38 protein-coding genes and 1 pseudogene are annotated in these 46656 nt (G+C 33.1%); 17 read left to right on the plus strand and 22 right to left on the minus strand.

What is annotated here, in order from left to right; all coding sequences use genetic code 11:
* Nucleotides 1-225: 225 nt before the first annotated feature.
* The 4 genes from VLC96_RS17025 to VLC96_RS17040 form a co-directional block, all read right to left on the minus strand.
* A complete protein-coding gene (locus VLC96_RS17025) occupies nt 226-1239 on the minus strand; it encodes an alpha/beta fold hydrolase (RefSeq protein ID WP_325264847.1) in 1014 nt (337 codons plus the stop codon).
* A gap of 51 nt (nt 1240-1290) precedes the next feature.
* Nucleotides 1291-2091 carry an alpha/beta hydrolase gene (locus tag VLC96_RS17030; protein WP_325264849.1) on the minus strand — a complete coding sequence of 267 codons (801 nt, stop codon included), beginning with the start codon at nt 2089-2091 and terminating at the stop codon, nt 1291-1293.
* Nucleotides 2092-2565: 474 nt separating this feature from the next.
* A complete protein-coding gene (locus VLC96_RS17035; RefSeq protein WP_325264850.1) occupies nt 2566-3120 on the minus strand; it encodes a dihydrofolate reductase family protein in 555 nt (184 codons plus the stop codon).
* Between the two features lie 196 nt (nt 3121-3316).
* A complete protein-coding gene (locus VLC96_RS17040) occupies nt 3317-3703 on the minus strand; it encodes a hypothetical protein (protein ID WP_325264851.1) in 387 nt (128 codons plus the stop codon).
* Nucleotides 3704-3938: 235 nt separating this feature from the next.
* Between VLC96_RS17040 and VLC96_RS17045 the strand changes: the two genes are divergently transcribed.
* The 5 genes from VLC96_RS17045 (at nt 3939) to VLC96_RS17065 (ending at nt 9049) form a co-directional block, all read left to right on the plus strand.
* The gene (locus tag VLC96_RS17045; protein WP_325264852.1) at nt 3939-4478 is read left to right on the plus strand and encodes a lipocalin family protein; all 540 of its coding nucleotides are present in this window, start codon (nt 3939-3941) and stop codon (nt 4476-4478) included.
* Nucleotides 4479-4531: 53 nt separating this feature from the next.
* The gene (locus tag VLC96_RS17050) at nt 4532-6682 is read left to right on the plus strand and encodes a catalase (RefSeq protein WP_325264854.1); all 2151 of its coding nucleotides are present in this window, start codon (nt 4532-4534) and stop codon (nt 6680-6682) included.
* Between the two features lie 498 nt (nt 6683-7180).
* A complete protein-coding gene (locus VLC96_RS17055) occupies nt 7181-8005 on the plus strand; it encodes a M48 family metallopeptidase (protein ID WP_325264856.1) in 825 nt (274 codons plus the stop codon).
* A 201-nt stretch (nt 8006-8206) separates the two neighbouring features.
* The gene (locus VLC96_RS17060) at nt 8207-8335 is read left to right on the plus strand and encodes a hypothetical protein (RefSeq protein WP_325264858.1); all 129 of its coding nucleotides are present in this window, start codon (nt 8207-8209) and stop codon (nt 8333-8335) included.
* Between the two features lie 93 nt (nt 8336-8428).
* Nucleotides 8429-9049 carry a hypothetical protein gene (locus tag VLC96_RS17065; protein ID WP_325264860.1) on the plus strand — a complete coding sequence of 207 codons (621 nt, stop codon included), beginning with the start codon at nt 8429-8431 and terminating at the stop codon, nt 9047-9049.
* Between the two features lie 76 nt (nt 9050-9125).
* Here the strand turns inward: VLC96_RS17065 and pheT are convergent, their stop codons facing one another.
* The 6 genes from pheT to recG all read right to left on the minus strand — a co-directional run bounded on the left by pheT (nt 9126) and on the right by recG (nt 20688).
* Nucleotides 9126-11546 carry a phenylalanine--tRNA ligase subunit beta gene (pheT, locus tag VLC96_RS17070; RefSeq protein WP_325264862.1) on the minus strand — a complete coding sequence of 807 codons (2421 nt, stop codon included), beginning with the start codon at nt 11544-11546 and terminating at the stop codon, nt 9126-9128.
* Nucleotides 11547-11723: 177 nt separating this feature from the next.
* Nucleotides 11724-12587 carry a bestrophin family protein gene (locus tag VLC96_RS17075; protein WP_325264865.1) on the minus strand — a complete coding sequence of 288 codons (864 nt, stop codon included), beginning with the start codon at nt 12585-12587 and terminating at the stop codon, nt 11724-11726.
* Nucleotides 12588-12607: 20 nt separating this feature from the next.
* Complete coding sequence (locus VLC96_RS17080) at nt 12608-13918, minus strand: TolC family protein (protein ID WP_325264866.1); 1311 nt, start codon at nt 13916-13918, stop codon at nt 12608-12610.
* A gap of 131 nt (nt 13919-14049) precedes the next feature.
* Complete coding sequence (locus VLC96_RS17085; protein ID WP_325264868.1) at nt 14050-17148, minus strand: efflux RND transporter permease subunit; 3099 nt, start codon at nt 17146-17148, stop codon at nt 14050-14052.
* 100 nt (nt 17149-17248) lie between these two features.
* Entirely contained in the window at nt 17249-18310 is a 1062-nt protein-coding gene (locus VLC96_RS17090) for an efflux RND transporter periplasmic adaptor subunit (RefSeq protein ID WP_325264870.1), read from the minus strand.
* A 269-nt stretch (nt 18311-18579) separates the two neighbouring features.
* Nucleotides 18580-20688 (minus strand): ATP-dependent DNA helicase RecG, encoded by a 2109-nt coding sequence (recG, locus tag VLC96_RS17095; RefSeq protein WP_325264872.1) that lies wholly within the window; start codon nt 20686-20688, stop codon nt 18580-18582.
* Between the two features lie 249 nt (nt 20689-20937).
* Between recG and VLC96_RS17100 the strand changes: the two genes are divergently transcribed.
* The 4 genes from VLC96_RS17100 (at nt 20938) to VLC96_RS17115 (ending at nt 25146) form a co-directional block, all read left to right on the plus strand.
* Nucleotides 20938-21489: a DUF1697 domain-containing protein gene (locus VLC96_RS17100; protein WP_325264874.1), complete on the plus strand. Its 552-nt coding sequence runs from the start codon at nt 20938-20940 to the stop codon at nt 21487-21489.
* 295 nt (nt 21490-21784) lie between these two features.
* Complete coding sequence (locus VLC96_RS17105; RefSeq protein ID WP_325264876.1) at nt 21785-22378, plus strand: transposase; 594 nt, start codon at nt 21785-21787, stop codon at nt 22376-22378.
* 1 nt (nt 22379) lies between these two features.
* Nucleotides 22380-24443 (plus strand): M1 family metallopeptidase, encoded by a 2064-nt coding sequence (locus tag VLC96_RS17110; RefSeq protein WP_325264877.1) that lies wholly within the window; start codon nt 22380-22382, stop codon nt 24441-24443.
* Nucleotides 24444-24498: 55 nt separating this feature from the next.
* Nucleotides 24499-25146 carry an HAD family hydrolase gene (locus VLC96_RS17115; RefSeq protein WP_325264878.1) on the plus strand — a complete coding sequence of 216 codons (648 nt, stop codon included), beginning with the start codon at nt 24499-24501 and terminating at the stop codon, nt 25144-25146.
* Nucleotides 25147-25236: 90 nt separating this feature from the next.
* On the opposite strand, the gene VLC96_RS17120 is transcribed toward VLC96_RS17115, so the two are convergent.
* On the minus strand, nt 25237-26463 hold the full coding sequence (locus VLC96_RS17120) for an MDR family MFS transporter (RefSeq protein ID WP_325264880.1): 1227 nt from the start codon (nt 26461-26463) through the stop codon (nt 25237-25239).
* Between the two features lie 143 nt (nt 26464-26606).
* Between VLC96_RS17120 and VLC96_RS17125 the strand changes: the two genes are divergently transcribed.
* From VLC96_RS17125 to VLC96_RS17150, 6 genes are all read left to right on the plus strand, one after another.
* On the plus strand, nt 26607-27209 hold the full coding sequence (locus VLC96_RS17125) for a DUF1684 domain-containing protein (RefSeq protein WP_325264882.1): 603 nt from the start codon (nt 26607-26609) through the stop codon (nt 27207-27209).
* Nucleotides 27209-27856 (plus strand): TatD family hydrolase, encoded by a 648-nt coding sequence (locus tag VLC96_RS17130; protein WP_325264883.1) that lies wholly within the window; start codon nt 27209-27211, stop codon nt 27854-27856. The genes VLC96_RS17125 and VLC96_RS17130 overlap by 1 nt, the downstream gene beginning before the upstream one ends.
* 31 nt (nt 27857-27887) lie before the next feature.
* Nucleotides 27888-28604 carry a tRNA threonylcarbamoyladenosine dehydratase gene (locus tag VLC96_RS17135; RefSeq protein ID WP_325264885.1) on the plus strand — a complete coding sequence of 239 codons (717 nt, stop codon included), beginning with the start codon at nt 27888-27890 and terminating at the stop codon, nt 28602-28604.
* Nucleotides 28605-28760: 156 nt separating this feature from the next.
* Nucleotides 28761-29417 (plus strand): HAD family hydrolase, encoded by a 657-nt coding sequence (locus VLC96_RS17140; protein WP_325264886.1) that lies wholly within the window; start codon nt 28761-28763, stop codon nt 29415-29417.
* A 362-nt stretch (nt 29418-29779) separates the two neighbouring features.
* Nucleotides 29780-30625, plus strand: coding sequence for a DUF2911 domain-containing protein (locus VLC96_RS17145; RefSeq protein WP_325264888.1), 846 nt, complete (start codon nt 29780-29782; stop codon nt 30623-30625).
* 249 nt (nt 30626-30874) lie between these two features.
* Entirely contained in the window at nt 30875-31438 is a 564-nt protein-coding gene (locus VLC96_RS17150) for a glycine zipper family protein (RefSeq protein ID WP_325264889.1), read from the plus strand.
* Nucleotides 31439-31548: 110 nt separating this feature from the next.
* Here VLC96_RS17150 and VLC96_RS17155 read toward each other — a convergent pair whose 3' ends face one another.
* The 3 genes from VLC96_RS17155 to VLC96_RS17165 form a co-directional block, all read right to left on the minus strand.
* Nucleotides 31549-32550 (minus strand): hypothetical protein, encoded by a 1002-nt coding sequence (locus VLC96_RS17155; protein ID WP_325264890.1) that lies wholly within the window; start codon nt 32548-32550, stop codon nt 31549-31551.
* A 131-nt stretch (nt 32551-32681) separates the two neighbouring features.
* A complete protein-coding gene (locus VLC96_RS17160; RefSeq protein ID WP_325264892.1) occupies nt 32682-34424 on the minus strand; it encodes a sodium:solute symporter family protein in 1743 nt (580 codons plus the stop codon).
* A 112-nt stretch (nt 34425-34536) separates the two neighbouring features.
* Nucleotides 34537-37068: a PIG-L family deacetylase gene (locus tag VLC96_RS17165; RefSeq protein ID WP_325264893.1), complete on the minus strand. Its 2532-nt coding sequence runs from the start codon at nt 37066-37068 to the stop codon at nt 34537-34539.
* 331 nt (nt 37069-37399) lie between these two features.
* On the opposite strand from VLC96_RS17165, the gene VLC96_RS17170 reads away from it, so the two are divergent.
* Nucleotides 37400-38389: an alpha/beta hydrolase gene (locus tag VLC96_RS17170; RefSeq protein WP_325264894.1), complete on the plus strand. Its 990-nt coding sequence runs from the start codon at nt 37400-37402 to the stop codon at nt 38387-38389.
* 20 nt (nt 38390-38409) lie between these two features.
* Here the strand turns inward: VLC96_RS17170 and VLC96_RS17175 are convergent, their stop codons facing one another.
* From VLC96_RS17175 to VLC96_RS17210, 8 genes are all read right to left on the minus strand, one after another.
* Entirely contained in the window at nt 38410-40224 is a 1815-nt protein-coding gene (locus tag VLC96_RS17175) for a hypothetical protein (protein ID WP_325264897.1), read from the minus strand.
* Between the two features lie 148 nt (nt 40225-40372).
* On the minus strand, nt 40373-41470 hold the full coding sequence (locus VLC96_RS17180; RefSeq protein ID WP_325264899.1) for an AI-2E family transporter: 1098 nt from the start codon (nt 41468-41470) through the stop codon (nt 40373-40375).
* 199 nt (nt 41471-41669) lie between these two features.
* Nucleotides 41670-42206, minus strand: a complete 537-nt coding sequence (locus VLC96_RS17185; RefSeq protein ID WP_325264901.1) for a hypothetical protein — start codon at nt 42204-42206, stop codon at nt 41670-41672.
* A 44-nt stretch (nt 42207-42250) separates the two neighbouring features.
* Nucleotides 42251-42790 (minus strand): mechanosensitive ion channel family protein, encoded by a 540-nt coding sequence (locus VLC96_RS17190; RefSeq protein WP_325264903.1) that lies wholly within the window; start codon nt 42788-42790, stop codon nt 42251-42253.
* Between the two features lie 2 nt (nt 42791-42792).
* Entirely contained in the window at nt 42793-43374 is a 582-nt protein-coding gene (locus tag VLC96_RS17195; RefSeq protein ID WP_325264905.1) for a Maf-like protein, read from the minus strand.
* The gene (locus VLC96_RS17200; protein WP_325264906.1) at nt 43367-44293 is read right to left on the minus strand and encodes a geranylgeranylglycerol-phosphate geranylgeranyltransferase; all 927 of its coding nucleotides are present in this window, start codon (nt 44291-44293) and stop codon (nt 43367-43369) included. The genes VLC96_RS17195 and VLC96_RS17200 overlap by 8 nt, the downstream gene beginning before the upstream one ends.
* Nucleotides 44294-44359: 66 nt before the next feature.
* Entirely contained in the window at nt 44360-44887 is a 528-nt protein-coding gene (locus VLC96_RS17205; protein WP_325264907.1) for a KdsC family phosphatase, read from the minus strand.
* A complete protein-coding gene (locus tag VLC96_RS17210; RefSeq protein WP_325264909.1) occupies nt 44871-45632 on the minus strand; it encodes a Rossmann-like and DUF2520 domain-containing protein in 762 nt (253 codons plus the stop codon). The genes VLC96_RS17205 and VLC96_RS17210 overlap by 17 nt, the downstream gene beginning before the upstream one ends.
* Before the next feature lie 200 nt (nt 45633-45832).
* On the opposite strand from VLC96_RS17210, the pseudogene VLC96_RS17215 reads away from it, so the two are divergent.
* Nucleotides 45833-46656: pseudogene (locus VLC96_RS17215) on the plus strand (cytochrome C biogenesis protein); the annotation flags it as partial.

Below are 46656 nucleotides of genomic sequence, written 5' to 3' on the forward strand. Positions count from 1 at the left end.
GAGACATAGTTTTGCTGTGCTTTCAAAGGTTTTATAGAAGTTGAAAACTTTTACATAGCTATGTTTTCTATAAAAAATGAAATGCCTTTTTAGTGCAAAGTGCCCCGAGCGATAGAGATAGTAAATCAATCTAAGTCTCTATGTGGTTATTTTTTTTCAGAACATAAAGCAAAAAACTTATATGTCCTTATATCAATTATAGGTTCAAAATGAAATTGTTATTTTCTACTTAGCGAGAAAAAAAGAAAGTAAATCTTTTTGAACCTGAGCCGTATTTTCCTGAACCAACCAGTGTCCAGAACCCGCAATTTTCGATTCGCTAACATTTTCGGCAACCAATTTGGAATGATCTTTTAGGAAAGCAGCTGCGAAATATTCTCCGCCCATTGCCAACAATGGCATTTTTAATTTCTTTTTCATAAAAATTAAGTTGTCTTTTCCGTCTTGCGGAAATGCGCCAAACCATTTGAACGTTGCAGTAGTTGCTCCTGCAGTAGAGTAAGCCCTAATAAACTCTGCAGATTCTTCAGCAGTAAAAGGATCTTTTACGTGTCCAACCATTGGCCAGAAATTAGTTAGAAATTCTTTTTCTTTTCCTTTCACAATATCACCTGATGCTGGCCATCCAAAAAAGCCAAACCACCAAGCTGATGCTGAAACTTTAGACCAAACAGGTTCTATTCCAGGTAATAAGGCATCTAGAAGAGCAATTTTAGTTACATTTTCTCCGTATTGAGCAGCATAAGCGTACGCCACCATAAGTCCGATATCATGTCCAACCAAATTGATTTTTTTATAGCCAAGCTGATTCACCAATTCGTGAATATCAGTCGCCATAGTTTTTTTGTCGTAGCCGCTTTCAGGTTTATCAGATTCGCCAACACCTCTCAAATCGGGAGCGATTACGGTAAAATGTTTAGAAAGTTCTGGTAAAAGTCTATTCCACATATACCAATTTTGACCAAAACCATGGATTAATACTAGTGGATCGCCTTTTCCGCCGATTACATAATGAATTTTGATTCCGTTTACAGTTGCAGTTGCGTGTTTAAAATTCTCAGGAGGATTTGCAGGAGCGATTGGAGCAGCTTCTGTTTCTACTGGTTTCACTTCGGTTACAGGAGCTGCTTCTTCTGCTTTTTTATTACAAGATAATAGGGTTACTAATAAAAGTCCGAACGCAAAAAAGCTAAATGTTTTTGTTTTGAAATTGTCGGGATAAAATAAAAGAGTTTTCATAATTTAAATTTTTAGTTAATTGATTAAAATGTTGTTGTTTTTTATAAAATGTTATAGCTCAGAATTGGCGGGTAGCTTTATGATCCAATTGTGTATGTACGTTGCAATTTCCTGCCAGCCAGGTTGTCCCAAGACAAAATGATTTCTTCCTTGGAATACCTTAAATTCTGTGATCGAATTTTTATCACTATATTTTTTATAGTTGGATAAATTCAATGATTCGGGAATTGTATGATCGGTAGATCCAGCAACAAGTAATAAAGGTTTGTGGGGTGCAGTAAAATCTACCTTGGCAACGGCGGTTATGGTGTCCCGAACAATCAATTTCGATTCAGGAATTGCATAAGCACAATAGGCCGTTTCCTGCCATTCCTCAGGCATTCCATTGGTAAAAGCATATTGCCACTGGCTAAAACTCATCAGGAATGTTTTCTTGGTCGAAGTAAAAAAGCCAAGTGGTCCCCAGCCAGCTTTTAGAAATGAAAATTTAAAAGTCATTATTCCTTGTGGAGGAACCGAATGGATCGCAATTGCAGAGGAAACCAAATTGCGTTGCAGCAAAATTTGAGCAACAAGTCCACCAATGGAATGACCGATGACAATTGGTTTCTGAGGTAACTTTTGAACAATGTTCTCAAAATACTGAATCAATTGAGCTAATCGTAAACTAGCAACTTGTGGGTCAGGGTGGCGTTCGCGAAGTACTTGAGCAGGGGCATCTTTGTAGGGCCATGGTGGAGCTGAGGTTTTAAATCCTTTACTTTCAAAAAATGTTGCCCATTCGTCCCAACATTTATTGCTTACAAACGCACCAGTTATAAAAAGAATCGTTGTTGGATTTTCGGTTTGCATAATACATGATTTAGTGTTATGCCAAAGAGTTTTACGAAAATCAAACCAAATAACTAACTATTTGATTTTTAGTTAGTTATATTTTATTGTAAATTTTTAAAAGACTATATTTCGTTGGAAAACGAAATTTAAACGACTGAATATCGTTTTTTATAAGTTTGAATTTCAGGTTGTTAATAGTGATAAGTGATAAAAAAGAAGAGAAAAAAAGGGAGTTGAGTTTTTCTCAGAGATTGGAAACAAACTAAATTTTGTTTTTTTGGGATGAAACTAGCAATATCAAAAGCAGTTATAGTATGCGGTTTGATTAAAGTTTTGGACTTTTTAAGGTTTTAATACATGTTCAATTAGCCATTTTTTATCAATCTTTTTAAAACAACAAGTAAATCGTTTCCAATAATTAATTTTTTGCTGACTTTTCATTGTTACATTCAGTTGGAGGAAACAATATCAAATGCACCATTTTAACTGAAGTTATTCTTTGTCTTGTGGCTCATAATAAAGAACAATTGCACCTGAAACAAGTTCTTTTGTTTTTAAAAGTTTGAGAAGGATTCTGTCGTTTATATTTTTAAATAAAGGCAAACCCTTTCCTAATATTACGGGATGAACACAAAGTTGGTATTCATCAACTAAGTTTAATTTCGTCAAGGTAGCAATTAAACTCGGGCTGCCGATGAAAATGTCTTTACCTGTTTGTTGTCTAAGTTCTAAAATTTCTTCTTTAATGTCTTTAGTTGCTAGTTTTGCGCTTTCCCAATCAATATTTTTCAGCGTATTCGAAAAAACAATTTTTGGAATTTTATCTATCATTACAGCAAAGTCATCTTGTGACTTGTTGCCAGTGGGATTTTTCAATACTGTTCTCCAATATTCCATAAGTTGGTATGTGGTTCTTCCATATAAAATGACTCCTGCCTCGCTTAGCAGTTCACTGTAGTGTTGATGGAGTTGATCATCGGCAATTCCTGCGGTGTGGTCACAAAACCCGTCAAGTGTAATATTGATTGCTGCTATTACTTTTCTCATATGCTCTTTAATTATTTATGAATATCTTTCGTGGCAATGATTAATACTATCTAAAGGTAAATATTTTTTATAAATAGCTGAAAATCAATTGTTTTTAGATTTGATAATCTTCAAAAAATAATTAATTCAAAAAAGCGTAGTTTTATTAACGACGAAATATCGTTGGTAACGTAAATGAAGTAATCTTAGAGAATAATTAATCCTGCTGCTTATTTTCGATTTCTGCAATTACTACTTTTTCTTTTTTAATAGCTTGTCTTAATAAAGCTAAAAGACTCATGTAGATATTGGCTATAAAAACCAAAGCAAATCCAGCAATAATGAAGCCTTTCCAATCGGGTAACAATAATTTGTAATCAGTAATAATCAAGAAAAAAAGGGTCACGTAATGACTGAAACAGTATTCGCAGGTAAATAGGTAAAAGAATTTTCTTTGAATTAAAGTTTTTTTGTTTTGTGAACATTTGACACACCATTCTCTGGCTTCTCTAAAAACTTCTTCGTGTGTAACAGTCCAGCTGATACAAGAAATAGGCACGGCTAGAACAAAAAGCCAAATCAATTGCAAACTTATTTCCATCATAAGAATTCTAGTTTTAAGGTAAGGTTTTTAAAGTTACGCATTACTTCTAAGCATCATCTTATATAATTCATCAAATGTTTTATAGAGTTTCAATAATGGCAATTCTTAAAAGCTAAGATTTAAATATTGTAAGAATTTGAATTAATTCTGTAAAATCAAGCTACGTATTAAGTTCTAGCTTTGGAATTCTTAAAACATTAAATAACAATCATTTAATAAAAAAAATATTTAGTATATGAAAGGCAACAAACTAGTAACTGTTATTTTATTCTTTCTTACTTTTTTAATATTCACTTATTGCAGCACTATTCCCGATGGCGTAACAGCTGTTGCACCATTTGCAAAAGATAAATATTTAGGAAAATGGTATGAAATAGCCCGTTTGGATTTTAAATATGAAAAGGATTTAAATAACACCACGGCAAACTATTCTATCGGTGATGATGGAACAACTATAAAAGTTGTAAATCGTGGCTATAACGAAAAAAAAAAGCAGTGGGAAGAATCTACAGGAAAGGCAAAATTTATTGATAATGAAAAAGTTGCAATGCTAAAGGTGTCGTTTTTCGGACCTTTTTATTCAGGCTATAATGTTATTGCAATCGATCCGGATTATAAATATGCTTTGGTTGCAGGGGAAAGTTTAAAATACTTATGGATTTTGTCCCGCGAGAAAGCAATTCCTAATGATGTTAAAGAAAAATATCTGAAAGTTGCCCAAGAAGTTGGATACGATACCTCAGAATTAATATGGGTTGAACATACGAAGGACTAAAAATGACTATCAATAAAATACATTCACAGTAAACTTTTTAAAAGAATTTAACAATGAAAAATGACAATCTCAATCCAGACAACGCAAAACAGGACGATTTAGAATTGAATAAATCCAATGCCGAAGATCAATTTCTAACCACCAATCAAGGTGTTAAAATTAATGACAATAATAATTCCCTAAAGGCAGGAGAACGAGGACCTTCTTTGTTGGAAGACTTTATTTTAAGAGAAAAAATTACCCATTTTGACCACGAAAGAATTCCAGAAAGAATCGTTCACGCCAGAGGTTCTGCTGCCCACGGTTATTTTGAACTTTATAAACCGTTAGAAAAATATACCAAAGCTGGTTTTTTAAACGATACTTCTATCAAAACTCCTGTTTTTGTTAGATTTTCGACTGTTGCAGGTTCTCGAGGTTCTACAGATTTGGCTCGTGACGTTCGTGGATTTGCAGTTAAGTTTTATACACAAGAAGGAGTGTATGATTTAGTTGGAAATAATATACCTGTATTTTTCATTCAGGATGCGATGAAATTTCCTGATTTAGTTCATGCCGTAAAACCTGAACCACATCACGAAATGCCGCAAGCTGCTTCTGCTCATGATACTTTTTGGGACTTTATTTCGCTTATGCCAGAGTCAATGCACATGATTATGTGGGTTATGAGTGACCGCGCTATTCCAAGAAGTTATCGAATGATGGAAGGTTTTGGTGTTCATACTTTCCGATTTATTAATAAAAACAATGAATCTCATTTTGTAAAATTTCACTGGAAACCAAAATTAGGAACTCATGCTGTAGTTTGGGACGAAGCTCAAAAGATATCTGGTAAAAATTCAGATTTTCATAGACAGGATTTGTGGGAGGCTATCGAATCTGGTAATTTCCCGGAATGGGAACTAGGAGTGCAAATTATTCCGGAAAGTGACGAACATAAATTTGATTTTGATTTACTTGATCCAACTAAAATTGTTCCGGAAGAATTAGTTCCTGTAACGATCATTGGAAAAATAGTTTTGAACAAAAATCCTGATAACTTTTTTGCAGAAACAGAGCAAGTTGCTTTTCATCCGGGACATGTGGTTCCAGGAATTGATTTTACAAATGATCCCTTACTGCAGGGAAGATTATTTTCATACACCGACACTCAATTATCAAGATTAGGAAGCCCAAATTTTCATGAAATTCCTATCAACCGCACTATTGCGCCAATGCACAACAACCAACGCGATGGACATATGCGTCAGGAAATTGCTGTTGGTAGAGTGAGTTACCACCCTAATTCATTAGGTGGTGGTTGTCCTTTCCAAGCCAAAATTGATGAAGGAGGTTTTGCAAGTTATAACGAAAGAATAGATGCGCACAAGGTTAGAGAACGCAGCGAGAGTTTTTCGGATCATTTTGGGCAGGCACGACTTTTTTATAATAGCCAGACTCCAACAGAACAAGAACATATTATTAAAGCGCTTCGTTTTGAATTAGGTAAAGTGGAAACATTTGCCGTTCGTGACAGAATGCTTGGGTTATTGTCAAAAATAGATAAAATTCTGGCAAGCAAAGTAGCAAAAGGTTTAGGAATGACCGTTCCGGGTGAATTAGAAAAACCAATTAATCACGGAGTAGGAGCAGATGATGATCACAGCAAACATGAACCAAAAACGGTAAAACAATCTGTTGAAACATCAGATGCATTGAGTATGTTGAAAAACCCAACGGTTACCAATACAATCGCGACCCGACAAATAGCTTTCTTAGCTGCTGATGGTGTGAGCGAAGCTTCTATCAAATCGATGAGAAAGGCATTGGTAGATGCTGGCGCAGTGGTCAAAATTATAGCACCACATTTAGGAACTATTTTATCTGAAGAAGGAAATGAAATTCATGTAGATCAAAGTTATTTAATTGCATCTTCAGTGTTGTTTGATGGTGCTTTTGTACCTGCCGGAAAAGGAATTTCAGATTTGAAGAAACTAAAAGAGGTAAAAGAATTTATTACAGATTCTTATAAACACTGCAAATTTATCGCTGCAGAGGGTGAAGGTAAAGGTGTTCTTATTTCTATAATTAACAGAGAAGATCATCTTGATAAAGATGGAGGAATACTGATAAGCGACGATGCTGCCAATAATGATTTGGCATCTTCATTTGTTGAAGCTTTAGGTCAACACCGTTTCTGGGAAAGAGAAGCAAATTTGGAATAAGATAATAGTAAATAAATATTTAAAGCAAAGCCAATCAAATTGATTGGCTTTGCTGTTTACGGAATTTTTTATACCTAAAAATGATCAATTGATCTTAATTTAACGCGTTGGGTGAATTATTTTTGAACACATAGAAATATACACTTTATAGTTTTTTTTAAAAGAGCTAGGTAACCGTTTCACTCCTCACATAACAGTCTATGTGACCCGAGACCGAAGGGCGAACTGACGAAGTAAAAATAGTGCTATTTCTATTCATTCTTTTCAGATTAGTTATAAAATCTATGTCTCTATGTGGTTCATTTTTGTTCAAACAGAATTTCACCCAACGGTTAATTTATCAAGTAATAACTTCCTAATCCGTTTTTTTAAATTTAATAATGAAAATCATGATACTTTTTATTTGTATTTTATAAAATAAAAATTTGAATTTTTCGTAAATTTATTACGAGTTTGAAATATTTTTAATAATTATTTTTAATAATTAAAATATAACATATGAAAAAGTATTTGTTAATACTAGGATCCACGGTTTGTATATTAGGATTGATTTATTCTTGTGCCCAAAATCCATTTACTGGAAAAAAGAGTCTCAATTTTGTGTCTAACAGTGAATTGTTTCCATCTTCATTTCAACAATATGATGCTTTCCTCAAAGAAAATAAAGTTATTACAGGTACTCAAGATGCACAACGTGTTGAAAACGTTGGAATAAAAATAAAATCTGCAGCAGAACGTTGGCTAAAGGCTAATGGCTATTCAGACTACCTAAATGGGTATCAATGGGAATATAAATTAGTAGAAAATAAAGAAGTAAACGCTTGGTGTATGCCAGGAGGCAAAATCGTAGTTTATTTTGGGATTTTACCGGTAACTCAAGATGATTCAGGTTTAGCAACAGTTTTGGGACATGAAGTATCACACGCACTTGCCAATCATGGTGCGCAAAGAATGAGTGCTTCCGAATTGCAACAACTTGGAGCAGTGGGAGTCGCTGTTGCAACCGGTGGTAAAAGTGCCGAACAACAACAAATGTGGCAACAATATTATGGAATTGGTTCTGAGGTTGGGGTGATGCTTCCTTTTAGCAGAAGTTTTGAAAATGAAGCGGATAAAATTGGTTTAACCCTCATGGCAATCGCTGGTTATAATCCGGAATCGGCTATAACTTTTTGGCAAAGAATGGCTGCAAATAGTGGCGGCAATAAGCCACCAGAATTTCTAAGCACACACCCTGCTGATGCGACAAGAATTGCAAATTTGAAAAAATTAATTCCAGAAGCTAAAGCTGAAGCTGCAAAATTTGGTGTGGTTTATAAATAGTTGACATATTCTTTATTAAATACTAAGGAGAAAATCTTAATTGACTTTCTCCTTTTTTTTGATCTATGATTTTTAAATTTCATTTATAAAAAAAAATGTGTATCATGCTGTTAATTATGTAATTACAGGTTCTAATTCTATAATATGTTGTATGCCTTTCTGTCTAATTTTGGAATTATTAATCATTAAAATTAAAAAACCATGAGTGCAACAAATGCAAAAGACAGCAAAAAAGCGGACGATAAAAAAACTACAAAAAAAGCCGCTTCTGATAAAAGTTCAGAAAAAGATACTACTAAAGCAGCAAAAAAAACTACTGCTAAAAAGTAATTATAAAATACCCTGGCGGTTCTGCCTCTGGGGTATTAATACTTTCAATTACAATTCAGAAAAAGTCATATATAATAATTAAAAACGAATAACATGGAAGATAATAAAAACCGTAATTATGATCAGGAAAATCGTGATTACACAGATACAAATACTGTAAATGCAGATTTTAAAAAAGATACTAATAATTCAAATTATCAGAAAAATCCTCAGCAATTTGAAGAGTTTTCCAGCGATAGCCAAAACGTTTATGACGATAATAATGATCCAAATAGTAATTCTAATAAAGATCGTCAACTAAACTGGAAAAACGAGTCTGAATTAGACCTAAACAGATCTAATATTAACAATAATTCTGATCCTACTACACCATCGTATAACCCAAATGAAAATTTTGAAAACGGTGACAGAGATGAGTCAAATTATAACGATGATGATGAAATTGATCCTGATGACGAGGATTTGGAAGAAGAAAGCAATCTGGATCAGGCATTTGATGAGACTGACTTAAATGATGAACCAAGTGTTTCAGAGCCTTTCCCAGATGATGAAACCGAAATTGATTATGAAGGAGATGAAGACGATGAAGATGATGATGACTTCGACGAGGATGATTTAGAAGACGAAGATGACGATGAAGAAGATCTTGACGACGACGACGATGATAATGAAAAATCAAATGTTGATGATGATTGGATCAATCGTGAAATTTAATTGCTTTTCAGCTAAATAAAATATCCCAACTCTAGTTTTTAGAATTGGGATATTTTTTATGTATAAAAAAACAATACTATCTTAAACTTGCACCAAGCTCAGTTTCAAAACTTTTTTGCAGTTTATTCATGATTTTGTCAATCTGAGCATCTTCGAGAGTTTTGGTCGCATCCTGAATAATAAAACTCAATGCGTACGATTTTTTGCCTTCTGGTAAATTTTTACCTTCATAAACATCAAACAAATTAATGTCTTTCAATAACGATTTTTCAGTTTGTCTGGCAATGGTATAAATTGCATCGTACGTTACTTCTTGATCTACTAATAGAGCCAAATCTCTTCGCACTTCAGGATATTTTGGAATTTCTGTGAATTTAATTTTACTTGACATTGATTTTAAAACAGTTGCCCAATTAAAATCAGCATAGAAAACTTCTTGTTTGATTCCAAAATGCTTAAGAACTGATTTTTTTACAACTCCAAATTCAACCAAAGTAGCACTTCCTTGGCCAAGCGCAATTCCTTCAGAAAACACATCCGAATTTACCGCTACACTTTTTGTATTAGTAATACCCAATCTTGAAAGTACAGCTTCAATATATCCTTTAAACAAAAAGAAATCTGAAGGTTTTTGAGCATTTGTCCAGCTCTCTTGATTTCTCTGTCCAGTTTGGAATAATGATAAATGCTTCACTTCTTCGTATCCATTAAGGAATTTGTGATATGATTTTCCGAATTCAAATAATTTTAAATCCGAATTTTTACGGTTAATATTATATGAAATAGCTTCTAATCCTGAAAATAATAATGACTGACGCAAAGTTGCCAAATCACTACTCAACGGATTTAACATGGTTACATTATAATCTTCTTTTAATGTTTGTGAAAGCTGAATATAAGATGCTGTTGTCAATGAATTGGCCATCATTTCATTAAATCCTTGAGAATTCAATTGACTTGCAACAATATTCTGAATTTTATAATCTTCGTTTCTTGGAGAATTTGATACAGTCGCATTCAATTTTTTAGAGAATTCAATATTATTATATCCATACACTCTCAAAATTTCCTCTATAACATCAATTTCTCTTTGTACATCAACTCTGTAAGCAGGAATTGTTAATCCTAAACCAGCATCAGAAACACTATTAATTTTTATTTCTAAAGAAGCCAAAATTTGCTTAATAGTATCTTTTGGCAATTGCTGACCAATAATTCTTGAAACATTTTCGAAATTCAGAAACACAGGAAAATCTTCAATTTTCTTTTGATAAATTTCAACGATGTCAGATGTAATTTCACCTCCAGCTACTTCCTGTATCAACAAAGCCGCTCTTTTTAGAGCATATTCTGTAATTGTTGGATCGATTCCTCTTTCAAATCTAAAAGAAGCATCTGTATTCAATTGATGTCTTTTGGCCGATTTGCGGATGCTAACCGGATTGAAATAAGCACTTTCCAGGAAAATAGAAGTTGTTCTTTCTGTAACGCCTGATTTTTTTCCTCCAAAAACACCAGCAATACACAAAGGTCCTTTTTCGTCACAAATCATTAAATCTTCTTCATGTAACGTTCTTTCGATATCGTCCAAAGTAGTAAACTTAGTTCCGGCAGGAAGAGTTTGCACGATAATTTTTCCGTTAATCATTGCAGCATCAAAAGCATGAAGTGGTTGTCCTAAATCATGCAATACATAATTAGTAACGTCAACAATATTATTTTTTGGATTGATTCCAATGGCTTTTAATCTGTTTTTCAACCATTCTGGAGATTCTTTTACTGTAAGTCCTGAAATAGTAACACCACAATATCTTGGTGCTAGTTGAGTATTTTTTACGTCAACATCAATTTTTAAAGTTCTTTTATCAACTCTAAAATTACTTACTGGCGGCGTAATCAATTCAACATTCACTCCAGTCTGAATCAAACCAGCTCTTAAATCGCGTGCAGTACCTAAATGACTCATAGCATCAGCGCGATTAGGTGTCAAACCGATTTCAAAAACTTCGTCATTTTCTATTTTAAAAACTGTTGATGCAGGTGTTCCAGCAGGAATAGACTCTTCCAAGATCATGATTCCGTCATGACTTTCGCCAAGACCCAATTCATCTTCGGCACAAATCATTCCGTGGCTTTCCTGACCGCGAATTTTTCCTTTTTTTATTGTAAATGAATTTCCTTCTTTATCATACAAAACTGTTCCGATGGTTGCTACTGGTACTTTTTGTCCAGCATCAACATTGGTAGCTCCGCAAACAATTTGTACAGGAATACCGTCTCCAAGATCTACTGTAGTAACTTTCAAGCGGTCAGCATCTGGATGTGGCACACAAGTCAATACATGCCCCACAACAATACCTTCTAATCCGCCTTTAATGGATTGATATTTTTCAACAATTTCTACTTCAAGTCCTAAATCAGTAAGTAGTGCTGATGTTTCCTCTGATTTCCAATCTATTTTTATGAACTGTTTTAACCAGTTGTAAGATATTTTCATTTTGCTTTTTTTTCAAGATTGCAAATATAATCAATGTTTCGTGAGGGGCAAAGTTAGTTTGTTGTAAAATTTGAAAAGTAATTAGTGATTAGTGATTGCAGAATGCTCATAGCCCATAGCTCATAGCCCATAGCCCATAGCCCATAGCCCATAGCTCACAGCAGATAGCTGATTAAACTAAATCAATTCCTCAATATGCTTTTTAATATTTTGAGAGATTTTTGTTGTTGGTAAATCATTGTCGTCGTAACCGAAAGGTTCTTCGATTTCTTCAGAAATTAATTCGATACTTGCCAAAACATAAAAGACAAACGATACTACGGGAACAACATAATATCCTAAAGTAAAAACATAAGCATAAGGCAATGTCAATACAAAAAGAAAAATGAATTTTTTTATAAAAGTACTGTAAGAATAGGGGATAGGCGTATTTTTGATCCTTTCACAAGCACCACAAATATCTGTGAAAGATTGAATTTCGCTATTCAAAATAATCAGTTGATCTCCTGTTATTTTATGAGAAATATACAAATCATTAATTTTTTGAAAAAGCATTTTGGCAATTTGATTAGGTCTGTGCTTGTGATGATTTATAACCAAATCTACATCTTCAAATAGCGACATAGTTATTTCCTCATCTTTCAAATGTTTATTTAACATCGATGCATAAGCCGGAATTAATTTTCGGAAATATGCAAAATCCTTTTCGTCTTTTAAAATAACCGAAAGTTTAATGGCTAGATTTCGGCTATTATTAACTAATGATCCCCATAATTTGCGGCCTTCCCACCAACGATCATATGCCGAATTGATTCGATAAGCCAGCAATAAAGAGATTACAAATCCCAATGTAGTATGAATTATTGAAAGGTTTCTAACATGACTGTTTTCTTCGAGTTCAAAATATTCTATTTCCAAATAGGCAATGATACCTGAATAGGCAGCAATTAAAAGTACAAAAGGAAAAAGTTTCCGAAAAGAATCAGCTCGATGAAAAGTAAAAATATAAGTAATCCAAATTCTGGGATTGTATGGTACCATTCTTTTTTTATTAAAAATACTTAAAAATTAAGATTACCAGCTAATTCTCTCAGGGTTATTTCAGATAATTTGGCTTGAAATTGTGCGCTGCTTAAACGAATTCTGGAATTGATATAATTTAATTGTGCGGCTCTAAACTCAACAGATGTAATGGTTCCAATTTTGAATTTTTCAGCTGTTATTTCTAGGTTTTGTCTGGAAATGGCTGTATTATTTTCTTCTAAATCAATTAAATCCAAATTAGTCAAATACACTTGAAAAGCCACTGTCAAATCACTTCTTAACTGAATTAATTGCTGATCAATTGCCAGTTTCGAATTATCAATTTGCATTTTGGCAATCTTCTCATTTCTGTTTTGAGAATTTCCATCGAATAAGTTCATTGAAGCCGAAAAACCATAATTTAAACCACGAGCCGAAGATTGCGAAGTGAAACCAAGACTGGATTTAGAATCATTAAAATTATAACCTGTATTTAATTGAATCGTTGGATAACGTTCCCCTTTGATTTGTTTTAAATCCAATTCGGCTATTCTGTTGTTAATGATTTGCATTATCAATTCAGGATTTTGCTTTTCTGCCAATGTTGTTAATTCATCCAGTTTTAATTGTCGGTCAACATGAATTCCATCGGTAACTTTAAAGTCAGTTTTCAAATCTCGCGCCAACAACTGATTCAGCAGTGTTTTTGCATTAGCATACGTTTGTTTTTCTCTTACTAAATTTCCAAGATCGGTATTCAAATCGACTTGGGCATTTAGAACATCCAGCTTAGAATTTTTTCCGATAGTGTAGCGGTTCTGAGTAAATTCAAGTCTTTTTTTGGAAATAACGATTGTTGAATCTAAGTCAGATAATTTTTGTTGCTCTTGTACCAAATCATAATAGACATTGTTTACGCTACTTATTTTATCCAGAATAGTCAATTTCATCTGAGCTTCGCTCATGTTTTGAAATTCCTTTAATTGATCATATTTGGCAAACATTTTTAAACCGTCAAAAATGGTCCAACCGAGATTTACACCATAATTTAAACTACTATTTTTGGCATTATCCAAAGAGGTTGTAGTTCCATCCTGACGCGTTTGAGATGAATTTTTAATGCCATTATCATCAACGATCGAAGCTGTTGCGCTAGGAAGCATCCCAGCATTTCCAAGAGCCACATTAGTTTCACTAATCTTTAAATTGTTTTTGGAAATTTTTATTTCAAAGTTATTTTCTAAAGCTATTCTTATGGCATCCTCAAGAGTTAATACTTCTTGTGCATTTGTTTTTGCAATGCAAAAGATAAACAGAATTAGAGTTTTTACTATATTTTTAGTTTTCATATGTTATTTTGTTGGCAATTATTTTTTCAAATTACTGCTTATATTTATTCGGAATCAAATAGTATTCAAACTATTTATACTACATTTTGCCTTAGTTTTTTTCCACAGATTATTAAATTCAAATTTAAAATCTACGATTTGCTTTCCTTTTCATATTCATCGATACGATCAAATTCAGGGTAATGTTTTCTGGCCTTAGACCACATCATATAAATCGCAGGAATTACAAAAAGGGTTAATGCTAAAGAAAAAATTGTTCCACCAACGATTACAACTCCCATTCCAATTCTACTGGTCGAGGCTGCTCCTAACGACATTGCAATTGGTAACGCTCCTAAAGCAATAGCCAAACTCGTCATTAAAATTGGGCGTAAACGAGCTTCTGCGGCTTCCATAATAGCTTCGTATTTTGGTTTTCCTTGTTCTCTCAATTGATTCGCAAATTCGACTATCAAAATACCATTCTTGGTTACCAAACCAATGAGCATTACGGTTCCAATCTGGCTAAAAATATTCCAAGTTTGATTAAACAACCAAAGCGAGAATAAAGCTCCTGCAACCGCCATTGGCACGGTCAAAATGATAATAAAAGGATCAATAAAACTTTCAAATTGAGCCGCAAGAATCAGGAAAATCAACAATAAAGCCAGACCAAAAGCGAAAGAAGTATTCGAGCTACTTTCGACAAAATCTCGTGATTCTCCACCTAAATCGGTTGTAAAAGAATCGTCAAGCACTTTGGCCTTAATTTCATTCATTACATCAATACCATCGCTAATACTTTTTCCAGGTGCCAAACCAGCCGAAACTGTAGCAGACATATATCTGTTATTATGATACAATTGTGGCGGATTACTTTGTTCTTCTACCTTGACAACGTTATCCATCTGAATCAATTCACCTTTGTTGTTTTTTACGAACATCGAAGTTAAATCCAATGGTTTGGAACGGTCTTTTTGATCAAATTGACCAATTACCTGGTATTGTTTTCCGTTTTTAATAAAATAACCAAAACGCTGGCCACTTAACGAAAGTTGCAAAGTTTGGGCAATATCCATAATTGATATTCCAAGACTTTCAGCTTTTGCACGGTCAATACTAACGTTGATTTCCGGTTTATTAAATTTTAAATTCACATCAGTAATTGAAAAGACATCACTTTTGTTTACTTCATCCATAAAAACTGGAATTTTTTCGCGAAGTTTTTCAAAGTTTGGAGCTTGAATAATATATTGAATGGGCAAACCACCACGTCTGTTTACTGCAATTGTAGCTTGTTGCAACACTGATGTTTTTGCATCCGGATATTTTTTTGTCCATTTAGATAATTGATCGGCGATATCTTTTTGAGATTTCTTTCTCTGATCAGGTTCTACAAGCGAAAGTCTAACAAAACCAGTATTCGTTGCCGATGCTCCAAAACCTGGAGCAGTAATAACCAAACTTACTTTTTTCTCAGGAATAGAATCATCAACCAATTTTGAAATCTCTTGCATAAAACGATCCGTGTATTCATAAGAAGAACCTTCAGGTGTTGTCATACGCATTGTTACCGAACTACGGTCATCATAAGGCGCTGTTTCTTTTGGAAGAATGGTGAAAAATAAATAAATCAACCCAAAACAAGCGATTAAAATAGGGAAACTAATCCATTTTTTATTCATGAAACGCTGCAAATAATCAGCATAACCGCTATTTAAACTTTGAAAAAATGGCTCAGTTTTAACGTAGAATTTTGATTTTTTCTGTTCGCCACCTTTCATCAAATACGCATTCAACATTGGTGTTAAAGTCAATGACACAAATGCCGAAATTAATACCGCAGCACCGATAACAACCCCAAATTCCCTAAAGAGTCGGCCGACAAAACCTTCTAAGAATATAACCGGTAAAAATACCGCTGCCAACGTAACCGAAATAGAAATTACAGCGTAGAAAATCTCGTTAGAACCTTTGATGGCTGCTTCAATTGGTGTCATTCCTTCTTCCACTTTTTTGAAGATATTTTCGGTCACAACGATTCCATCATCCACCACCAGACCTGTTGCCAATACAATCGCCAAAAGTGTTAATACATTGATGGAAAATCCAAAAAGCCACATAATAAAAAAAGTAGCAATCAACGAAACAGGAATATCAATTAAAGGTCTGAAGGCGATCGCCCAGTCTCTAAAAAACAGGTAAATAATAATGATTACCAAAAGAATTGAAATTCCTAAAGTTTCCGCTACTTCGAGTACCGATTTCTTTACGAAAATCGTATTATCCAAAGCAATATTAAGTTTGATATCCTTTGGTAAATCTCTTTTTAATGCTTCGTACTTTTTATAAAATTCTTTTGAAATATCTAAGTAATTCGCACCAGGCATTGGCACAATTGCCAAACCTATTAATGGTAATCCAGATTGTGTTAGTTGTGTTTCAATATTTTCAGGGCCTAAAGTAGCATTTCCTACATCACTAAAACGAACAATTTTATCTCCATCTGTTCGAATGATAATATTGTTGAATTCTTCAGGTTTTGATAAATTTCCGATTGTTTTTACAGTAAGTTCAGTATTGTTACCAGTCAGTTTTCCAGAAGGCAATTCGACATTTTGAGCATTTAGAGCAGCACGAACTTCGGCAACGGTACAGCCATAAGCAGCGAGTTTTGAAGGATCAATCCACAAACGCATCGCATATCTTTTTTGTCCCCAAATCTGTACGCCACTTACGCCCGGAATGGTTTCTAAACGTTGCGAAATAACATTCTCCGCATAATCACTTAATTCCAAAGAATTTCGGCTATCACTCTGGATCGTCATCGAAATGATAGATTCACTATCAGCATCTGCTTTAGAAACGACAGGTGGTGCGTCTATATCCTGAGGTAAATTTCGGACAGCTTGCGAAACTTTGTCACGAACATCATTTGCAGCACTTTCTAAGTCTTTGTCCAAATTAAATTCGATTGTAATATTACTACTTCCTTGATTACTAGATGAAGTAATATTTCGAATTCCATCGATAGCATTTACGGCTTTCTCAAGAGGTTCAGTGATTTGAGACTCTATAATATCGGCATTGGCTCCTGTGTAATTGGTTCTGATAGAAACCTGTGCAGGGTCAATAGAAGGAAATTCACGAACACCCAAAAAGGTAAAACCCAGGAAACCGAATAAAATAATCAATAGATTCAGTACTATGGTTAAAACAGGTCTTCTTATACTTGTAGTTGATAAACTCATTATGTTTTTTAATTATGAATTATGAGGTATGAATTATGAGTTACTGATTATAATTTTGAATTAGGGCAATGATTTAAACTTATAATTTATAATTCTTAACTTATAACTTTACCTTTACTTTTACAGGAGCATCATTTTTCAAAGACATTACTCCGCTTGTGATTAAAGTGTCTCCAGCTTTCAATCCTGAAAGAATCAAGATAGAAGCATCAGTTCTTGTCGTTGCTTCTACCATTACTTCTTTGGCTTTGCCCATATCAGAAATAAAAACTTTTTTACCTTCCTGAACAGGAACAATCGCTTCTGATGGAACCACAATTGCATCTTTAATTATATCCAACGGTAATTTTACATCGGCAAATGTTCCAGGGAAAAGATTACCATCAACATTATCTGCAATAGAACGAACTTTCAAAGTACGTGTAGCAACTTCAACCTCTGGCTCAATCGCGTATATTTTTGCAGTATATGTTTTGGTAGATCCCGCAACATTAAAATCTATCGTAGTCCCTGATTTTAGTTGAGAAGCATATTTTTCAGGAATAGAAAATGTAATTTTTAATTTTCCTGTATTGACCAATTTTGCCACTAGAACAGCAGGTGTGATGTATGTTCCAGGTGAAATAGAGCGCAATCCAATTTTTCCAGAAAAAGGAGCTTTAACAGCTGTTTTTGAAATCTGTGCTCTGATTAATTGGGTTTGAGCCTGAGCAGATTTATAGTCAGCTCTTGAAATATCAAATTCTTCCTGACTTATGGCTTCTTTTTCGAGTAATAATTTTGCTCTTCTGGCATTTTCAGCGGCCAAACTTTCCTTGGTTACCGCTTGTTGCAACTGAGCTTTTAATTCAATATCATTTACTTTGAATAAAACTTGCCCCTTTTTTACATTCGAACCTTCATTAAAATAAATTCCTTCAACAATTCCCGAAACTTCACTGTGAATTTCAATTTGCTCATTGGCTTCAATAGAACCTGAAAGCGATAAATTATTGTCGAAAGTTTGAGTGTGAACTACAATTCCTGTTACAGTAATTGGCTTGTCTTTTTTGTCTTTGTCTTTTGAATCATTATTTTTTGAACTATTAGAGGTGATCCTGTATCCAATAAATCCAAAAAATCCGAGTAATAATAAGGTGAAGACAATGTGTTTTATTTTCATGAGTATGGGGTATAATTGATGTTGAATATAAATTTTTGTTAAAAAAGGAATACAAATTTAAGTTTTAGATATGTTAAAATTTAAAGAGTTAGTTATTATTTAACGTTTGTACATACAAATATTAATATTTTGCTAAAAATGATTTTAGTTGTAAATTAAGACTTCTAAAATTCAAGAAGGTTTAATGGAGAAAAAAGTTTTTAGTTTCTAAGTGTTCTAAACTTTTTAAAATAAAACTTAGAAATTTAGAATCTCAGCCACTTAGTAACTTAACTAATGTAATTCCAGATGTTTTTCTTTTTGGTCAATTCTATGAAAACTGCTTTAAGAATAGCATTTTCTGGCTTTTGCAAAGGAGCATCGTCCTTGAGAATTTTTATTGCATAATTTCGTGCCAAAAGTAAAATCTCTTTATCCTTAACAATATCTGCAATTTGAAGATTAAGTACGCCACTTTGTTGTGTTCCCATTAAGTCGCCTGGACCGCGAAGTTTCAAATCGACTTCGGCAATTTCGAAGCCATCATTGGTACTAACCATCGTTTCCATTCGGGTTTTACTGTCGCTAGATAATTTATAAGAAGTCATCAAAATACAATAACTCTGATCGGCACCGCGTCCTACACGACCGCGCAATTGATGCAATTGTGACAGTCCAAAACGTTCGGCGCTTTCGATAATCATTACACTTGCGTTTGGCACATTTACACCAACTTCTATAACAGTTGTCGCCACCATAATGTTTGTTTTTCCCTCTGAAAAACGTTTCATTTCGGAATCTTTTTCAGCTGGTTTCATTTTTCCATGAATGATAGAAACTGAATATTGCGGCAATGGGAAATCTCGGGAAATACTTTCATAACCATCCATTAAATCCTTATAATCCATTTTTTCGGATTCCTGAATTAATGGATAAACAATGTAGATTTGTCGGCCTTTAGCAATTTCATCGCGAATAAATTTCCAAACCTTTAATCTATTCGAATCAAAACGATGTACCGTCTGAATAGGTTTTCTTCCCGGAGGTAATTCATCAATAACTGAAATGTCCAAATCTCCATACAAACTCATTGCTAAAGTTCTTGGAATTGGAGTTGCCGTCATCACCAAAATATGAGGCGGAATTGTGTTTTTCTTCCATAATTTAGAACGTTGTTCGACACCAAAACGATGTTGCTCATCAATAACAGCTAATCCTAAATTTTGAAATTGTACTTTGTCTTCCAATAAAGCATGAGTTCCAATAAGGATTTGCAAAGTTCCATTTTGGAGTTCCTCGTGAATGATTCTTCGGGCAGCAATTTTGGTAGAACCTGTGAGTATTTTTATATTGATATTTAAAGACTTTGCCAATTCTGATAAACCTATAAAATGCTGATTTGCCAAAATCTCCGTAGGAGCCATCAAACAAGCCTGAAAACCATTATCCAGAGCCAAAAGCATACTCATAAAAGCAACAATCGTTTTACCAGATCCAACATCTCCTTGCAACAAACGATTCATTTGAGCATTGCTGCCCATATCGGTTCTGATTTCTTTAATCACCCTTTTTTGAGCATTTGTCAATGCAAAAGGAAGATGATTTTGATAAAATTCATTAAAAAACTCACCCACTTTGGCAAAGGGATGTCCTTTTATTTTATGTTTCTGAATCAAATTCTTCGTTATCAATTGCAGTTGAATAAAGAATAATTCTTCAAATTTTAATCGGAATTGGGCTTTCGCTAAAATATCAGCACTTTTAGGAAAATGAATATTGAATAAAGCAGCATTTTTTGGAATTAGCTTCAATTCATTTATCAAATATGAGGGTAAAGTTTCGCTAAATAAGGCTTGCGTTTCCAGAAACAGTTGTTGCATCATTTTGTTTACCACACGATTGGTAATTCCACGATTTGTCAATGTTTCTGTCGAAGGATAAACAGGTTGCATCGCCGAGCGCAAACTTTTTTGATGTTCGCTTAATATCTCAATTTCGGGATGCGCCATGCTGTATTGGCTTCCATATTGGGCACATTTTCCAAAAACGACACACATTTCGTTGAGTTTCAAACTTTCCTTGATCCATTTATGACCCTGAAACCAATTGAGGTCAATTTGTCCAGTTTCGTCCACAAATGTGGCAACTAATCGTTTTTGATTGCGACCAAATTCAACTGTTTTGATATTGATGATTTTTCCAATTATTTGAACTTCGGCTATATTATTTTGCAGTTCATTAATCTTATAATATCGTGTACGATCGATATAGCGATTCGGAAAAAAATTGATTAAATCTCCATACTTAAAAATTCCCAATTCCTTGCGTAGCAATGCACCCCGAGTGGGACCAACGCCTTTAAGGTATTCAATTGGAGTGTCAAGGAGGTTATGGGACATTATATTTAATTAGATAATTGAGGAATTAGAAAATTAGATAATTAAAAATGGCATATTTTAGAATCTATTTGTTTTATTCTATCTTTCTTTCTCTTTTTTAAAAAGCGAAGATAGTTGTTTGTTGGGAAATTTAAAATCAGAGCTTTTAATAAAATTAGTAAATCCATTTTGTTTAATGGCGTCAATTTTAAAAATGACATTGAAATTCATTCTAGACTCAATACTTTTGTAATTATAAAACATTTAAAAATGACAACACATCTCGCACTTCTTCGTGGTATAAACGTTTCAGGTCACAACATGATGAAAATGGAGGCGCTGAAAACCACATTGGAAAATATTGGTTTTCAAAACGTCCAAACCTATATTCAATCAGGGAATGTTTTTGTGGATACCGATGAAGAAAATGCTGCTGCAGTTGGTTTTAAAATCAAACAAGAAATTTTTAAAACTTTTGGACATGAAGTTCCAGTTGTGGTTATTGGCAAAGCTGATCTGGAAAATTGCTTAAGAAACAATCTTTTTTTAAAAGAAAAAGATATCGACATGAAAAAAATATATGTTGCTTTTGTTTCAATTCCGTTGAAAAGTGAAAGCATCAACGATTTAAAAATGAGTCAGGTAAAACCTGATCAAGCCCATATTGATGAAAATAGAATTTACATTAAATATGACGTCGGTGCAGGGAAGACCAAATTTGACCAAAAATATATTGAGAAAAAACTAAATGTCACTGCTACTATCAGAAATTGGAATACCGTGACTCAGTTGCTTAAAATGTATGAGGAGAGAATACAATAATTAAAGACTTCAAAGCTCCGTAGTTATTAAATTACGGAGCTCTTTAATTTTTTTTTGATATCAAATCACAATACCAAAATCCGTAATCAGTAAAAGGTATTCGATATTAAATAAGTAGAGACGCACTGCAGTGCGTCTCTACAACGCGTCTCTACAATACAACGCGTGTCCACAACGCGTTTTTACACCCTCCATATTACGGTATGTTTATTTATAAAATTACAATTATACCTACAAATTTACCATGATTTGTTTCATAAACCTTTGTAACTTTGGATAAACTGTAAATTTTAAAATGGCTTTATTCAAAAATAAGTATCGAACTGAATCTCATAGATTGAAAAATTGGGATTATTCCAGTCAATCCATATATTTTATTACACTTGTTACTCAAAATAGAAAATGCCTTTTCGGTTCTATCAAAAACAATCAGATGGTTTTAAATGATAATGGTAAAATAATTGAAAATGAATTATTAAAATCGATTGAAATTCGTGAACGTTGGTTTTTTCATAATTGGGTTATTATGCCAAATCACATTCATTTATTGGTTGAAATATTGGAATTATCAACAAAAAATAACGTAGAGACGCATAATGTAGAGACGCACAACGTAGAGACGCACTGCAGTGCGTCTCTACAGCAACAATTATCCCCGAAAAATATATTATCCCGTAAACCAAATTCTATTTCTTCATTTGTTGGAATATTTAAATCGGTAACTACTAAACAAATAAATTCATTATTGAATGCAGATAATTCAGACTCCATTTGGCAATCTAATTATCATGATCATATTGTTAGAAACTACAATACATTTGATAAAATTTATTATTATATTAAAAACAATCCAAAAAATTGGGATTCAGATTCCATTAATCCACATTAGAATGAAATACCTTTTCCTCTTTGTAACTACATTTATTTTTGCGCAACAAACCAAGTCGGTAGATTTTAAAACCGTTATTGGAAATCTCTCCATAAACCCAGATAATAAAAGCATTTCAGGAACGGTAACCTACACTTTTGAAGTCTTAAAACCAATTGATACGATCAAAATTGACGCGCAAAACATGACGTTTTCAGCATTAGAATTGAATGCCAAAAAAATACAATTTGAAACTAACGGCAAAGAATTGCTTTTAATCTATCCGTTCCAAAAAGGGAAAAATACAGTTCAGTTTTCATATGAAGCAAAACCCAAACAAACCATGTATTTTGTTGGTTCTGAACCTACGGATAATCTTCAGATTTGGACACAAGGTCAAGGAAAGTACACCAGTCATTGGTTTCCGAGCTTTGATGATGTCAATGAGAAAGTGATTTTCAATATGAATATTGCTTTTGATTCAAAATATCAAGTCATTTCGAATGGAGTTTTAAAAAGCAAAACAGTAGATAAAAATACAACTCGTTGGAATTATCAAATGCACAAACCAATGAGTTCTTATTTATTGATGGTTGGCATTGGAAAACTTGAAAAAAGCACTTTAAAATCTAAATCAGGAATTCCATTAGAATTGTATTTAAATCCAAAAGACAATAGCAAACAAGAACCAACATACCGCTATTCAAAGGAAATATTTGATTTTCTGGAAAAAGAAATAGGAGTGAAGTACCCTTGGGAAATTTATCGACAAATACCGGTTTCTGAATTTCTATATGCAGGAATGGAGAATACAACTTCAACATTATTTACTACTCGCTATGTTGTTGATTCCATTGGGTTTGAAGACCGAAGTTATACTAATGTCAATGCACATGAGCTGGGACATCAGTGGTTTGGAGATTTAATTACCGCACAAAGCGGAAAAGACCATTGGTTGCAGGAAGGGTTTGCTACTTATTATGCTTTGCTTGCCGAAAGATCAATCTATGGCGATGATTATTTTTATTCCAAATTATACGAATCATCGTTACAACTAAAACAAGCTTCCAAAACTGATACAATTCCGGTGCTAAATCCTAAAGCTAGTTCTTTGTCGTTTTACCAAAAAGGAGCTTGGGCATTGCATGTTCTTCGAGAAGGAATTGGCGAGAAAGCTTTTAGAAAAGCAGTGAAAAATTATCTTTTAAAATATTCTTATCAAAATGTGACTACCCAAAATTTCTTTGATGAAATAAAGAAGGTTTCGCATTATGATTTGGAAAATTTCAGTAAAATATGGCTTGAATCTCCAGCGTTTAACAGTGAGATTGCGAATGAATTATTAGCCAAAAATGATGCGATGAAAGTTCAGTTGGAAGTGGCAAAACTCAGAAACAAACCGTTAGCAGAAAAATTTACTTTCTTCGAAAAAACATTACAATCAAATGTGCATTTTTCAGTAAAAGAGTCCATTGTAGGGCAACTTTTTAAAGAAAAATTCGAAGATAAAAAACAATTATTACACTTGGCATTGCAAACGCAAAATATTCAGGTGCGACAAGCAGTTGCAAGTACTTTGCAAAAAATACCAGAAGAATTTAGAACCGAATATGAAACATTACTTGATGACAAATCCTATCAAACTCAGGAAATAGCACTTTATGTTTTATGGAATAATTTTCCAGTTAAAAGAAACGATTATTTAGAAAAAACAAAAAACTGGATTGGGTTTAATGATTTTAATTTGCGAATTCTATGGTTGTCATTAGCAGTCTCTACACCAGAATATGGTAGCAATAAGCAAATCTATTACCAAGAATTACTGGATTATTCTTCTCCCAAATATGAAGCTACAACAAGACAAAACGCCTTAGAATATCTACTGAATTTCAAGATCATCAACGAAGCTGTTTTGAAAAATTTAGTTAATGCTACAACGCATCATATGTGGCAGTTTTCTAAATTTGGCAGAGATAACATTCGTGTTTTGATTAAAAATCCAGAAACCAGAAATAATTTTCAGACTATTTTGCCAAGTTTAAATGACAAAGAAAAATTCCAACTGGAACGATTATTGAAAGAATAAATTTTTTAAAAATACTTTTGAAAATACAGTTTCAAAAGTTAATTATTTACAGCAAATGAAATACAAAGCCATTATTTTTGACTTAGACGGAACCTTAATAAATTCACTCGAAGACATTGCCGATGCAATGAATAAAGTTCTAATAGACAATGATTATCCAACCCACAATTACGAAAGTTATAATTATTTTATTGGGAATGGTCTCCGAAAATTAGTTACCAGAGCGTTGCCAGAAAATAGGAGAAACGAGGAAGAAATAGACCGTTGTTATGAATTAATGATGGATTATTATGGAGAGAATTGCATTCAAAAAACGAAACCTTATACAGGAATTCAAGCACTTTTGGATGAGTTGAATCTAAAAAGCATTCCAATGAATGTTTTATCTAATAAGTCAGATGTGTTGACTAAGAAAATAACCGAATCGATATTTCCCGAATATTTTAATCTGGTGGTTGGTCTGACTTCCGAAGAGTTCAAAAAACCTAATCCATTCACCGCAATTCAAATGAGTGAACAATTGAATTGTACGCCGTCAGAGATTATTTTTGTTGGCGATAGCGGTATTGATATGCAAACTGCCACTCAGGCCGGAATGTATGCCGTTGGCGTTTCTTGGGGTTACAGACCAAAAGACGAATTATTTTCTGAAGGAGCAAAATTCTTTCTGAATGAACCTTCGGATTTGATGGAACTTTTTTAAAATTAAGTTTCTTAAAAAGTACATTTCACAAAAAAAACTTCGAAAAAGAATTGACTTTTACCGAAGTTTTTTTGTGAAATAGTTTAATTATTATTGATTTATTTTTTCTGAAGAATGTATCATTTTGTTAAGCAAAATGCAGCAAAATGAAGCCAAAATCCCCAATGTTCCCATGATTATCCAATTGATTTGGTAGCCATAATGCGCGATGATTTCGAGACCCATTTTAGAACTTGTAATATGTGCCAGGCTAAAACTCATCGTAAACAATCCCATGTATTGACCTTCTTGACCTTTCGGTGCTCGGCTTAATGAAACAGCATTTGTAAAAGGAAAAGCAAAAATTTCGCCAAAACTTAATAGTACAATACTAATAAGCAATATAAATGCCCAAGAATCCAGCAATAACACGTAGTAACCAGCAGCAATGCATAAACTTCCATAAAAAATGGTCTTGATTCTATTTACTTTTTTACGCTCCAACATACTAACAATAGGCATTTCAAAAAGGAAAACCAATAGTCCATTAACCGAAAGAATCATACCTGTTTGAAATTCGCTAAGGCCAAATTTTTCATTATGATATAAAGGCAAAGTTGAAAATATTTGGAAAAATACAGTCACTATAACAAAACTGATAAAAAGTAACAACCAGAAAGGCTTGTCTTTGTAAATGGATTTAGGAGCAACTTTATTTGCTATATCATCGGTAGCTAAAGGGACTCTCTTTTTTTCTTTTATATAAAAAGCAAAAATCAAAATCGCAATGATACAAGTACTTCCATCAACCCAAAATAAACTTTGATACCCCATTGCTAGAATAATAAATCCTCCTATTGTAGGCCCAGCAGCAAAACCAAGATTTACAGCTAATCGGACTAATGATAATGCACGAACTCTATTTTCGGGTTTTGCATATACACTTAATGAAACAAACATCGCGGGGCGAAACATATCCGAAATCGCCATGATAATAAACATTGCAATGCACAATCCCCCAAAACTGGTAATGTATTGGAGTAAAATGAACAGAATTCCGCTTGTAAAAAGGCTAAAAATCATGATTTTGTAAAACCCAATTTTATCGGTCAATTTACCTCCCAGCCATGAACCCAGCATAGAACCCATACCAAAAGCTACCATAATCCATCCCACTTCACTGTAAGTAAAATGTAAGTCTTCTTTTAAATATTTGGATAAAAATGGAAGCACCATCGTACCTGCTCTATTGATGAAAGTAATCAGCGCAAGTATCCAAACTTCACGTGTGAACCCTTTAAAATTATTGATGTAACGACCGAGTGCAGTTCTGAGCATGGAGGTGATTTTTATAAATGCAAACTTACAAAGTTTTTTACAGCTAAATTGATTTTATTGCCTTGGTAACTTTGCGTATTTATATGGCTTATAAACTTTGTAGCTTTTATAACTTTAAACTATTTTTGCAAAAAATTAATTATATGAGAGTTATCCTGACTTTAATTTTATTAGCCCTTTTTAATTTGGGTTTTAGCCAAGCAAAGTTTGATGTAAAAGCGGTCGAAAAATTTCAAAAAGAACTCAATGCTGAATATGCTGATGCTAAAACAAGTCCTTTGACAACTGAAGATTTGGCAAAATTCAAGTCATTGGATTTTTATTCTATAAATGAAAAGGCTTTTGTAGTGGCTCAATTTATTAGAACAGAAAATGAAAAACCGTTCGAAATGAAAACTTCAACGGCTAGAAGACCAATCTATATAAAATATGGTGAAGCTCATTTCAAATTAGAAGGAAAAGAATTCAAACTGAATATTTATCGTAACATTGAGCTATCCAAAAAAGAAGAATACAAAGACTATTTGTTTTTGCCTTTCTCAGATTTGACTTCGGGTAAGGAGAGTTACATCGGTGGAAAATATATCGATTTAAAAATTCCATCAGGCAATACAATTGTAATTGATTTTAATTTATCATACAATCCGTATTGCGCTTACAATCATAAGTATTCATGCCCAAAAGTGCCTTTGGAAAATGATTTGGCTATCGAAATCAAAGCAGGTGTAAAGAAATTTCATGATTAATGCAATTTTTTAATTTACATACCCATCAATTTACAAATCAATCAAACGTTTTGGAACTAGTAAATCAATATCCACAAGAGTTTGATGCTGCTATTCCATTTTATTCTATAGGAATTCATCCGTGGTACATTGACCAGAAAACACTGGAAGCTAATTTGCAAATTATTGAAAGTAAATTACAAGAACCAAATTGTCTCGCTCTTGGCGAATGTGGACTGGATAAAAGAATTGAAGTTCCGCTTGAATTACAACAAACTGTTTTTGAGAGACAATTAGCATTGGCTCAAAAACACAATAAGCCTGTTGTGATTCATTGTGTGGCTGCTTTTCAAGAAGTGATTGCCATTAAAAAGCGATTGAAAATTACAGTTCCTATGCTTATTCATGGTTTTTCCAAGAATTTGCAAGTTGCGAATGAATTGATCAAAAATGGATTTTACATTTCGTTCGGAAAATATCTATTGCGAAATCCCGAAATGGAAGCCGTTTTTCTGAGTATTCCCAATGATCAGTTTTTTTTGGAGACAGATACAATTGAAGAAGGAATTGATGAAGTGTATGCTTTGGCAGCCAGATACAAGAACATTGATATTGAAGAATTAAAACAAATTATAAGCAAAAATTTTGAAACTGTCTTTGGTTCATAATTTTTAACATTAAACCCTTAATCAAAAGAAAATGGCAGAGTGGACAGAAAGAGCCGAATTATTATTTAAGAAAGAAGGATTACAAAAACTACAAAATGCTCACGTAATGGTAGTTGGATTAGGCGGAGTGGGTTCATTTGCGGCCGAATTTTTAGCAAGAGCAGGAGTGGGAACGATGACAATTGTAGATGGAGATGTGGTGGATATTACCAATATAAACAGACAATTACCGGCTTTACATTCAACAGTTGGAAAACCAAAAGTAGCTGTTGTTGGTGACCGTTTGATAGATATCAATCCTGAATTGAAATTGATACAAATAAAAGAATTTCTTTCTCCAGAAAGAGCTTATGATATTGTTTCTAATGAGTATGATTATGTTTTGGATTGCATTGATAGTGTCACTCCAAAATTGAATTTAATTATTTCTGCTAAAAGAAAAAAAGTCAGAATCATGAGCAGTATGGGTGCAGGCGGAAAAATGGAGGCTTCCAAAGTCAAAGTAACTGATATTGCCAAAACAGTAAATTGCCATTTGGCCAAAATCATCAGAAAGCGCTTGAAAAAGGAAAAAATAAACAAAGTAAAAGTGGTTTTTTCTTCAGAAATTCAAGACGAATGCAGTTTACGTATGACGGATGGATCTAATTTTAAAAAATCATTTTACGGAACCAATAGCTACATGCCTGGTTTATTTGGATTGTATGCTGCCGAAACCGTAATTCGATATTTACTTAAGAAAGAATAAAAAAGAGTTCTGGATTTCTAAGTTTCTAAAATCCATAAATATTGTTGATTTAGAATCAAAAAGCATCCTAGTCCTAAAGCCGACTTTAAAAAAAATAAATAAAACATTCCAAAAACTTAGCAGCTTAGTGACTAAGTAACTTAGCAACTTAAAAAAATGATAAAAACAGTAATTTTCGACATGGATGGTGTAATTGTCGATACAGAAGTTGTACACCGTTATGCTTATTACCAGCAATTTGGCGAACTTAATATCGAAGTTCCCGAGGAAATGTATACTTCATTTACAGGGTTATCGACCCGAAATACTTTTCAGAAATTAAAAGAGCATTTTCAATTAGAACAAGATGTCGAAGATTTGATTTTGAGAAAAAGAACTATTTTCAATGATGCATTTGATAACAAAGAAGATTTAGCTTTGTTGGAAGGTGTTGAGAATTTAATTAAAGATTTTCATCAAAATGGAATGCAGCTAATTGTAGCTTCATCTGCTGCTAAAGTTACCATTGATAGAGTTTTTAGACGTTTTAATTTGCATCAGTATTTTACGCATATTGTAAGTGGAGAGGATTTTCCAAAATCAAAACCGCATCCGGCGATTTTCTTGCACGCAGCCTCGTTGTCTATTGCTCCAAAAGAAAACTGTATCGTGATTGAAGACAGTACAAATGGGGTTAAAGCTGCAAAAGCGGCTGATATATTTTGCGTAGGCTACAATAGCTTTCATTCAAAAGATCAGGATTTATCATTAGCAGATATTGTTATCAATCATTTCGATGAATTGAATTTTGAAAAAGTATCTAACTTTTTATAAATTAAAAATATATCTGATCTCCATACAGTAATCCATACTTTTATAAACAAGATATTGTAATTTCTTAAATAATATTTTTTTATTTTGATTTTCCATGACTATATTTTTAGAATAGAGGATAGTTATTTTTTAAATCAGAATGACATTAATTACAATACAAACTTAGTTTCGAGCTACAATTTTCCTGTTATAAGATTTTTCAAAAAATTTATATGATTTCAAAAAAATTAATATCCTATTGTTTTTTGAGTTCAAAATTTAATTTTGCTAAATACTATAATTGTTGATTTTTAGTTAAGAAATGAGTAACATTTAGAGCTTCTAAATTTGTAATTTTGAAAAAAACACATAAACCAATGAACATGAAAAAGATCCTTATTGCATTTGCTATTATTATAGCGCCATTAATTACTCAAGCTCAATTGAAAATTCCTCAGGCAAGTCCAAAAGCCACTATATTACAAACAGTTGGATTAACAGATGTTGAAATTGTTTACTGCAGACCAGCCGCTAGAGGAAGAGCTGTATTTGGTAATTTAGTTCCGTTTGGAAAAGTTTGGAGAACAGGAGCGAATGAAAATACAACCATTTCTTTTAGCGATGATGTAGTGATTGATGGTAAGACATTGCCAAAAGGGAAATATTCTTTATACACTATTCCGAAAATTGAAAGTTGGGAAGTGATCTTTTATTCGACTACCAACAATTGGGGAAATCCTGAAACTTGGAATGATGCCAATGTTGTGCTTAGAACTACAGTAAAAGAAGAAGCTTTGTCAAAACCAATTGAATCTTTTACAATTCAATTAGCCAATTTAACAGCTGATTCAGCCGAGCTAGAAATGGCTTGGGAAAACTCATCAGTATCGATGAAGTTTGATGTGCCTACACAAAAAACAGTACTAGCAAATATAGAGTCAGTATTATCAGGACCTTCATCAGCAGATTATTTTACATCTGCACAATATATTTATCAGTCTAATGGCGATAACGCAAAAGCAATGTCATATATAGACAAAGCGATGGAATTAAGCACCGAAAAACCATATTGGTACACTCGTTTGAAATCGCAAATTCAGGCTCGTGCAGGAGACAAAAAAGGAGCTATAGAAACAGCTACTATTTCGCTTGCTGCCGCTGAAGCTGCTAAAAATCAGGATTACATAAAAATGAATAGAGAAAGTATTTCTGAGTGGAGTAGAAAGTAAGCATAAGTGCTTTGAAGATTTCATAAAAAAACCCGTTTCGTCACTAATGATGAAACGGGATTTTTTATTAAGTCTTTTGTTATTTCTGTGAAGATTGGTTTTTAAATAAAAAAATGATTTGCTAAATCATGTTGTATTTTTCATTAAATTTAATGGTAAATTACTGAAAGCGAGAGTCATGTAAGATTGTTAGTTATCAATTATTTTCAAAGGTGTCAATTGAGTTACTTATCTTAAAATTCTGTCAATATGAAAATTCAACAAATTTTTTCAGGTCTTAAAAACAGTTTCGCTATACTGCTGTTTTTGATTTTTATTGCTCCTTCTGTTTGTGCTCAGCAGGCTACAACAGCTACTCTTACTGATAAAGCTTCCCTTAGTTACAATCAGATTTCCAAAGCTAGTAATGTAATTGCTTATCCTGCAAAAGGTCAAACACAGGATAAACAAAAAAATGATGAGTACGATTGCTATAAATGGGCTTATGAACAAACAGGAATCGATATTTTGAATCCGCCGAAAGTACAAGCTGCGCCAGTTGATACCGCTCCTAAGGGAGAAGCTGTTAAAGGTGCTGCAAGAGGTGCTGCTGTGGGGGCTGCGGTTGGTGCTGTTACCGGAGATGCGGGCGATGGGGCAGCAGTAGGTGCAATTGCAGGTGGAGTTTCGGGTCGAAGACAGGCAAAACACCAAAAAAAAGCACAAGCACAACAAGCTTCAGCCGGTGCTTCTACAGCAGAGAAAGATATGAAAGATAAATTTTCAAAAGCATTTTCAGTTTGTATGGAGGGAAAAGGATATACAATCAAATAGGAATAGCTTTTTCATTTAATGCAATGATCTCTTTTCTATTTTGATATTTACATAAAAAAACGGATTGTTCTAAAAATAGACAATCCGTTTTTTTATTTTGAGTTTAAAAATCAGTTTACATTGTTGCAATCTGTTTTTATGACGATAGTATAATCGGGATTTAGTGGTTCGTTGGTTTGCGCTAACCTTTGCGAACCTGTATTGGCAGGACAAGCAATATCATTTGTTGCATCATAGATAAGACTCTTTCCGTTTAAACTGATGATGAGTTCTTTTGGAACATAAATTTGGACTTTTGTAACTGAATATCCTGAAGGAATGTATCTAACATAATATCCGTCAGGGTGTAAAGTCCATATTCCGCTTGGGTAATCAGTTCTTGGAGGAGCGATTCCGGCAAGAATGGCATATTTTTCCATTTCTTGATAGGTGTAATTTCCTGAAGTTATTAAGCCGCGAATGCTGTTTTCGGCTTCAAAAACGGTTTGTACGCTTTCGGGTAGTTTTGCTTTAGCTTGATTAATTACTTCGTCAGGCAGGAATCCTAGAGCTCCATCTTCCAGTTGAGATAATTGTTTTTTTGTGAGTAAAGTAACGGCTGTTAGTTTTACTTCAGTACTAAAATTGACAAATTTAGTCTTAGCTATAATGGCCCATAGCAAAACTTGAATCTTATGCTGTTCTATCTCAGGATGATTTTCAGCACTTTTTAATATGGCGGTAACAATTTCTTTTTTGGAACCTTCGGTAGGTGCGTACATATAACCATCTCCTTTGGAAGGCGCAAATGTACCCGCATGCAGACAATAACTTTTATTGGTCATTTCATAATAACCTGCGCAAAGTACAAAACCTCCAGTTGGGGCTTTTGGTAATAAATACAAAGGCTGCGCTGATCCTAATTTGAAAAAATCTGGCATTTGTGAACCTTCTTTATTTACATTTTCAAAAGCGGTAGTTATTGCTGCCGGTTTTTTGAACAGCTTGTCGACTCCAAGTAAGGATGTACCAAGTTTTAATACATCTGTTGAAAGACCAAATTGCGAATAAGTAGTGTTACTGAAAAATATTAGAAATAACAGGACGAAGTAAATAAATCTTAATTGTTTCATTATTAAAGGTTTATTGGTTGTTTATTGTCCCAAATTTAATTTTTTTTTAATTGTATCTAATATTATTTGTATTATTTTTCTATAAAATCTTTTACAGCATTTGAATGTGTTCCAAATACTGCAAAAAGATTTTATAAACTTATATTTTCGGTTAATTCTGTTTCTTCTTCATTCTTGAATATTGTTATTTGAAATAAGAATGAAAGTAAAATAGTAAGTAATGCTCCAATGAAATTAAGCCATAAATAACCTAGTTTTTCTTCACCACTATTGTATATAAAGTTGGTGAAATAGTAGATAATAAAAATTGCTATTTGGCTAATTATGGCGCTACAATAAATCGCTTTACCACGTATTTTCGGGATATAAAAACCAACAAGGAAAATTCCCAAAACGGTTCCGTAAAATATAGATCCTATAATATTTACCAACTGAATTAAATTCTCAAAAAGTGTTGCAATACAGGCAAAACCTATGGCGATAATTCCCCACATAAGAGTGAAAAGTTTTGATGCATTCAGATAATGCTTTTCGGTTTTTTCTTCTTTGAGATTACGTTTGTAGATATCAATTGCAGTTGTCGAAGCCAATGCATTTAGCCCAGAAGCTGTAGATGACATTGCTGCCGAAATGATCACCGCCAACAATAAACCGATAAGTCCTTTGGGTAAATAATGGAGAATAAAATAGAAAAAAACGTAATCTTTATCGTTTGTTTCTGCTTTGCTATCTGCTTTTGAAATAATTTCTCTGGCTTGTGCCCTTAATTCTTTTTCTTTTACCGCCAAATCGACAAGTTCTTTTCGAAGAGTTGGGTTATCATAGTCCTGATTAAGTTGATCGATATACAATAAGTTGATCACTTTTTCATCTTCAAATAAGGTATCTAAATCTTTTTGCAGTTTTTGATATTCTCCTCTGTATTTCGAGTTTTCGACTAAAGTTTTATTGTTTGGGTTAAAATTTATTGGAGTCTCATTAAATTGAAAAAAGATAAAAACCATTACACCAGTAAGCAAAATCAGGAATTGCATAGGCACTTTTAAAAGTCCATTCATGATTAAACCCATTTGGCTTTCACGAACCGATTTTCCTGACAAATAGCGCCCTACTTGCGATTGATCAGTACCAAAATAGGCCAAAGCCAAAAAGAAACCACCAGTAATTCCGCTCCAAATAGTATATTTTTCGTCTAAGTCAAAAGAAAAATTTACGATATTCATTTTTTGATTGGCACCTGCAATGTGTAGTGCATTATCAAAAGTCATATCGTTTGGCAAATAATCAAGAATAAGGAAAAAAGTAATCACCATCCCGGACAAAATCACAAACATTTGTTGTTTCTGCGTGACATTTACAGCTTTTGTTCCTCCCGAAAAGGTATAAATAATCACCAAAATTCCAATGATGATATTCATATACGTTAGATCCCAACCCAGTAAAGCCGATAAAATAATAGAAGGAGCATAGATGGTAATTCCTGTACCTAATCCTCTTTGTACCAAAAATAAAATAGCAGCAAGGGAACGTGTTTTTAGATCAAACCTTTTTTCTAAATATTCATATGCGGTATAGACTTTGTATTTGTGATAAATAGGAATAAAAGTAACACAGATCACAACCATAGCAATTGGCAAACCAAAATAGAATTGCACAAATCCCATTCCGTCATGATACGCTTGTCCGGGCGTAGAAAGGAAGGTAATGGCACTTGCCTGTGTAGCCATCACCGAAAGTCCAACGGTAAACCATGGAGTTTCATTGTTGCCCAGAATATAGTCCTCAACATTTTTACTGCCTCGGGTTTTCCAGGCACCGTAAATTACTATGAATAATAATGTTACAATCAGTACAATCCAGTCAAATAATTGCATAGGTTAAGAGTATAATTTCATTATTAAATAGAAAATAATAATAAACAACGCATTGGCGATCAGAACTAATGTATAGCTTTTTGACCAAATTTTGGGATCTTTTGAGTCCATATTATTGTTTTATTTTTTGATTAGGAACACTTACCGAAGGTTTAGTCGAAATTAAATTGGATAATAATTTATAAGCTCCAGGAACGCCTTCCGGTAGTTCTCTAAAAAGGCTTAATCCAGTATAAATATAATTTCCTCTTCCATATGGAGCAATTAATAAAGCGCCATCTTTTGGAGTTTCGCCTTTATCATTTGATGATAGAATAGGAGTAAAGGCTTTATCGAATTCTCTTGGATAATACAATCCTTGCTCTTGTTTCCAACCTTTAAAATCATTTTGGCTAATGGCATTTGGATAATTCAAAGCAGGATTACCAGGTGACAGAAAACGAACTTCGGCATTTTCTTCGGTTACTCTGTCATTTGAAAGTTTTAGCGGATAGGGAGCGATTTTGGAGGTAACCAAATCGCCATTCGTATTGTATTGGACAATCATTGTTTTACCATTTTTTACAAAATCAAACAAAATATCTTGTTTGTAAGCCAAAGCTTTAACCGTGTTGTAAGCACGAATTCCTGTCATTACAACATCAAAATTTTCTAGTTTTTCGGGAGTGATTTCTTCAGGTTTTACTATCGTTACTTTGTATCCCATTTGTACCAAACTTTGCGGGACATCGTCGCCAGCACCCATGATATAAGCAATTTTTTCCTGATTGGTCTTTAAATCCATTCGGATGCATTTTACTTCCGAAGTTTTCAAAACTTGTTGTTTTGTAATATGATCGTAATTAATGATAATTTGTTCTTTATCATAAGCAACTTGATCAATGGTAGCAATACTTTTGGCAACAACCTCACTAACTTGCGAAGGTGGAGTTACTTCAAAATAAACTGTTTGTTCAGTTCCTTTTTTGTCTAATTGAAAAGCGATCGATTCAGGAGATACTTTCCAGTTTTTTGGTAAGTCGAGTTTTAGATTGCCTTTGATATCATTTTTCCCAGATTTAATTGTGATACCTACATATTTTGATTTAGTATTTGGAAAAAGTAAAACTTTATCCTGAATGGTAGTCGTTACTTCTGGAACGATATCTAAGAAGTTGTACACTTCGCCTTTTACTTCGTCGTTGCGTTTATAAACGACAATTCGTTCAAAAGGGATTTCGATATTATTAATTTTTACATTAAAAATTACTTTGACTTCTCTTATAATATCAGGAATTCCAATATTTTTTTGATCTTCAACGGTATATAAACCATCAGTTCCTTTTTCCTTTAACCAATAAGGCTGTGTGTAATTTATAGTTTCGGGCAATTGTAATTCCACCGAACTATTTTGAAGTGAATTGTTTTTTAAAATAGTGTTTAAAACCGTAGTTTTTTGTTCAGGTAAAGTGGTTACACTTACTAATTGCATGTCAACAGGACTTCGGTTTATGGCTTCGAGATTAATTTTTATAGTGCTTCCCGGAGTTGCTTCCTGAGTGTTGGAAACAGCCTCCAGAAATAAACCAGAACAATCTGCGATTATTTTTTTTATTTCTTCAGATTTGAGGGTTTTCCAATGATTTTCGTCTAATGCTAGAATCATTGTATAGGCTTTTACCAAATTTGGAACACTCGCTGATGGATTTTTAAAATCATATTCATTGGCAATTTTTGTGATTAATTCACCAATTGGTTTGCCGCCTTTTACTCGATTCCAGCTTGTATCAATGCCTTCAAAAATAGAGACTTTATTTTGTAACGGTTCGCCTTTAAGAAATTCCAAATATTCAGTGTCTTCGCCACGAGATCCTGTGCTTCCGAATCCTTGCGATTTATGGCTAGAGCGACTCAAAGCTGCTATTTCCTGATTGGATTTTCCTAAAGTTGGAAAATAAACGCCTGTTGGGATTGCTATCAGATTGGTTTTGTTTGCTGCATCAAATTTTTCTTTGCTTCCATAAAACCACCAAGAAGTATTAAAAAAAGCTCTTTTAGGTTGCCATGGTTGTTCCAATTTTAATTGTTCTGGAAAAGCTTTTGGATTATTAGCCAGATCAAAACCCTCTATGCTCAACATCGCTGATGATGTGTGATGACCGTGTGTGGTTCCTGGTGATCTATGGTCAAATCTATTGATGATAACGTCGGGTTGAAATTTTCTGATAACCCAAACTAAGTCAGCTAAGACTTTTTCTTTGTCCCAAATTTGTAGTGTTTCTTCTGGATTTTTGGAATACCCAAAATCGTTGGCTCTGGAAAAGAATTGTTCTCCGCCATCTATCTTTCTAGCTTCGAGAAGTTCTTGAGTTCTAATAACTCCTAATAATTCACGCAATTGTGAACCAATTAAATTTTGCCCGCCATCGCCTCTGGTTAATGATAAATATCCTGTTCTTGCATGTATGTCATTGGCGAGATACGAAATTAATCTTGTGTTTTCATCATCTGGATGTGCGGCGATGTAGAGTACGGTTCCTAAAAAATTAAGTTTCTGAATTTGATTGTAAATTTCGGCAGAACTTGGCTTTTGAGGTTTTTGGGCGTTTATTATTGGTATAAAAAGGATGAAAAGTAAAAATGATTTTAAAAAAAGCTTTCGCATAACAGGGGATTTATTATTCAAAAAAAATAGTTCTGCTCCAAAAATACTAATTTAATAATTTGTAAATTGTAAAATTGTTAATTAGATAATTAGGAAAGGCATAAATTAGTAATTATAGGTAGAATGTATTAAAAAACCTTTTGTTTCTAGCTAGCCCTGATCGAAGCGGCATCCTTTATTTTTTTTCTTTAAAAAAATAAAGATATAGCGTAGAGCAGGTGGGATGTTTCTTGGAATCCCTATTGTTTGTGCTCCTAAAAATAAATATGTGTATTAATTTTCTAAGTTTCTATGTAACTTAGAAACTCAGCAACTTAGTAACTTTTAAGAAATGAATATACAATACAAAGAGGACGTTTTAAGGAATGGTTTTGAGCAAACAGTTATTACTCAGCGTGATGATTATGAGGGTAAGGTTACAGCTACGCTTGTTAGAAAGCTTAGTTCGTCAGAATCGAACAAAGCTATTTTGTGTATTCATGGTTTTAATGATTATTTTTTTCAAGAGATACTTGCTGAAAAATTTGTGGAGAAAGGATATCATTTTTACGCTTTGGATTTGAGGAAATATGGACGGTCTATTTTGAAAAATCATATACCTAATAATGTGAGAGATTTATCGGAGTATTATGAAGATATCGACAAAGCATTGGCAATAATTCGCGATGAAAGCAATACTGAAGTGGTGCTTTATGGCCATTCGACAGGTGGTTTGATTATTACTCTATATGCTGCTGAACGGAAAAAAACGCCACTTTTTGATGTATTGGTTTGCAATAGTCCTTTTTATGATTTTAATATCCCGTGGCTTCATAAGAAAGTTGGAATTCCATTTTTAGCTTTTTTGGGCAGGCTCTTTCCTAATTTGGTTTTGCCGATTGGATTTTCAAAATTTTATGGTAAGAGTTTGCACAAAAATGATTTTGGCGAATGGGATTATAATCTGAAATGGAAACCTCACGTGGCTCCGTCTATAAATGCGGGGTGGATAAACGCAATATATCAGGGGCATTTAAAGATTGCAAAAGGGATTTTGGTTGCGAAACCAATTTTGATTTTGCATTCTTTGCATTCTGTTTATCCTAAAAAATGGAGTAACGAAATGTTTGAAGGTGACGCGATTTTGAATGTGAAAGATATTATCGAAAAATCCAAATTAATTGAAGCTCCTTGTAAAGAGGTAATTGGTTTTAAAGGCGCTATACATGATTTGGTTTTATCTAAATTGGAAGTGCGAAATTTAGTTTTTGAAACTATTTTTACACAATTAAATCTTTTCTTGAAGAATAATTCTAAGGTTGAAGAGAAGGTAAAGATTTAAATAGCGATAAAAAATCTAAACTATTTATAACCCACAATTTGTGGTTTTTCCAGTTCAAAATTCAAAAGGCCATAATCCGAAGTTTCGAAAGTATTGGTTTTGATAACATTATATGCATCTGGTGGAATATTAGGATAATACGACAATGATAGTTGAAAAGAACTAAATACCAAGTAGTCATTGCTAATTAATAATCCGAGTGTGAATTTTGAATAGGCTTTATTGCGTGACATAGAATTATTGGCGCTACCTAAAACCCCAATCGTATAATTGAAAAATGGATTCATACGAAATCCCCAAACAGCATGAGGAGAATAGGTTTGGGTTTGCAATGACAAAACCATTTTGTTGGATCCATAAATTGGCGCATTAAAGCCGGCCAAGCCATTACTTTCGTTAATATTTAATTGATCGCCGATAATATCATAATGATTAAGACCAATAATGGTTTTGGGATTGATAAATTGTCTGAGTTTCCATCGTCCGATACTGTAAAGTTTTGTAAAATAGTTGGCTTCAAATAAAAAGGTTGACTGATAAGTTTTGGAATCCTGAAAGAATGTTCCTGCTTCAAAATTCATGCTCAAAAAACCTATTTTAAAGTAATTTCCAAAGGAAAACTGTCCGCCAATATAAGGCTTCCATAAAGTGTTTTTGTATTGGTAGCCAAATGTTACCCCGTAAATTTTTCCAATAGGAACATCCTCTGTATTTCCGTTTCTAAAAATATAGCTGTCTTTTATATACTTACGTTTGTTGAGCCCCACGCCAGTTAAATAAAGTTGCTGATCCGAATAAAAATGGTTTGGATCATAAAGTTCTGTTGGAGTTCTGGTATAATCCTCATTCAGGAAACGCGCAGAAACTATCAGATTCATAATTCCGTTATTTTGGTCCTGAAATATTTTAAAGGCTCTTCCAGCCCAGAAATCTTGGGAATTGTATTTGAAATTTTGATCAGCATAAGACAAATCTGGTGCCTGCAAAGAGTCTCTCCTAAATTCTTGACTAATATAAACGCCGCCTGCCCATTTGGTTAATGGTGAATAAAATGCACGTTCGATATCAATGCTTTTGGAGTAATTATGCTCAAAATCTTTTTTATAATGCAAAACTGTACTTATAAAAGTATTTTTAATATTTGGAACAGAATATGTTAGCTCATGTCCATTTTGCCCATCATCAAAACGGTTTGTAAATCGATAATCAAATAATTGTCCAGTTCCAAAAAAGTCTTTTTCTTTTACCCCAACGGCAACCTGATTGTTGGATATTGAAAATCGCGGAATTGTACTCCAGGAATCCAAAACCCGAATAGTGACATCGACGGAATCTGATGCTTTGCCTGCAAGTTGATTCGTGATGCGCACAGCCGTTACATACTTTTGGGAACGGATAATACGTTCTGATTCCTCCATTTTATAGGAATCATAAGGAGTATTTTTTTTGATTAATAATAAATTATGAATCGCTATTTTTTTGGTTTTTATGTGCAGTCTGTTTCCTGTCCTTTCTCCCCAAAATTTTGGCTCCTGCGTAGTATCAACTACCGAATGTCCAAAGGGGTCAAGGGTCACAATGTTTATTTTGCGAATGATTTTGCCATTATAATTGACCGAATCCTCTAGTACGGTTAATTTTTCTTTTTTGTACACTTTGCGGGTTCTAAAAAGGAGTTTGTGAAGTGCTCTTGTAAAATTATGTTTTTTGGAATAGTTCCGAATTTTAGAATAAATTACTGGTGTTGTATCTTTTTTTGTAGTGACCTGAGCATAATTATGCTGTAAACAAAAACAGAAAAAAATCAGAATTACTATTTTTTTGTTCGAATACATGTAGATAATTTTTGACTCAAATTTTAAGGGTTTAAATATTTATTTGCAAAACGAAATTCACCTATAGATGTACAGATCTATCTAATTTTTTATCAAACAATCTATACACTTATGGTTCAATCTTTTTGTTGAAAATATTATAATTAAATTAATTTTGTGCTTTGATTTTTCGAATTCTCCAGGCGAATTTCTTTGGCATGTGATTCCCCATCAGATATCCCCAGGATTCCAAAGATTCTATTCGGTCAAAAATAATTTTCAGAATAGCCAAAAGTGGTATTGCTAAAAACATTCCCGAAATTCCTGCAGCTGTACCTGCAACAAGAATCCCTAATATGGATACGAATGCATTGATTTCGACATTTGAACTAATGATTAAAGGGACAATTAAATTATTATCAATTAATTGAACAATAACATTTACAATCAAAATTCCAACAATAATCGATGTTTCTGCTGATCCGGTTAACGAGGCTAAAACAGTAATTATTCCTGCTGCCAAAATACCGATATACGGAATCATATTTAAAAGACCTGTTATAAGCCCTAATAATATAAAATATTTTACACCAATTATCCAAAGTCCTAAGCTGGTTAAGACTGAAACGATTACCATTTCAAGAACTAAGCTCATGATATATTTGTTAATAGAAATTTTTATTTGAGCTAAAATTTCTTTTAGAGTTGCATGATTTTCTTTGTTTATCAATTTTACAAGAAAAACAATAAAATGATCTTTATATATTAAAAATAAAAACGTGTAAATCGGTATGATAGTGAAGTCTAATAGTAAATCACTCAACGAAATCAATGCAGACCCAATAGTACCAGTTCCGTTATTTACAGAATCTTTAGTTACATCATGAATGTATTTTTTCTGTTCACCAATACTTATATTAAAATGTAGCTTGATGAATTTATGGATTTCTATTAAAAATGAATTTGCATTTCTTTTAATAGTATCAAAATCACTAGCCATATCAGAAACCTGATACGAAATGAATAACAAAATACTTACAATAACAGCTGCAAAAATTATCACAGAAAATATTGCGGCAAGATATCTAGGAAATTTTAATTTGGTGTTGAAAAATGTAAAAACAGGAAGTAATAAAATTGAAAATAAAAATGCCATCAAAACTGAGGTAATAATATCTTTTCCAACATAAAAAATATAAGCAAAACAGATTAAGATCAAAAGAATGAAAGATAGTTTTGCATAGAAAGGTAATTTTACTGCCTCCATAAATAGTGTTGAGTTTTTAAAAATTTGAAAATACTTAACAAATATTATACTTTCTTAAATTAATCGTGTTGCAATATTATTTTATTACTTTATAATATTCCCATGAACCATTGGTTTACTGCAGAATCTATTGGAATTACATATAAAAAAATGGCTCTAATTATGAACTAATTAGAGCCAAAAATTGAATGTTATAATTTTAGTGTTTACCTTTTCCTTTTCCGTGACCTTCATGGTGACCATGGTTTCCATTGTCATGGTGGTCATGATCATGATGAAACTCCTGTGGCCCTGTATGTGGGTGAAATTCTTTTCTGTTTTTCTGATGAGCGCCTTTGTAACCTTTATAATATTTCACTTTGTGAGTATCAAAATAAGCGTAGGGAGCGTTTCCATGATAATCTGTTAAAACAACTTTGTAGCCATTATACAAATCATAATGTCTGCAATGGCTTGGTAATCTTTTGGTACGAATCCAATGAGATCCTGATAAATAAATGTATTGTGCATGTCTGATATCATAATACATTTGAATATCTGGAAGGTAATAATATTCTACATTGTCATATCCGACAGGTCCCCATTCTGGTGGTGATGCAACCACAACTTTAGGAGATTCGACTACCACAACTGGAGGTGGAGGTGTACCAATATTGACATTTACTGAAACTTGTGCCTGGATCGAACTCGCTGATAAAATTAGCAGTCCGATAATAATAAACTTGATTGTTTTCATTGTAATAAAATTTAGGGGTTAATTAGGTTAAAAAAAAATGATTGTTAGTCAACAAAATCATTATATTGTTGAGTAGGTTTTTTTAGAATTGAAATTCCTTTTTGAAAGAACAAATTATTTGGGTAAATAACTCTCTCGCCTTCTTTGGATCGAATGGTAACGTGAAATGCGCCAATATCTTCAATTTCGCCTTCTACAAGATAATCCTTGTCGTGGATTAATATTACATCTCCAATTTTAAATGGAAACGAAAAGAACAAAATGATACCCGAAGTAATATTACTCAGGATTGACCATTGTGCAAACATCGCGACACCAATTACTGTTGCAACAGATGAAATAGTTATAAAAATATCTTTCGGCTGAACTCCCCAAATCAATATAAAGATTATCGATGCCAAAATTGTAATTAAAAGATGGATGTACTTGATAACAAGATTGGTTCTTTTCTCAATAATCTCGCTTGTTTTGGCGTACCGTTTTACTATTTTTGAAACAAAAGTACGAGCCAAAAAAACAACCAATAAGAGTACACCAGTACTGACTTCCTCTTTGATATAATGATTGAAAAAATCCGTTTCCATTTTTATAAATTATTTAAATACTCATAAACTTTATCTGTTGGCATTCCCATAACATTGGCATATGAACCTTCAATTTTTGAAACTCCAATAAAACCAATCCATTCTTGGATTCCATAGGCTCCAGCTTTATCATAAGGTTTGTATTTTTCCAAATAATAAAGAATCGCTTGGTCACTTAACGCATTGAATGTTACTTTTGTTGTTTCAGTTATTAGATTAAAAGATGTTTTTGTCTTAAAACAAACCGAAGTAATCACTTCATGAGTATCATTCGATAATGATTTTAAGATTTCAAAAGCATCTTGATGATCCTTTGGTTTACCTAAAGCACAATTTTTATGCCAAACTATAGTGTCGCTAGTAATTAAAATGTCATTTTGCTGTAATTCTCCTTCAAAAGCGTTGGCTTTCAGTAAGGAAAGGAAATTAGTTATTTCTTCGGCCTTTAATTCTGGAGGAAATATTTCTTCGGTTTCTTTGAGTCTAATTTCAAAATCTAAGTCTAAATCTCTGAAAAATTGTTGTCTTCTTGGTGAACCTGAAGCTAATATTATGTTGTAGTTTTTGAGTTTTTCTTTAAGCATGGTGCAGAATATTATAAGTAACAATAGCAATAGAAAATAATCCAAATAAAATCACCAGCTTTAAAACAATACTTAAATGATGAAAATCTTTACTGTTTTTGGCATCTATCATTTTCACCGGAAAATAAATTAACGGTGCTACAATGAATATCAAAGCATAGATTGTTGCCAAATACAAATCAAAAGCAAAAAAGTATTTTTTGATATATAGTACAACTAAAACTAATGGAATAAGGCTGAGAACCAATACTAATTTGGCTGTTCTTTTGATGCCCAAAACAATTGGTAATGTATTCATCCCCTGATTGTAATCGCCATTGATGTCTTCCAGATCTTTTACAATTTCCCTAATAAAATTAATAACAAAGGCAAAAATAGCATAGTCCAATAGTATCGAAAACAAATCGGCCATTATCACTTTGTTTTCTGTATTGATAGCTGGTAAAAGGTCAAAAACTCCAATAATAATCACACTAAAAGCCAATAAAAGAGCCACCACAAAATTTCCGATAAGTAGCATTTGCTTTAAACTGGTAGCATATAAATATAAAGTAGCCGAAATAACAATAAATATCGCCGCAAACCCCGGTTTACCAATCACATTGGATAAATAAAAGCCTGCTCCAACGCCCAAAACTGTTACCAAAAAATAAACATTATAAGCGGTAACTTCTGTGATACTTTTTCCAACAATAACCTGATTGGGTTTGTTATCATTATCAGTTGCCTGATCCATAATATTATTAATTACATAACCTCCGGCCGCAATCATAATAGTGGCAAATACTAACAGCAAATATTGCCACTCATTTAAAGCCAAAGGAATGCTTTGAAAATTTAAAAAACCATATCTAAACAACAGCTGCATTAAAGCCAACATGAGAAGGTTTTGGTAACGTATTAATTTAAGGTAATTCATTTTTAATTATAAATTATAAATTGTGAATGATGAATTGTGAATTCGAAATTGATTAATAATTAACCATTAATCATATTTAGCATCAAAATATCCCATCCATTTTCCCTGAACTTTCATGACTTGTTCGATTACATCGCGGACAGCACCTTTGCCGCCTTTAACGTGTGATATATACTTAGAAATAGTTTTGATTTCCGGGCTTGAATCTTGTGGGCAAGTTGGTAATCCAACTAATTTCATCACATGATAATCCGGAATATCATCTCCCATATACAAAACCTGTTCTGATTTAATGCCATTGACAGCAGTGTATTCTTTGAAAGTTTTTACTTTATCTGGAGTTCCTAAATGAATATCAGTAATTCCTAAATTTTTCAGTCGCACACGAACCCCTTCATTACTTCCGCCAGATATAATGCACACGTTGTAACCACTTTCAATAGCAGCTTTCATGGCGTAACCGTCGCGAATATTCATGGTTCTTAACATTTCTCCTTCATTAGAAACAAACACAGAACCGTCAGTAAGTACGCCATCTACGTCAAAAATAAACGTAGTAATGTCATTCATTATTTCTTTATAGCTTTTTGCCATGATTTTGTATAGATTGGGTTAATATTTTATAAATTGTTGATTGATTTTCATCAGATAAAAACGATTCATGCGCTTCTATAGTTGAAACATCATTGCGTTTTGCTGGTCCGGTTTGAGCGTCTTTTGGCGAAAGGGTTAAAAGTTTTTCGGCAGTTTCCAGAATTAAAGGCTTTAAAATGTCGAAAGAGACGTGGTTTTCCAGACAAATGTCATTTCCTAATTGGTATAAATAATTAGTGAAATTATTAACAAAAACCGCGGCTACATGCAACGCTTTTCGCTGGTGAGAATCAATTGGATAAATGTTGTCTGATATGGAAGACGCTACTTTTTCCAATAAAGTATAATCATTTTCAAATTGTGTTTCCAGGCAAAGCGGAATAGTTTTGAAATTAACGGCTTTCCCTTTGGTAAAAGTTTGTAAAGGATAAAAAACACCTTTTCTGTTTTTGCCATCCAATGAAGTCAACGGTGCACTGCCTGAAGTATGAACGACTAATCGATTCTCGAAAGGCAATTGTGAAGAAACGGTTCCAATAGCATCATCTGAGACGGCTATGATATATAAATCTGCATACTTTAAATTATTCCAATCATTGGTAATTTTACTCGAATCAAGATTGGAAATAATTTGTTTTTGGCTTCTCGAAAATACCTGAATAATTTCTATCGCGTTGCTTTTTGCGAAAGCATCAATCAAGTGTTGCGCTACATTCCCAGAGCCTATAATCGTAATTTTAATCATTTGGCAAAATTAGCAAAAAAAATGAAGACTTATTATCCAAAATTTTAGTGAATAGATATAACAGTAATGGCTATAATTTATTGTCTTTTTATTACTAAAATGATTCTTAATTTTGGATTAAATTAACAAATTGATCTTAAAACAACTGGACATTTTTAAGTACTTTTGCCACACTTTATAAAAACGAAATTTACTCCCAAATGAATAAAAAAATATTCTCTTTTCTTTTTTCTACTCGATTAATGGCTGTTTTGTTCCTGACTTTTGCAATAGCAATGGGTGTCGGAACTTTTATCGAAAGTAAATACAACACAGATACTGCCCGAATTTTGATCTATAATACCTGGTGGTTTGAAGCTATTATGGTTGTTTTTATGATTAATTTCATTGGAAATATAAAGCGTTATCAATTGTTAAAAAAAGAAAAATGGGCGAGTTTACTGCTTCATTTGTCATTCATATTTATAATTGCAGGTGCATTTATCACTCGTTATATTAGTTATGAAGGAATGATGCCTATTCGCGAAGGTGCTACCGAAAATCAATTCTATTCTGATAAAATGTTTTTGACTCTTTTTGTTGATGGAGAGTACAAAGGTGAAATGAAGCGTAGAGTTTTTGATAAACCGCTTTTACTGTCGCCAGTTACCAATAATGATTTTTCGTTAAAAGGTGATTTTGCAGGAAATCCATTCGAAGTGCGTTACCAAAATTATATTATGGGCGCCAAAGAATATGTAAAACCTGACCCAAAAGGAAATTTATATTTTAAACTGGTTGAAGCTGGAGATGGCGGAAGAGAAGAACATTTTCTGAAATCAGGAGAAGTTCAAAACATTCATAATGTTCTTTTTGCATTAAATAAATTTACCGAAGGTGCCATCAATATTAATACTCAAGGGAGTGAATATACCATTCAAATGCCTTTTGAAGGGAATTTTATGAGAATGGCTGATAAACTCCAGGGAAAAGTTACCAAAGATATCGTTCAGCCATTAATGATGCGTTCATTGTATAGTATTGG

The sequence above is a fragment of the Flavobacterium sp. genome, assembly GCF_035456085.1.
GTDB lineage: Bacteria > Bacteroidota > Bacteroidia > Flavobacteriales > Flavobacteriaceae > Flavobacterium.

Bases quoted from the DNA above. Each gene is read 5' to 3' on its own strand.
- recG (WP_325264872.1), bottom strand. From the start codon at position 20,688: ATGTCCCATAACCTCCTTGACACTCCAATTGAATACCTTAAAGGCGTT.
- VLC96_RS17150 (WP_325264889.1), top strand. From the start codon at position 30,875: ATGAAAATTCAACAAATTTTTTCAGGTCTTAAAAACAGTTTCGCTATA.
- VLC96_RS17165 (WP_325264893.1), bottom strand. From the start codon at position 37,068: ATGCGAAAGCTTTTTTTAAAATCATTTTTACTTTTCATCCTTTTTATA.
- VLC96_RS17030 (WP_325264849.1), bottom strand. From the start codon at position 2,091: ATGCAAACCGAAAATCCAACAACGATTCTTTTTATAACTGGTGCGTTT.
- VLC96_RS17125 (WP_325264882.1), top strand. From the start codon at position 26,607: ATGAGAGTTATCCTGACTTTAATTTTATTAGCCCTTTTTAATTTGGGT.
- VLC96_RS17100 (WP_325264874.1), top strand. From the start codon at position 20,938: ATGACAACACATCTCGCACTTCTTCGTGGTATAAACGTTTCAGGTCAC.
- VLC96_RS17055 (WP_325264856.1), top strand. From the start codon at position 7,181: ATGAAAAAGTATTTGTTAATACTAGGATCCACGGTTTGTATATTAGGA.
- VLC96_RS17085 (WP_325264868.1), bottom strand. From the start codon at position 17,148: ATGAGTTTATCAACTACAAGTATAAGAAGACCTGTTTTAACCATAGTA.
- VLC96_RS17205 (WP_325264907.1), bottom strand. From the start codon at position 44,887: ATGGCAAAAAGCTATAAAGAAATAATGAATGACATTACTACGTTTATT.
- VLC96_RS17050 (WP_325264854.1), top strand. From the start codon at position 4,532: ATGAAAAATGACAATCTCAATCCAGACAACGCAAAACAGGACGATTTA.
- VLC96_RS17060 (WP_325264858.1), top strand. From the start codon at position 8,207: ATGAGTGCAACAAATGCAAAAGACAGCAAAAAAGCGGACGATAAAAAA.
- VLC96_RS17090 (WP_325264870.1), bottom strand. From the start codon at position 18,310: ATGAAAATAAAACACATTGTCTTCACCTTATTATTACTCGGATTTTTT.
- VLC96_RS17115 (WP_325264878.1), top strand. From the start codon at position 24,499: ATGAAATACAAAGCCATTATTTTTGACTTAGACGGAACCTTAATAAAT.
- VLC96_RS17120 (WP_325264880.1), bottom strand. From the start codon at position 26,463: ATGCTCAGAACTGCACTCGGTCGTTACATCAATAATTTTAAAGGGTTC.
- VLC96_RS17210 (WP_325264909.1), bottom strand. From the start codon at position 45,632: ATGATTAAAATTACGATTATAGGCTCTGGGAATGTAGCGCAACACTTG.
- VLC96_RS17025 (WP_325264847.1), bottom strand. From the start codon at position 1,239: ATGAAAACTCTTTTATTTTATCCCGACAATTTCAAAACAAAAACATTT.
- VLC96_RS17075 (WP_325264865.1), bottom strand. From the start codon at position 12,587: ATGGTACCATACAATCCCAGAATTTGGATTACTTATATTTTTACTTTT.
- VLC96_RS17080 (WP_325264866.1), bottom strand. From the start codon at position 13,918: ATGAAAACTAAAAATATAGTAAAAACTCTAATTCTGTTTATCTTTTGC.
- pheT (WP_325264862.1), bottom strand. From the start codon at position 11,546: ATGAAAATATCTTACAACTGGTTAAAACAGTTCATAAAAATAGATTGG.
- VLC96_RS17160 (WP_325264892.1), bottom strand. From the start codon at position 34,424: ATGCAATTATTTGACTGGATTGTACTGATTGTAACATTATTATTCATA.
- VLC96_RS17170 (WP_325264894.1), top strand. From the start codon at position 37,400: ATGAATATACAATACAAAGAGGACGTTTTAAGGAATGGTTTTGAGCAA.
- VLC96_RS17065 (WP_325264860.1), top strand. From the start codon at position 8,429: ATGGAAGATAATAAAAACCGTAATTATGATCAGGAAAATCGTGATTAC.
- VLC96_RS17140 (WP_325264886.1), top strand. From the start codon at position 28,761: ATGATAAAAACAGTAATTTTCGACATGGATGGTGTAATTGTCGATACA.
- VLC96_RS17145 (WP_325264888.1), top strand. From the start codon at position 29,780: ATGAAAAAGATCCTTATTGCATTTGCTATTATTATAGCGCCATTAATT.
- VLC96_RS17155 (WP_325264890.1), bottom strand. From the start codon at position 32,550: ATGAAACAATTAAGATTTATTTACTTCGTCCTGTTATTTCTAATATTT.
- VLC96_RS17200 (WP_325264906.1), bottom strand. From the start codon at position 44,293: ATGAATTACCTTAAATTAATACGTTACCAAAACCTTCTCATGTTGGCT.
- VLC96_RS17175 (WP_325264897.1), bottom strand. From the start codon at position 40,224: ATGTATTCGAACAAAAAAATAGTAATTCTGATTTTTTTCTGTTTTTGT.
- VLC96_RS17180 (WP_325264899.1), bottom strand. From the start codon at position 41,470: ATGGAGGCAGTAAAATTACCTTTCTATGCAAAACTATCTTTCATTCTT.
- VLC96_RS17035 (WP_325264850.1), bottom strand. From the start codon at position 3,120: ATGAGAAAAGTAATAGCAGCAATCAATATTACACTTGACGGGTTTTGT.
- VLC96_RS17110 (WP_325264877.1), top strand. From the start codon at position 22,380: ATGAAATACCTTTTCCTCTTTGTAACTACATTTATTTTTGCGCAACAA.
- VLC96_RS17130 (WP_325264883.1), top strand. From the start codon at position 27,209: ATGCAATTTTTTAATTTACATACCCATCAATTTACAAATCAATCAAAC.
- VLC96_RS17040 (WP_325264851.1), bottom strand. From the start codon at position 3,703: ATGATGGAAATAAGTTTGCAATTGATTTGGCTTTTTGTTCTAGCCGTG.
- VLC96_RS17190 (WP_325264903.1), bottom strand. From the start codon at position 42,790: ATGGAAACGGATTTTTTCAATCATTATATCAAAGAGGAAGTCAGTACT.
- VLC96_RS17195 (WP_325264905.1), bottom strand. From the start codon at position 43,374: ATGCTTAAAGAAAAACTCAAAAACTACAACATAATATTAGCTTCAGGT.
- VLC96_RS17045 (WP_325264852.1), top strand. From the start codon at position 3,939: ATGAAAGGCAACAAACTAGTAACTGTTATTTTATTCTTTCTTACTTTT.
- VLC96_RS17105 (WP_325264876.1), top strand. From the start codon at position 21,785: ATGGCTTTATTCAAAAATAAGTATCGAACTGAATCTCATAGATTGAAA.
- VLC96_RS17185 (WP_325264901.1), bottom strand. From the start codon at position 42,206: ATGAAAACAATCAAGTTTATTATTATCGGACTGCTAATTTTATCAGCG.
- VLC96_RS17135 (WP_325264885.1), top strand. From the start codon at position 27,888: ATGGCAGAGTGGACAGAAAGAGCCGAATTATTATTTAAGAAAGAAGGA.